Below are 57671 nucleotides of genomic sequence, written 5' to 3' on the forward strand. Positions count from 1 at the left end.
TACCTGCCTAGCGTGTGCTATCACTACAACACTAGCCAAACACGACCAGAAGCCATCACAATCGAAGTATGTGGACCGACCATGCACACCAGGGCCAGCTAACCACAACAACATCAACACTGAGTTCGTGATCTTGTCTGTGACGCATGTATGTTGTGATGCCTGCAGAGCTCATGGGATCTCATAAGCAATGACGTGGCCTCCTCTCAGCAGGACGCCACATTGCTTGAATCTGGTTATCAACACCATGTTGGGCTGAAGTCAGAATTCCTAATCATGTAGGCGACAACCTTGCCACCGTCAATGAGGTAATCGATTTCTTTGCCGTGGTACGAATATGCGAGGGCCTTCTGAAATCCCAGCTTGATTCCCGAGAACTCCGTGCTGACGTCGGTCAGTTTGAGTTTAGAATAGTCGGACCGCAGTTGTGCCTCTGCAATTCCAATGCGTGCTCCATTTGAGGTAGCGTTGTTGCCCCCGGTAAAGAGGTATGCTTGTGCCTTACCGCCCTGGGTCCAGACACCACCGAGGAGATCGCCGTATCGGCTATATGCCGTTGGGTTTCGCGTGCAACCGTCACCGACACCGTCCGGAATAACGTGGATTGTACTGGCAAGTTCGGAGGTGCTCTTGTCTAAGTTAAGAGGTCCAACACCTGCCATTTCGCCAAGACGGATGGGGCTCGCCTTAGCCAAGTCGTACACGATGGCGGCATCGCACTGTTTATTGTTCATGACCTGGCTGGCTGCAACAGCTGCCTTATCTCCCAGGGTCTTGAGCATTGCATCGCAGTCATTATCATCGACAATGACACCGCCCTGGGAGAGAGGCTCCCAATGACTTCCATTTTTCCTCATTACCAGGTGCCCGCCATTGGGGCCGGCGGATTTACCGTTAATATTAAATGTAGACGCATAGGCAACAGCAGCGTTTTGTCCATCGGCAGCCAGGCTGACCCACTGCATTTGCGCGTCCGGGGCATTAAATAGCTGACGGACGAGGTCAGGAGACGGGGTAGTCGAGGCATCGTTGGGAACGCTCGGCATCGGTGTGGCGGAGGCAGGAGCGACACTTGTAGCGCCGGCAGTGGCTGTCGATGTCGAGGTGACCGTGACCTCAGGGGTAGGGGACTTTGAGGCCGAGGCGGCCGGCTTCGGTGCTGTTTCAGGAACAGCTTTCCTTGCCCCTGACTTGGACCTCAGATAGAAGAATATTCCGGCGCCGACGGCAACGACGAGAATTGCTGCAACGGCAATAATCCAGTATTGGCTTTTGCGTGTAGGTTGGGGAGCATCGCTGAATGGGATCCCGCCGACCGGTTCGCTGATGTGCTCATGGTTGGTGCCGGTTGTACCTGCGGGTGCTCCCTCAACCATGTAGCTGAGATCTGGCTGTGCGTCAGGCTCATATGCCTGCGTGGCAGGGAAGAACGCTCCAGATGGGCCGTACCAGCCAGGCCCACGTTCACCATTGCTGTCGAAGTAATAGGGTAGGTCGTTTTGGAGATTATCGACGTCACCCTGGTCGATAGCAGCCGCCGGAGTGCCTTGGGCGTCATCGATCTGTGCTCCGGGCTGGCCGTCCCAGCCCTGAAGGTTAGGGTCCCAGCCCTGGTGGCTATCCCATCCTTGCGGGTTCTGACCGGTTTGCCACTCTTGTTGTGGATACTGGGTGGGGTCCCACCCCTGCTGGGGGTTTTGTCCGTCCCAGCCTTGCTGGGGATACTGGCCTGCTGGCTGGCCCCATCCGGGGGTAGTACTCTCGCTTCCCCAAGCATCGCCGCTCTGGGGGTACTGATTCCAGTCTTGTGGGTACTGGGCGTTCTGATAATCGCTTTGCTGCGGATACTGCTGATTGTCGTAACCGTCAGGATTCGTCGAGAATCGCTGCGTAGCTTCGCGATCCTGCGAGAGTTCCTGGGCGGGCTCATCATCTCGCGTTTGACCACTATTCGGATCGGGCTGCTCGGGGGTCAATTCGGCGTCATTGTAGCCAGAGTGTGAATCGTCTGGGTACTTCTCTTTGCTGGATCCATCGTCAGTCACGATTCGTTCTCCCCTCACTTCGTCAATGAATGCGCCAATTTGACATTGATGACATGGCTAGCAGCGTCAACAAGACGCTTCTTGCCGGACGCGGACGTCGCGGTCGACGTCAACGCGCGAATCATGGGGCCTGCCAGAAGGGGGTCAGCTGTGATAGCTAGATCGCCGCCGGCAGAGACGAATTTGCTTGCCCGATGGCCACCATCGATTGAGAATACTGAGACTGAACTCCTCAGGTCGTCGGACACGATGAGTCCCTGATAACCGAAGTCTCCGCGCAGCATATCTGTCATAATCTTTGATGAAAATAACCCGAGGGCGCCGGGATCGATCTTTGAGTAGTACGCGGATGCGATCATGACGGCTTCAGATCCAGCGTCAAAGGCCATCCGGAAAGACTCAAGATATCGGTCATGGCGGGTGGTCTTGTCGTCAGTAATCCCGGCGGATTTAAAGTCAGTATCCTCCGTGATCCGTCCGATGCCAGGAAAATGCTTAGTGGTCGAAATGATCCCCGCTTTGCGGTGTCCCGCAACGACGGCTGCCGAGTATTGCCCGCAGAGGTGCGGATCGGTTCCGAAACCACGATGATGCTTGGCAATTGGCTTATTACGTACCCCAAGGCGAGGGTCGATGACGCCAGCCACGGGGGAGAAGACCATGTGGACGCCGAGTTTGGCGAGTTGACGAGCACCGGTCGTCACGACTGCTTGCACCTTGGCCGGGGACATCCGGGCCAGAGCTTCCTGGCTCGGCAGGTGATCGACTCCTGGCACCCGGATGTTCTGGATTTCGCCACCTTCGTGGTCAGTTGCGACAATAGGTTTGATGCCCTGCGGGCTGACGTGATTAACAGCGCTGAGCATGGCCTCAAGCTTGGACCTGTTCGTCCAGTGTCCTAGCAGGAAGATTCCGGCTAAGCACTGGGTGTCAATGAGGTTGGTGATGTATTCGGGGGAGTCTGATGGCACTACGCCGACAAGAATGCATTGGCCGGCGCGTTGCTCGGGAGACAATTTCTTGGCGATTTCGACAGCTCGCGGATTCATGCGGATTGGGGTCGGCCTGGAGGTAGCCGTTGAGGCGTGAGATGGAGCCGACGTCGGGCTTGCCGAGGATGATGTCGAGGTGCCAGAAGGTGTCGGTGATGCCGTAACCGTGGTGGACGGTGGCTCCTTGGGCTGGGAATCTTGAGAGACGCATCCAGTAAGCGGCATGCTCAAACCGGCTGCGATGATTGTTCGCCGTCTCATAGGCAGAAGTATTTCACAGTAGGCCAGCTAGCATCACTATGCCAGTGACCTATCATCCGGGTATGACGAGATAGACCTCGAGATCCTGGCTGCCACAGTCGACGTATTGCCCGACGGTATTGCAGGAAAAGTGTCGTGATTTTCCTGTTCTTGGATCCTGCGCGTCAATGGCGAAGCTTGCCGGATGGTTTGCTGGCACAGACCGCACCACTTCCAATGCCAGAGGACAGGTGGTGCGAGGGTTTGCGATCCAGGCCCCTTGTCCACACTCCACCGCCCCGCTAGGAAGCTGGATCTGTATGGGAGAACTCATCGTTGTCACCGTGGCATGAGCCGTCACAGTTCGCGTTGGCCTGACCTCTGGCGTAGAGGTAGAGATTGGTGCCTGGGTTGGTTGAGGAGCGGCATCCGAATGAGATCCGGGCATCCCCTTGACGTAGAAGAACACCCCGGCTCCAACCAGTACCAGCACAGCTAACAGAGCAATAACCCACCCACTGCCGCGCTGTTGTGTAGCGACAGATGTCGCCGACGGTGCCGACCGTACCGGTTGTGGCCTGGGCATAGGTTGTGGAGTGGGTCGGACAGGCCGGGACCGTGGACTGACGAGTCGTACCGGTTGCTCACCGTTGCGCCACGAACGCAGCTCAGAGGCCAGCACTTCAGCACTGTCGGGACGCTGAGAAGGATCGGGAGCCAGGCACGTCAGTATGGTGTTCCACAGCCGTGGATCGACGCCGGGGATGGCTGGTGGAGGCTGATTGCGGAGAAGATTTCCGGCTGAATTAGCCTGAAACGGCATGTGGCCAGCGAGTATCTCGTAGAAGGTCACACCAAATGAGTACAGATCGTTGGCGGCCGTCGGCGTCCAACCAGCTGCAACTTCAGGAGCCTGGTAATAAGGGGTACCAACGACTTCGCGCGGGCCATGAAAGGCGACCACTTCGGAGACGCCGAAATCGGTAATCCGCGCCCCGCTGACATTCTCAGGATCCTCAATGAGGATATTCGCTGGTTTGATGTCGAGATGCCGAATACCGACGCGGTGAATTGCGGCGAGAGCCTGGCAAACCTCGATTCCCAGGGAGACCGCCGTGCCCTGGTCCAGGCGATGATCCGGAAGGGATTTCAGGACTTGCGCGAGATCCGGGCCGTCAACCAATTCCATGACGATGGCAAACGTTGAGGACTCGACGACCATGTCAGTGACCCGGACGACGGCGTCATCGTCGACGGACATGAAGATGTCACGCTCATCGATGAAGCGTCGGGTTGCGCCCTTATCCGTCGTCAGGGTTGGGTTGAGAATCTTGATGGCACAGGGGGATCCGTCGCTGAGGTCATGGCCGCGCCACACCGTGCCCATGGAACCGCGTCCAAGCACATCGTCGAGAACGTAGTGGCTACCGACGCGCTTCGTCGTCGATTCGCCCATGACGCCCTCGTCGGAGATGATTTACCCCCGCAATGACCGGATTCGACCGTACTTACTGTAGCGGCTGGAGTTGGGGATCTAGTCGGCTGGCAGGTCGGTCTCGAGGTCGTCATGGTGGGAGCGGCGCCGAACGATTGCCCACACGATCCCCAACACGACGAACCAGATGGGAGTAGCAAGCAAGGCTTGAAGTGTGTCGTCAGCTCCAGTGAGAAGGACAATGACAAAGACGAAGAAAGCGAGTACGACCCACGGCATGAAACTGGCGCCGGGCATCGGATAGATCGACTTGGCATGAGCTTGAGGGTTGCGTCGTACGTGGACGATATGGCTGATGAGGATCATGCTCCATACGAAGATGAACAGCACCGCCGACACCGTCGTAACGAGTGTGAATGCTCCCATGACCGAGTCTTTCGCGGCGAGGATGAGGGCCGATCCGATGAGGATGATGGTGCAGAACAGTCCCCAGCCGGGGACACCGTGGCGGGATAGCTTGCCGAACGCGCGGGGCGCCATGCCCTTGTGGGCCAGGCCGTAAAGCATGCGAGACGTTGAGTAGACACCTGAGTTGGCGCTCGAGGCCGCTGAGGTGAGGACGACGAAGTTCATGATGCCAGCGGCTGCGGTAAATCCAATGAGCCCGAACATTTGCACGAAGGGGGAGGAATCGGTCTGGATGAGATTCCATGGGGTAACGCACATCATGGCGAGTAGAGCTGCCACATAGAACACGAGAACACGGACCGGCACAGCGTTGATGGCCTTAGGCATCGTCTTTGGGGGATCGGCGGTCTCAGCAGAGGTGGTGCCGACCAGCTCAATACCGACGTAGGCAAAGACTGCGATCTGGAAGCCGCCGAAGAATCTGCTCCAGCCGCGTGGAGCGAAGCCACCGTAGGACCACAGATTCGACACCGACGCCTTGTATCCGCTGGCTGAGGTAAATCCCATGACGATGAGCACAATTGCCACCGCAATGAGGGTGAGGATCGCGACGATCTTGATGAGGGCAAACCAGAACTCCAGCTCGCCGAAAAGTTTGACCGTTAAGAGGTTGAGGGCGAGGAGCAGGAGAAGCGTCGTCGCGGTGAGGATGAAGGCCCAAGCGCGGTCGTGAGTCCAGAAACTCCAATATGAGGTGATGGCGATGACGTCGGCCATGCCTGTGACGACCCAGCACAACCAATACGTCCATCCCAGAAAGAATCCTGCCCATGGGCCGAGGAGGTCAGCGGCAAAATCCTGAAAAGACTTCCATTGCAGGTTGTGCAGCAACAACTCGCCCATGGCACGCATGACGAAGAAGAGCATTGCGCCGATAACGAGGTAGGCCACCACGATGCTCGGACCGGCGGTGCGGATGGACTTGCCGGAGCCCATAAACAGGCCGGTACCGATGGCACCACCAATGGCAATGAGCTGGATGTGCCTATTGCTGAGGCTTCGCCGGAGGCGCTGCTTCTCAGCGGCGGAATGCTGATTCTCCACGGTCATGGGGAGCATTGTGTCCCGCTGAACGGGTTGAGAATAGCCAACAATCTCATATTCCACATCGTGGACACCCTCTGGTCATTTTTGGACAATGCAGGCTACAGCGTCGTGCCACGAGGAGACGATGACTGTGGCACGTGCCCTCACTGACGTCAAGGTCGTGGGTGAGGCCGGGCGAGCGCAGATGAGGGTTGAGGGATTGTTCATGACCGTGTGAACAAAACCGACCCGGTACTTAAACGGAGGCGAACTGGAACTGTTGCAGGAGTACTTGACCCGCTCGAAGGGGTCAAGGGGGGAGTCGTCTCCCCCCTTCTCAAAAACTGGGGTGGCTAACGGGACTTGAACCCGCGACCCCCTGGACCACAACCAGGTGCTCTACCGACTGAGCTATAGCCACCACGTGCCTCTCTCAGGCAACCCGTGAAGGGTATCTGTTTCTGAAACAGAAATGCAACTTTGACTTTCCCGCCCGCCGGCGTCAGTCTCTCCCGGCCCCGGTGAGGAAGCCCTGATACTTGGCGGCGATCTCATCACAACGTGTGGTCTCCGGCCCAGGGGAGGGAACCATGATGACCTCGCGCCAGTACATGAGCTCCTCAATGGATTCCTGGATGTCAGCGAGCGCTCGGTGGTTGCCCTGCTTCTGCGGGGAGTGCCCGAATGCGCGCGGGTACCAGCGTCGTGCCAGTTCCTTGATGGAGGAGACGTCGACGTTGCGATAGTGCACGTAGGACTCGAGTTTGGGCATGTCCTTGACCAGGAAGGAGCGGTCGGTGCCGATGGTGTTGCCAGCTAACGGCGCCTTACCGGCCTGCGGGACGTAGGTACGGATGTAGTCGAGCACCTGATCCTGGGCCTGCGTCATCGTCAGTCCTTTGTCGAGCTCCGCAAGGAGGCCGGATGTGGTGTGCATGTCGCGCACGAAATCATTCATGTGGTCGAGCCACTGGGACTCGGGCTTGATGATGACGTCCACCCCCTCGCCTTGGACGTTGAGCTGTCCATCGGTGACCAGTGCGGCCACCTCGATGAGCCCGTCGTGGGCCAGGTCGAGCCCGGTCATCTCGCAATCGATCCACACCAGCATGTCTTTCACGGAATCACAGCCTAGTCGGTAGTTAGGACAGCGGGCGGGCGAGGACAGCGCCAGTTAGCGTTTGCCGCGCGGCACCCAGCGTCCCATCCAGTAGCTGCCGACCAGGCCGATGATCGACATGACGATGCTGGCGGCCGACAGTGGCCAGGCTAGGGTGACGAGGGTGACCACGATTGGTCCCATCGCTGAGCCAGTATCGGAGAGGAGTCGCCACGCTGCCAGGAACTGTGGGCGTCCGATGTTGGGAGAGGCATCGGATCCCAGCGTCATGACGATGCCGGAGCTTGCGCCGTTGCCAATACCGATGATGAGGGCGACGATGCCGATCGTCGTCGCGGTATGGGCTAGCGGCAAGGTGAGGAGTGCGAGGGCCTGGATGAAGATTGACGGCACTGCCACCCACCAGCGTCCGAATCTGTCCATGAGGGCTCCGCCGGGCAGGAAGAGTAGGACGTCAGCAGCCATCGACCAGGCATAGATAAGGTCCGTGGTTGCTGGGGAAAGACCGTTGGCGTGGCACCACAGCGGGAGTAGGGAGCGTCGTGCGGACCGAACGACCATGAGAGCTGTCACTCCCAATCCCGTCGTCCACAGGACTTTGGAGTTCTGTTTGGCTATCGTCCACGTCGAGATCTTGGTGGGGGCATCGTCAACGGCAGTTTGTGGGACATCGACTGGGGGAAGGTCGGGCATGACGGTGGTCACGGCAGCGGCGAGAACACTGGCAATGGATGCAAATCCGTAGGCCCATGACATGGAGGCTTCGCGGAGAATCCACGATCCCGCCATGGGGCCGACAAACCAACCCACCCGGAACACTCCGCCGAGGGTGGACAGCGCGCGAGCTCGGTATCGGTATGGGATCGCTACCGTCAGGTAATTCTGTCGGGCAATGCCGTACACGGCGCCGGCCGTGCCGTTGACAAGGACCGCGACGGCTAGCAAACCAAAGTGGTGCACCAGCCCCATGGACACAAGCGCAACCGCGTTAATAAGCATGGCCATCACTAGGGACCATTTCTCACCTATTTTTGTTACGAGCCATCCAGCAGGCACATCTCCGATGATTTGGCCGATACCGACAAGCGCGGCAATCGCGGCAGCGAGGGCTGCCGATGCCCCGATATGTACTGCGGTGAGTGGGATGAGTGGAATCACGGCGCCGTAGCCCAGGGAGGACATCAGCGTCGGTAGGTAGGCCGAAACGATGATCGACGACCACTTCACCGGTGGGGTGGCGGGATCTGCATGCGTCGAATCAGTCACGGGGAAAGGCTAGGACGCCGAACAAATGGATGCAGGTATGTTCGCTACTGGTTGGGGCCAGCTGGGCCATCAAGGCCGAATCCCGATAGGATGTCGGATATGGCCCGGTAGCTCAGCGGATAGAGCAGCAGCCTTCTAATCTGTCGCGCGTGGGTTCGATTCCCACCCGGGCCGCCACTGTTCTTCCCGTGTTTCGCCGGGCGAGGACTTGACGCATCGGAAAGTGTCCCGGGCGGCCGGTAGTCTTTCAACTATGTCGTACGTTGTCCCCACGCCCATTGCGCGTCGTCCCTGGTGGCAGCGTGTGTTACGTAATCCGTGGTTCTGGGTGTTGCTTGCGTTAGTGCTGATCTCAGCGGCCTGCATGATCCACACCTACGTCATCGTGCATGCCGATACTGAGGTCGAGCGGCAAGGCCAGAAGGGTGTTATTCCGGGGATCACCAACCAGTCCTTGAAACTGGCCTTCCACTACGCGTGGCCGACGGCTGCTGTGTGGTCAGCGATCTTTATTTTTCTTGATCGATTCAGAACCCGGCACCTGCACGTGTGGTTTCTTTGCTTTTGTTGGGGAGCGTGCGTCGCAACCTGGATTAGCATGCACGTGAACACGTGGATGGCCGGGATGCTCTCGGTGGCAGGTGGGGTTGATCCAGCATCGGGCGCTGGTCCGGCAGTGTATTCGGCTCCCTTTGTTGAGGAATCATGTAAGGCGCTTGTGCTTTTCGCGCTGGCCATCGGCATAGGGCGACGGATGACCTCGGTAGTTCAGACGGTGAGCATGGCTGGGCTCTCGGCAATTGGTTTCGCCTTCGTCGAGAACATCATGTACTACGCCCGTGCAGACAATTACGCCCGTGTGACGGCTTCGGCTGGGGATCCGAAGCAGGCCGTGATGGAGCTGGTGCTGTTGCGGGGTGTGTATGCCTCGTTTGGGCATCCGCTGTTCACGAGCATGACGGGTATCGGTCTGGCTCTTGGGTTGAGGTCACGAAGCCGACTTGTGAGGATTTTCGCTCCGACGACCGGGTTCGTTATGGCTGTAGTGGGCCACATGCTTTTTAATGGGTTCTCCTCGGTTTTGCCGATGGCGATCCTTAAGAAGTTGTGGTTCGTCGCCCTCGGTATCGTCGCTTCCGTTGTGGTTTTTTTGGTCATCCGCACAGTGCGCGAGGGCAGGATGATCCGATATCGACTCGAGGATTATGTCAAGGGCGGATGGCTGCCAAACTCTGACGCGGATACTCTTTCGGCCCTGGGGCGTCGCCAATGGGTGGCGTTGGTGGCTCTCAGCCAAGGGCCGCGCCGGTGGTGGCACACGTTAGAGTTCCTGCGCGTTGGGACAGATCTTGCTTATCTTCGTGACGCCATTGTGCGTGGGTTGGACGATGATCCTGGTCCGCTTCAGATCGAGCTCATCAACCGTATGAACGTGCTGCGCCCGGCGGCTATCACCGTCGCCCGAGGTGCCAAATTGTCGAAGCCGAGACTGCCCGCATTCCTCAAGCGACGTCGCAACCAGCCGGTCAACAACGAGTTGCAGTGGGCGCCGCCACAGGCCTGACGAGTGACCAGGAAGGATCACCATGAACACTGAGCAGATACTGCTGTCGTTGACCGATCTGCGGCACAACCTGCGTCAGGCCCAGTTCCCCTTGGATGTGCCGGAGGCTATTACTCAGGCCGGGCTGGCACGACGCATTGCTAACCAGCTTAACGACTATATTTTGCCGCGCCTAGAGACTATTGATGCGCCGCTTCTGGCGGTGGTAGGAGGGTCGACCGGGGCTGGTAAATCAACCCTGGTGAACTCTTTAGTGGGCCGTATGGTGACACAACCGGGGGTTATCCGTCCCACCACAACATCGCCCGTTCTCGTTCACCACCCCGACGACGCTTTCTGGTTCGACGGAGACCGAGTGCTGCCTACCCTGGTGCGCTCGCGGGTGGCCAGTAACGACGCGTCGAGTTTGCAGCTCGTCGCGGAGTCAAGGATTCCGCGAGGTTTGGCCATCCTCGATGCCCCGGACATCGACTCTGTGGTGACCCGCAATCGTGATCTGGCGGCTCAGTTGCTCCAGGCCGCGGATCTGTGGATCTTTGTCACCTCAGCAGCCCGCTACGCTGACGCTGTGCCGTGGGATTTCCTCAGCGAGGCTCAAGAGAGGCACGCGTCGGTTGCGGTGGTGTGTGACCGCGTTCCTGTGGAAGCCATGAGAGAGGTGCCGGCGGACCTCGGCCGACTCATGACGGAGCGCGGCCTGGCTGATTCTCCACTGTTTGCTGTCCCGGAGACTAAAACGAATGCCGAGGGTTTACTTCCTGATCAGGCCGTCGCCCCTCTGCGGTTTTTCTTGTCGAATTTGGCCCAGGACCAGCAGAAACGACGCGAGGTCATTGCGTTTACCTTGTCTGGGGCGATCGGTTCGGTTTGTGAGCGATCCTCCTACGTCGTTGGCGGCTTAGAAGCGCAGGCAATGGCAACGTCGCGGCTGTATGAGGACGCCCAGTCGATCATGGCTGAGTCCTCAAGGTCGATTGCCGTCCAGTCCGCTGATGGCACTCTGTTGCGTGGCGAGGTCCTGGCACGATGGCACGAATTCGTTGGAACTGGCGAGTTCATGCGCGCTATGGAGGCGAAGGTTTCCTGGTTCCGAGACCGTGTGGTGAAGGCGCTCAAGGGGGCACCGCCGGAGGTCGAGAAGGTTAGCGTCGCAGTGGAATCTGGCTTGGAAAGTCTCGTCATCGCTGAGGCCCAGGCTGGGTGTGAGCGGATCGAGTCCGTGTGGCAGGCCGATCCGGCAGGTCGCAGCGTCCTGGAGGGGGTCGATGAGGATTTGTCCCGCCCGTCGCAGGGGTTTGACGAGGCCGTCTCTCGAATGGTGAGAGATTGGCGGGGAGATGTCATGGAACTCGTTGCTGGGGAGGGCATGAACAAACGCTCCAAGGCGCGATTCATGGCTTTCGGCGTCAATGGGGTTTCCGTTGCCCTGATGCTCGTCGTATTTGCTCACACGGGTGGATTATCGGGAGCTGAAGCGGGGATTGCCGGGGGATCAGCCATCGTCGCCCAGCGTCTGTTGGAGGCACTTTTTGGAGATGACGCGGTGCGGCGCCTGGCGAAAGTCGCGAAGGACCAGCTCGATGCGCGTGTTGAGGGCTTGCTTGCGAATGAGGTGACGCGGTATCAGGCGGTTCTTGGCAGCTTGGAAGTCGATACCGAGCTTCCGGCCCAAATCCGCACGTCGATCGAGGAGATCCGACAAGCTCAAGATGCGCCAGGGTCTCACAGTGATCAGGTGACGATCCGAACCCGTTGTCAGGATCCCGAAGCCGAGGCACCCCAGCCTGCCAAAATAGGGCAGTTACAAGCGAACATGCCGGGCCTTGACGCTGAGGTCGTTGAACCGGCGGTCGTTCTGGATCCCGAGCCTCGTCAGGGGGAACGATGAGGCGACATCGCGTCGATCTTGCCGAGCGTATCGACCTGCTGACCCGAGCGGTGGACCTGTCGGAAGGGTATATTCCTGACGACGTCGTGGCTCTGGCCCGTGCCGTTGTGGAACGGGCCGACCGGCGCTGCCGAATCGGTGGCGACCATACCGTCATTGCGCTTGCTGGTGCGACGGGGTCAGGGAAATCTTCGACGTTCAACGCCTTGGCAGGTGCAGAACTGGCCGATCCTGGGGTAAAGCGTCCGACGACGTCGAAGGCCACTGCTGCGGTCTGGGGGACGGATTCGGCGGAGACCCTGCTGGACTGGCTCGACGTTCCACGTCGTCACTACGTGGGTAGCGAGGACGTCCTCGATGGTTTGGTGCTACTCGACCTGCCGGATCATGACTCGGTGCGCATCGAACACCGTCTCGAGGTGGACCGTCTCGTCGAGATGGTTGACATGATTGTGTGGGTAGTCGACCCGCAGAAATACGCCGACGCCGCTTTGCACACCCGTTACCTGGCGCCGCTAGCTCGCCATGCTGAGGTCATGACGGTGGTTCTCAACCAGGCTGACCTCCTCAACAAGGAGCAGCGTAAAAACTGTCTGCGCGATCTGCGTCAGCTACTGGACTCCGAAGGCCTGGAAAAGGCCAAGGTCATGGCGATTTCGGCGACGACCGGTGAGGGTATCGAGGACATGCGTGTGGCGCTAGCTCGCGCTGTGCGCGCCAAGAAGGCCCAAGCGACCCGGCTGCACGCCGACCTCGACAATGTGTCGCAGCACCTGAACGAGGCAACTGGAGATGCGGCAGGCCAGGTGAGCCAGGATTCCGTTGACCGGTTGATTGAGGCACTATGCACCGCCGGCAGTGTTGAACTGGTTGCCGAAGCGACGCGGGATGCCTATCGCAAGCGGGGACATCGAGCTACCGGTTGGCCGGTGACAGCGTGGGTGTCGAGGCTTCGTCCCGACCCGCTGCACCGGTTGCATCTGGATTTGGGCTCTAGAAGGAACAAGGAGCTGGGAAGCGGCACAGAACCCACTGATGTGCAGCGCAGCGCTTTGACGGCGCGAGTTGGAGTCGCTGGCGCCAGGGTCGATATGGCAGTGCGGTCCTTGGCCTCGGAGGCATCTGAGAGGCTTCCACGCCCGTGGGCCGACGCGGTGCGTACGGCGTCGCTGGTTCGTCGCAAGAACCTTCCCGACGACATCGACCGGGCTGTGGCTTCCACCGATTTGGGAGTACATCGGGGCACTGGCTGGTGGAAGCTCGTAACGGTGGTGCAGTGGAGCCTCATGATCGTCGTGGTAGCCGGACTAGCATGGCTCGCCGTCGATGCCTACTTTCAGCTTCGGCTTCCGCCAGTGAGATGGCATAACTTCCCAGTGCCGACCTTCATGGTTCTGGGCGGGGTCATTGCGGGGGTTGTGGCTTCTATGCTGTGTCGGATCGGTGTGCAAGCGGGTGCCCGAGCTGCTGAACGTCATGCCAAGTCTGAATTGCGGGCTAGTCTCGTCGACGTCGCATGGCAGTCGGTTGTTGACCCGGTAAATGCCGAGCTAGATCACCACGACGAGGTAGTGAAGATCGTGGCGAAAGCGTCCTAAGCGTCGTTATCCACAGCTCCCGAACGGTGCCGCCTGGAGATTATCCACAGATGAGATATTGTTTGGTGGATTTCGGGAGTTGTGCCGATAACCGTATGTGAGTGAAAGGAGCTCACAGATGGACGCAAACGTGTCATTCACCGGGAACCTCGGAACTGACGTTGAGATGAAGGTCGGAGAGGACTGGCGGGGAGCCCGATTCCGGGTTGCCCACACTCCTCGTGTCATGCGGCAGGGGGAGTGGGTCGATGGAACGACGACCTGGATGTCGGTGCATGTCTATGGTCGACTTGCGGATAACTGCCATGTCTCCCTGCGCAAAGGGGACCCGGTTATGGTGACCGGGCGACTTCGTACCCGCAGCTGGGTCGACGATGAGGGCTCCCACGAGCAACTTATTGTCGTTGCAAGCAATGTCGGGCCGGACCTATCTCGTTTGCCTGCCGTGTGTCGTCGACCCGAAAAACGTGCCGAGGCGCCCCTGGGTGATGATCAGGTGGTGCGCTACCGTGATTCGCCTGATACGGTCGATGAGGATGCCGAGGTGAGTGACGACGACGTCGAATTGATTGGCTCCTGAGGTCGATTGGGGCCGATTTGGGAATGAGTTGGTGACGGGAGTCGTTATAACGGCTGGCATACTATGCAGCGGCCGGCGAAGTGCCGACCGCCCCGTTCTCGCAGATTCTGGAGGAGTGCCGATGGCCGAGTTCATCTACACCATGCACAACGTCCGAAAGGCGGTGGGTGACAAAGTTATCCTTGACGACGTCACGCTGTCGTTCTTCCCGGGCGCCAAGATTGGTGTTGTCGGACCGAACGGCGCTGGCAAGTCGACGATGCTCAAGCTGATGGCTGGACTCGACAAGCCAAATAACGGCGACGCCAATCTTGCCAAGGGTGCCACCGTCGGAATCCTGCTTCAGGAGCCCCCGCTCACCGAGGACAAGACCGTTCGCGAGAACGTTGAAGAGGCCGTTGGCGACATCAAAGCCAAGCTGGCACGGTTCGAGGAAGTTTCCGCCGAGATGGCCAACCCCGACGCTGACGTTGACGCCCTGATGACCGAGATGGGTGAGCTGCAGACGGAGCTCGATAACTCCAATGCGTGGGATATCGACACCCGTCTTGAGCAGGCCATGGATGCCCTGCAATGTCCTCCTGGCGACACCCCTGTTGACGTCCTGTCAGGTGGCGAGCGTCGTCGCGTCGCGCTATGCAAGCTGCTGATCGAACAGCCCGACCTACTGCTCCTCGACGAGCCCACCAACCACCTGGATGCCGAGTCCGTGAACTGGCTTGAGGGTCACCTCAAGTCTTACCCGGGTGCTGTGCTAGCCGTCACTCACGACCGCTACTTCCTTGACCACGTCGCTGAGTGGATCTGTGAGGTCGACCGCGGCCAGCTGCACCCCTACGAGGGCAATTACTCGACCTACCTGGACACCAAACGCAAGCGTCTCCAGATTGAGGGCAAGAAAGACGCCAAACGCGCCAAAATTCTCGAGAAAGAGTTGGAATGGGTGCGCTCCTCGCCCAAAGCCCGTCAGGCCAAGAATAAAGCCCGCCTGGCCCGCTATGAGGAGATGGCTGCCGAGGCCGAGCGCAACCGCAAGATCGACACCGCCGAAATCAACATCCCGCCGGGTCCGCGTCTAGGCAACGTCGTGCTGGAGGCCGAGCACCTCTCCAAGGGATTCGGCGATCGCGTCCTTATCAAAGACCTCTCGTTTACCCTGCCGCGAGCCGGCATCGTCGGTGTTATCGGCCCAAACGGCGTCGGCAAGACGACCCTGTTCAAAACGATTGTCGGGTTGGAGAAGGCTGACTCTGGCTCCCTCAAGGTCGGCGAAACAGTCAGCTTCTCCTACGTCGACCAGAACCGCACCGGTATCGATCCGGAGAAGAACGTGTGGGAGGTTGTTTCCGACGGGCTGGACTACATTAAAGTCGCGAACTTTGAGGAGCCCTCGCGCGCCTACGTTGCCAGTTTTGGGTTCAAGGGCCCGGACCAGCAGAAGAAGTCGGGGGTACTTTCCGGTGGTGAGCGCAACCGTCTGAACCTGGCTCTCACCCTCAAACAGGGCGGAAACGTCTTACTCCTTGACGAGCCGACCAACGACCTCGACGTCGAAACCCTCTCAAGTCTTGAAGATGCCCTGCTGGAATTCCCCGGCTGTGCCGTGGTGGTCTCCCACGACCGCTGGTTCCTCGACCGCATTGCCACCCACATCCTGGCTTGGGAGGGTGAGGACGAGGACGGCGTACCGCGCTGGTTCTGGTTCGAGGGCAACTTCGCCGACTACGAGGCCAACAAGATCGAGCGCCTTGGCCCGGAGGCCGCGCGTCCACACGCTTCAAGGCATCGTCGTCTGATACGCGACTGAGCGAAGGGCATGAATCGGTCCCGGACTGTCAGCCCGGGACCGAGACTAGTTGTATCCCGGTGCGTCCCGGGCCATTCAGACGTGGTTCATGGGGCGCGGGTTCGGTTAGGCCAGGAACCAGGCCAGTGTTGCGAGCACCACGGTGAAGGCTGGCAGGATCCAGACGGCCGTGACGTCGGTGCGCTGCTTGGGAGTGGTTGATCCCGGTGCGACGATGGGGTCACTGAGGGGACCCTCGGACAGGCTTATCCCAGTGCCGATTACCGTACCGGCCGCTCCCGTTGCCACGACGGTCCACGCCGGAAGTTGGCCGACGACTCGCGTTAGCACGATTGGTGGGATGACAAGTGCGCCGAACCAGAGGGCGGTGACGAACACAGCCCACGGCATGGCCTTGGTGTGAGTTACGGCGCGCAGCAGGGTCGAGGCGCGCACGGACAGGATCACCCATGGGATCAGGACGAGCGCCGCTGCGATAATTATCCCAGTGGTGATATCAACCCGATGGTGGTGGCGTAGTGCCACGATTCCTATCGGGATCAGGATCACTCCGATGGTCTGTGCCGCAGGAGCTGTGACGGCACCCACCGTCGACGTGGGGCGGGCACCGGCGCTGGTGGCCAGCGCCTGGGCGTAGGAGCGTGGATCACCAAATGTAGCCTTTGCTGATTCTCCCGATGAAACGACGTGGGCATCGATTTCGGCAAGTGCATCCCCGATCGTTGTCCCATCGAGGTTCGCGAGACGGGCCTCGACGATAAAGGCGTTTGTCCACTCGGGGTCGACGTGGGGCGCATGGGTGCGTTCGAGTGCGTGGTTCATGATGCTGATCCTTCGTCGAGCAGTCGGGTGACGGTGGCGGAGTAGCACTGCCAGCTTGCGGTGAGCGCCATCAGGCGTTGGCTTCCGGCAGTATTGATGAGGTAGAACTTTCGGCCCGGTCCGGCCTCGCCGGGTCGCCACTCGACGTCAACCAGACCGGTGCCTTCCAAACGTTTGAGTAGTGGGTACAGGGTGCCGCCCTTGACGTCGGCGAATCCAGCATCGGTGAGCCGGGCCGCGATGTTGTAACCGTAGGTAGGGCCGTCGGCCAGGATGCGCAGCACGCAGAGGTCGAGAACGCCTCGCTGCCATTCGGACGGCCAGTGGTTATCATCCATGACTACATCATAACTGTTACTAGTATGTCTGTCTATCTAGTTGGGTATGGCAGAACCCAAGGGCGGAGAATGAATTGTCACCTCACGCGCGAGGCGAAGAGCTCGGAGAGGGTTAGCGCACGTCGTCCAGCGAGGTCCGAGACTTGGCGTCGGTGCGAGAATCCGTCGACCAGAATGATCGCTCCTTGTTCCAGTCATGCAGGCTGAAGGTTCGAATTATGGCAGGACTCGGCGCTTCGGATTTGAAGATGGTTATGGGTTATGCCGCCAACGACCAGGAGGCGACAGTAGGTGGTAGTTGTAGCGGTTGCGCAAGCCGTGGGCGCCGCGGTCACGGCGTGTTGAATGCGCCGAAGCGCGTTGTTCACGCAGGCAGTGGCGAGGTTACGACCGCGTGCGCAGCCGCGTCGGCGAGGTGCTCGCTGATGCGTTCTTGTTACGGGTCAGGCTCACCATCCGGTGGGCATCATCTGGGCCATGTGCGTGCTGGCCCAGATGATGTCAGACAAGCTCCGCCCCTTAGTATGCGTACACCGTGGGAAGTGAATCTCGTTCGCGGTGGCGATCTTGAGAACAGGCCGTTCCCTTCGCCATGAGTCTTCCTGTCCACACTAAACTAGTGCATCAAGCCTAGGAGGAAAACGTCATCAGCTTGCAGTTGGGTGATTGCCCAGACGATGGCATGTCGGGTGAATAGTACTCATGTGTGAGCGATTTGACCGCCTTGACCGTGAAGCCATAGGTCCCGAACCAAGAATCACAGTTGGGAAGGGCACGGTCGACGCATTAGTGGCCACGGTGCTTTGCCTTCGCGCGCTCTCGTTTCTTAGCCCACTGCTCCGCAGCTTTGTCGATCCGGGCCTGCTTGCGCTTCACTGTGGCGGCGCGACCCCGAGCTTCCTGATCGGCCTTAAGCGCGGCCTGTGCGGCCGTGCTGGCACGGGGTGCTTGGGCAGCTCGCGCTGCATCTCGTAACGCCCTCTTGGGGTTCAGTCGCTTGGCTCGGGGACTGCGGGTGGTAGGGACAGCAGCGGTAGACTCCAATCGCTCTATAAGTGCGTTGCCATGACGGCTAACCCACTCGTACAATTCCGTGTCAGACGGTTCGGCGCCAAACGTGACTTTTACGGCACGCACCAAACCCTCGTCGCGCCTCTCTAGGACTCCGACCCAGAACTGGCCATCGAAGTAGACAGTGAACATCGTAGGCATATCATCTCCCAGTACGCCGAAGCGGACCTGGCGACACTGGATTCTCCATGAGGGGAGCGACGGACGTCTATTGCGCCGCCCGGACTTCCTACCGGGCTGTGCGGTTTGCGTACCAGGAACTAACTCCAACAGTGTATCACCTCACCTCGGGTCTGATGGGCTGGTGTGTCATGCATGTTGGCAATGGATTGCCGGGGTGCATTCTGCCGCAGAAATATGGGTGTCAATGTCACGCGTCGATACAATCCCAAAGTATGTCTACTAAGTGAAATGTCATGATTTTAAGTATGTTTCCTAATTTTGGTTTTATTGATCCCTGATACTAAGGATATTGGATTTTAGATCGAATTAAATAAGTAGGTTGATGCTTTATGAATTCTAGTTGGTGACGTAGAAGGAGATAATGTTTAGTCCCCTATGTCTGGCGGAGGCTTCCTATGGCTCTGATGCTCCGTTCTTTTGTTGGCTTGAGGTGGGGCAAATTAATGGTATATCAGTGAGGTAAATCAAGGATTTTTGGAGGCTTTAGGGGGGGTTTGCAAGGATATAAATGTCCAAGTATCTAGGCGAGCTTCGTTGCTTTCTGAAGACATGAACAAGCGTGTTAATCTTGTGCTGGCGATGGCATGTTAACCAGAGCTAACATATTGGACAAGCTTCTAGGGGTATTATCTGGTGGCTCGTGATAGTTTGCTTTACCTCGTTTCTCGACTCTGCTGATCACAGACGTCTGCCCGTCCATGGCATGGATCTTATCAATGGTGTTGGTTATTTTTGACTTCTCGATGATGATTACTGATGGTTGACTGGTGGCGTTCGGGTCGGTATGGAATCTATGTAAATTTAGTGGTGGGGTAGTAAGTTCAGCGTGCAATGTATATGTCACAGTTTCTATCTGCGGCCTTTGCTGTCATGGTAGACTTGCTGAAAATCATCTGGCTAGGTCGTTCTGTGCAATTTTGCATTGGGGTGCTGTTGGGATTTCTTGTTAATGACACAACTATCTATGACTGTGACTTGTATTGTTGGTTTTGATGTGGAGAGTGTACCGGATCGAGTACCTCACGGTTCCTTCTTGCGCGAGATGATCCGCTTGTGCAGATCTACCGAAGACATACAGTTTTGGGCGCATTACCATCCTCCAGGCTGACACGATCCATGAAAGCGTCAGCAGGAGGCCACCGAAGCGATCGAATCAGGTTCGAAGCGTAGGTGTTCCATCGCCACTTCGAGCGTGTCACGGTGTAAGGCATCGGTGGGCGCTGACCAAGTGCGAGGCGAAGAGTTCGGAGAGGGTTAGCGCACGTCGTCCAGCGAGGTCCGAGACTTGGCGTCGACACGAGAATCCGTCGGCCAAAATGATGGCCTGAGGGCCAGCCTCCTCGATGGCTGGCAGCAGGTCATGCTGGGCAACCTTCACCGAGAAGTCATAGTGGCCCTTTTCAACACCGAAGTTCCCGGCATAGCCGCAGCATCCGCTGACGACCGTGACGGTGGCACCGGCGGCCTCGAGGAGACGCTTATCGGGGCTGAATCCGAGGATCGACGCGTGATGACAATGGGGCTGAGCGACGAGGGTGTGGCCTGCTAGCGAGGGTGGGGTCCACTGTGCTGCCTCAAGCATCTCGGCGACGGTATGCATGTTTCTGGCTACCCGGTGGACGCGCGGATCATCTGGCAGGAGGCGGAGTGCGTCATCACGCCAGACGGTAGTGCAGGACGGCTCTAGCCCAACGACTGGGACGCTGGCGTCTGACAGGGGTGCCAGCACGTCGAGACCAGCGCGCAGCCGACGCCGAGCACCGTCGAGCTGACCGGTAGTGATCCACGTCAACCCGCAGCAGACGTCGTCGGCGAGGACCCGTGGGCGATAGCCGGCCTCGGCAAGCACCGTGACTACCGCCGAGAGATCCGATCCCTCGAGCATGTCGGAGAAGGAATCCACCCAGATCACAACATCGCCCTTGTCATGGTTGCGGCGGGTCCGGAAACCCGGTGGGGCTGAGTCGGTCCTGGTGGCAGACGAAGGCGACGCGTCCTGATCCGTCACGATCTCTTCAACCGAGGCGACCTGTGGGCTAGCTAACCTGGCCGAGGCCTGGAACCGGGGGAGGGGACGACGCTGGTCCACCCCAGCTGTCCATCTGGCAAGGCGTGCGAAGACCGGCACCGACAGCACCGCGTTGGCCAGGGATGGCACTCCTGGGACCCGAGTGAGCACCCGTTCCCAGCGGGGAAGTAACCCCATCGTCAGGTGAGAGCGGGGGCGTGGCCGGTGACGGTATTTCTCGTCAAGAACCGTGCTGCGGTAGCTGGCCATGTCGATCCCGGTGGGGCAATCTCGGGCGCACCCCTTGCAGGCCATACACAGATCCAGCGCCCGTTCCGCCTCGGGAGAGTCCCAGCCGTTAATGAGAGTGTCGTTGACCATTTCCTTGAGCACGCTGGCCCGGCCTCGCGTGGAATCGACCTCAAGCCCGGACGCTTGGTAGGAGGGACACATCACCCCGCCAGGGGCGGTAGGGGCGATGCACTTGCCCACCCCGGTACAGCGATGAACGTCGGCGGCGAATTCGGGGTGGGAAATGGTCATGGGGGAAAGAGCCGATTCGTGGGTCCTTATAGTGGCCTCCACCGGCGCAGGATCCACCAGAATACCTGGGTTAAACAGGTTATCCGGGTCGAGAATGGCCTTGACCTTGGAGAACAACGTCAGGGCGTCGGGGGAATACATCAAGTCCAACAAGGCCGAGCGGGCCCGGCCGTCACCATGCTCCCCGGAGACCGAACCTCCATGCCGAGCGACCAACCGGGCGGCTTCGGTGACGAAGGAGCGGTAGCGCCGGGGGCCGTCTGGCTGATCTAAGGGGAAATCGATACGGCAGTGCAGACACCCTTCGCCGAAATGACCGTAGGGCAGGCCATGTAGGCCGTGGTCGTCCAACAAGGCTTCGAAATCGCGCAGGTATGCCCCGAGGTCGTTGGCTGGAACGGCCGAATCCTCCCATCCTGCCCAAGCTGGCTTGTTAAGGCTGACTCCGGCGAGCCCCGCACCATCCGCGCGGATTTTCCACAGAGCCGCAGCCTGGCCAGGATCGGAGACGACCCATCCGTCCAGGCATCCGCTGGCGGCAACCAGCTTTCGGGCTCGCGAAGCTACCTCGGTCTCGTCGTCCCCTCGCAGCTCGACGAACATCCAGCCGTCGCCGCGCGGCAAGTCCGGCACCGGGCGTCCGGCACGCGAAACCACGTCGACGATTCGGCGTCCGAACCCCTCGCAGGCGACCGGGGAGAAAGGCAATAGGGCAGTCACGGCGTCGGCGGCCTCGGGCATAGACGGATATCCCAGCGCGACCGTCATTCCGTAGGCAGCCTCGCGCACTAGTTGCACGGTAGCCCGCGTCACGATGCCCAATGTGGCCTCGGTGCCTGCGATGAAGGCGGGGAAGTTGCGGCCACGTTCCGGTAATAGCCATTCCATGGAGTATCCGGAAACTTGACGGGAGAAAGTCGCGAACTCGGTCCGGATCGTCGCAAGGCTTGCGTCTGTCAGATCCACCAGGCGTTGGGTGAACGGCACAGCGAAGTCTCCACGGCGCAGGGTCGTCACATGACCGTCGGCGGTGAGGAGGTCAACATCGACAAGGTTGTCCCCGGTGCGGCCATATCCCAGCGCGCGCGGCCCGCAGGCGTTATTGCCGGTCATCCCGCCGATAGTGCAACGTGTTGAGGTGGACGGGTCCGGGCCGAACCGCAACCGGTGCCGGGCTCCGGCGTGCTGCAACCAGTCCTGAACGACACCAGGCTCGACGACGGCGGTACGGGCCTGAGGATCGAGGGAGAGAATGCGGTTGAGGTGGGCCGAAGTATCGATAACCAGCCCTGCCCCAACTGCATTGCCAGCGCACGTCGTACCGGCCCCGCGGGCGGTGATGGGCAGGCCTACCTGGCTTGCGGCTGTGACGAGAGCAGACAGTTCGTCCGTACTGCGGGGATGGGCGATCGCGGTAGGAACGACGCGGTAGATCGAGGCGTCAGAGGAGTAAAGGGCGCGCGCCAGCCGGGAATCGTCGAGGACCTCCAGAGCGGAGGCATCAAGACCTCTTAGAGTTGATCGGAAGTCCTGGAGAATGTCCGTGGTGGCCGTCATGGCCTCAGTCTGGCACGGAGAGAACCGCTCTCATGGCCCGTCCCATGGCAGCGAAATCCTCTGGGTCGACCGGGTCAACGACAATGTGGCGAACTGTACGAACATAGTTCGGGGCGGCTTGACGCAGCAGGTCCATTCCGGTGGGGCTCAACCGAGCTACCACCCCGCGACGATCCCGGACGTCGGGTTCTCGCGTGACGAGTCCGCGAGCTTCCAGTCGCTCAACGGCGTGGGTGAGCCGGGACCTCGACTGATGCACCTCGGTGGCAAGTACAGACATCCGCACCGCGTAGTCGTCAGCCTCCGAGAGACTGGCCAGGATCTCGTATTCGCACAGTTCCAGGCCGTGGCGACGCAACTCTTCCGAGAGGCAAGAGGTGATACGCGCGGATCCGAGAAGCCACGCCCGCCAAACCCGCTGCTGTTCGATGCTCAACCAGGCAGTCGCAGCTGACTTCTCCATCTGGGGCCCGACATCATCACATGTCTTAGTGGTGCCTTCGTTAATGCTGCGCCCAGAGCCGCCCTGTGACATGATCATCATCGTACCCGTGGCGTGGAGAATGCTTTCCGGCCCACTTCTGTCAACAACGGCCCATTGTTGATATCGGGAGTTGTGGGGACTGACCAATGAAACATGCAATAGCGTGGCAGAAGTTACTTTTTGATCGAGGTGAGGGTGAGCTGATGAGCGGTACCAGTGACGACGAGTCTCTTGCTGTGCAGAGGAAGCTCCTCGCAGCCTCGGCAAAAAATTTTGCGGCGATGCTTGATCGTCAGGCAGATGCTCATCCCAACCGCATTGCATTCTTGACACCCTCGGGCCCCGACGATGAGCCCAATACCTGGCTTCCGATGACCTTTGCTGAGTTCCGTCGCCAGGCCCACGAGGTTGCTGCCGGGCTGATGGAATTCGGTCTTTCTCGTGAGGGGCGCGTCGCTCTGCTCTCCGGGACTCGTACCGAGTGGATCATCGCCGATATGGCCATTTCCTGCGCAGGCGGCGCGACTACGACGATTTACCCGAATTCAGGGCCAGAAGAGGCCAGCTTCATCCTGGTCGACTCACACTCGTCCATCCTTTTCGTCGACTCGACGGCCCAAGTCGCCAAGATCCAAGGACGCCCCGAAGTCGACGCGGTGGTACGTCATATCATTAGCTTTGTCGACGACTCCGAGCAGACCGGGGTCAGCGATGACCGCCTCACCACTATGGCTGACGTCATTGCTCACGGACGGCGTCGTCTGGCTGCTGAGCCAGAACTTGTCCGCCGCATGATCGACTCGATTGAGCCGGACGACCTGTGCACCCTCATTTACACCTCGGGCACTACTGGCACCCCCAAGGGAGTTGAACTCACTCACCAGGCCTGGACCTATATGGGGCAGGCGTGGAAGAGCCTCGACGTGTTCCGAGGCGGGGATGTTCATCTATTGTGGTTGCCGCTTTCTCATGCTTTCGGCAAGTGCCTTATCGCGATTTGCGTGGAGATTGGCATCACCCAGGCTATCGAGCCGCGCATTCCGAGGCTGGCTCGTAGCCTTGGCGAGGTTAAACCCCGAGTCATGTGTGGTGTGCCCCGTATTTTTGAGAAAATCCGTGCTGGAGTCATGACAGCCTACCCGCAGGGACGCTTGGCGAGCCGAGTCTCGCGGTGGGCGTTTGCTACTGGCCGTGACGTCCAACAGTACCGTCATGCCGGTGATCGGCTGCCGGTCACCGTAGCCGCCAAACTCAAGATTGCTGATGCACTAGTGTTCTCTACCTTGCGCCGCAAGCTCGGTGGAATCGAGTTCATGATTTGTGGTGGTGCCAAGCTTTCTGAGCAGGTGCAGCAATGGTTTTTCTCGGCTGGAATTCCTATTGTCGAGGGGTACGGGGCCACCGAGATTGGAGCGGTTGCTTTCTTTAGTGGTCCTACCGCTATTCGCTCGGGAACTGTTGGGCCGGTCGCGCCGGGATGTCTGGCGCGGATCGCAGAGGACGGCGAGGTCTTAGTTTCTGGGCCAATCGTCGCTCGTGGTTACCACAACCTGCCCGAGAAGACCGCCAAAGCGTTCACCGATGGCTGGTTCCACACCGGTGATATTGGTGAATTCGATGAAAAAAACTACCTGCGCATTACTGATCGCAAGCGGGACCTTTTCAAAACTTCTGGTGGTAAATACGTCGCCCCACAGAAGGTCGAGGCCACTCTCATGGCCAACTGCCCGTACCTGTCTAACGCTGTCGTGCTTGGCGAGGGACATAAATACGCCGTCGCCCTACTCACCCTCGATCGGGACGCGCTCATGACCTGGGGCAAAAGACATGGCAAAGCTGATGCCAGCTATGCCGAGCTCACCGCAGATCCACGCGTGCGTCGCAGTATTCAGTGGTACGTCGATCGGGCTAATTCGCGGCTTGAACGCTGGGAGACCGTCAAGAAATTTGCCATTCTTGACCACGACCTGACCGAGGATTCTCACTCAGTGACGACCAGTCTCAAGGTGCGTCGTGGGGTGGTGGCTGAAAAATACGCTTACCTCCTTGACGAGATGTTCGCTGACGAAAACGATCAACCGGGCGCTTCAAAGGGAAGCGACGCTTCATGACTGGAGCTGTCGTCGTCGATATTCCACTGCGCTGGTCCGATATGGATGCGCAGGGACATGTTAATAACGTTCGTATTAGCGAGCTTGTACAGGAGTCACGAAACCAGGCGTTCTACACCAATGGCGCCCAGGAGATGCTTGACACGGGGATCGTCGTCGTCAGTCAAGATGTGGAGTTCTTCGCCCCCTTCGTGGTTGACGGTAGCCCGTTGCGTGTGGCCGTGGGGTGCTCCCAGCTCGGCGCGGCCCGGACCGTCCTTGATTATCGCGCCTGGCACCACGACGTTGAGGTCGCTCGGGCCCGGGGAACTATCTGCCCTTTCGACTTCGCGACCGGTCGTCCCCGTCGCCTTACCGATGGTGAGCGTGGCGCGTTTGAGTCCATGAAAGTCGAGTCACAGCAGTGGAAGCCCATCAAGGTGGTGGATGTGTCCGAGGCTGGTGATTTTGTCGAGGTGCCGATCCGCTGGTCCGATGTCGACCGTCAAGGCCACGTCAATAACGTGAGTCTGGCCGGATACCTGCAAGAGGCGAGGATCCTGGCGACGACGTCGTGGTCGCCAGGAATGAAACGAGCTGGCAACCATCTGTGGGTCGTTGTGCGTCAAGATATCCGGTATCGCCGCCAGGTTCTGCCGACCCAGCGGTCGTGCCGCGTTCATACCGCCCTGACGCGGTTGGGGACGTCGTCAATGACGCTGGCCGGATCCATCGCGACTGAGGAAGGGTCGGCCCTTGACGCCGCCACTGTGCTGGTTTGTGTCGACCCGAAGACGGGTGCTTCGGTGCCTATTGACGACCAGACGAGGCAGGCCTTGTCGGCCTACCTCGTCGCGGTGTGATCGACGTTCAGACTCGCAACCAGACGGCCTGGTCGCGTCCGACCGAGACCGTCTTACCTTGGGCCTCCAGCGGAATCGACGATGCGATGACCGCGTCAGCGTCCACTGTCACCTTTTCGGCGCCGAAGTTGACGATGCACCGGAAACCGGGCTCGCGGGAAAAATCGAGAACTTCGTCGGTGGACTCGTTCCAGGTCATCGTTCCGACGCCCAGCGCTGGGTTGGCATGGCGCTCGGCCAGCAGGGCGCGGTAGAGGGCAAAAAAGGATGACGAATCGTTCTGCTCAGATTCGACGGTCCACTCGGCCCAATTACTCGGCATGGAGAGCCAGGTGTTCGCGTTTGTCGACCACCCATAGGGTGCGTTGGAACCGCTCCATGGCATGGGAACGCGACATCCGTCACGACCGCGATCTGTGTGTCCAGAACGTTTCCAGGTGGGGTCTTGGAGGGTTTCTTCGGGAAGATCTTCGACCTCTGGGAGGCCAAGCTCTTCGCCTTGGTAAATGTAGGCACCGCCCGGTAGAGCCAGCTCCAGCATGGCGGCGGCGCGAGCTCGACACCGCCCCAGAGCCACATCGGTAGGGGTGCCATGAAACTGGGCGTGCGGAGCCGACGGATCCGAGAAATCCAGCCCGGAGATCTCCTTGCCGTAGCGGGAGACCGGGCGGAAATTGTCGTGGTTACCAAGTACCCAGGTGGCACTAGCGCCCACCGACTCGTGAGCTGCTAGCGATTCGGTGATCGTGGTGCGAAGCGAGTTGGCTTTCCACGCCGAGATGAGGAACTCGAAGTTAAAGGATGTATGCAGTCGATCCGACTCGAGGTAGCGGACCAGGCGGTCGTGGGGGAGATAAGCCTCGGCGACAAACATCCTGGGCCCCTCAGGCGTATCGGCGTATTCGTCGGCGATAGCACGCCAGCGTCGCTGAATTGTTGCAAGTCCAGGCTGATCCCACATCGGACTATCCCCGACGAGCTCGCCGAATTTTTCGTCTTCGGGGAGATCTGGAAGACCGGATTCCTTAACCAGCGAGTTGGCGACGTCGATGCGGAAACCGTCAACCCCGCGGTCGAACCAGAACCTCAGCACGCGGTCAAACTCTTCGAGGACGTCGGAGTTCTCCCAGTTCCAGTCGGGCTGGGAAACGTCGAAAAAGTGCAGGTACCACTGACCAGGAGTGCCGTCCGGCTCGGTGATGCGCTCCCATGCGCCGCTGCCGAAAACTGACGGCCAGTTGTTCGGGGGAAGCTCACCGTTCTCGCCCCGGCCATCACGAAAGATGTAGCGGTCGCGTTCTGGGGAGCCGGGAGCTGCGGCCAACGCCTTTTTGAACCATGGATGCTCTTGAGAGGAGTGGTTTGGGACGAGATCGATGATGACCCGCAGACCCAGCTCATGCGCCTGTGCTACGAGGGCGTCCGCATCGGCGAGGGTGCCAAAGTCCGGGTTGATGTCGCAGTAGTCGCTGACGTCGTATCCGCCGTCAGCCATGGGGGAGGGGTACCACGGTGAGATCCACAGGGCGTCGACACCCAAGGCGACGAGGTGGTCGAGGTGGTCGATGATGCCACGCACGTCGCCAATGCCGTCTCCGTTCGAGTCGGCGAAGCTGCGTGGGTAGACCTGATAGACGACAGCGGACTTCCACCAGTCGTTGGTGGTAGGGGAGGTGGTCATGGGGGTCCTTATGGGGTTGCGTGGGGTAAGAACAGACACGACGGCCAGGGCTGGCTACCCTCGTGGAGGGAAGACTCAGTTGGCGCGGACTTCGCGACCGTCACCTGACCAATTGAGGTGCCAAGAACCTTCGTCGTCAACGCGCCGGTACGTGTGGGCACCAAAAAGGTCGCGCAGACCCTGGGTGAGAGCGGCGTTAAGACGAGGGGCTCGGACTTGGTCGTAGTAGCCCAGGGCCGAGGAGAATCCCGGAACTGGAACACCGGCCTCGACAGCACAGGCGACGACCCGGCGCCACGCTTGCTGGCAGCGTGCGAGCTCGGCCTTCACGGACGGGGCCTCAAGGAGGGAGACGAGATCACCGGCGGCGTATTCATCCCTGATGCGTTGGAGCAGACGCGCGCGAATGATGCAGCCATCGCGCCAGATCGACGCGATTTGGCCCATATCGACCTCCCAGTTGTACTCGGCGGCCGCCGTACGAATCTCGTCGAGACCTTGTGCGTAGGCCACCACCTTCGCCGACCATAGGGCATCACGAACATCGGTAAGGAAGGTTTGCCGGTCCTCAACAGTGATGGTGTGCTCCGGCCCCGCAAGGACGTGCTGACCGACCGTGCGCAGCGGCACGGCGCTGGAAACGGATCGGGCGAAGACCGCCTCGCTGATAGTGGAAACATTCACTCCAAGCTCGAGAGCGGTCTGAACGGTCCAGGTGCCTGTTCCCTTCATTCCCGCCTCGTCGCGGATGACGTCGAGGAGGTCTGTGTCGGGGTTACGAGGATCCTTGGCACGCAGTACCCGGGAAGTGATTTCGACGAGGTAGGAATTGAGGTCGCCATGGTTCCACGACTCGAAGGCATCGGCGGCCTCAGCATTGGTTAAACCGGCGGCACGCAAAAGGGAGTGCGCCTCGCCAATGAACTGCATATCGGCGTACTCGATGCCGTTATGGACCATCTTGACGAAATGTCCGGCGCCGTCAGTACCCATCCATGCGCAGCAGGGTTCGCCGTCGACGTGGGCAGAGATTTTTTCTAAGACCGGTCCGATGACTTCGTAAGATTCCTGAGACCCGCCAGGCATAATTGATGGACCCTCAAGGGCTCCGACTTCCCCACCGGAGATGCCAGTACCAACATAGTGGATGCCGGTGGGACGCATTTCCTCCTCACGGCGGCGGGTATCACCAAAATAAGCATTACCACCGTCGACGAGGACATCACCAGGTTGGAGGAGAGGGGTGATCTCTTTAATGACGGCATCGGTGCCGCGCCCCGCCTTAACCATCATGACGACGCGACGCGGGCGCTCGAGGCTGGCTACGAAATTGGCCAGGTCATGGAAGGGCAGGAACGTTCCTTCGTTGCCATGCCCGGCTATCACTTCGTCGGTACGTGATGCGGTGCGGTTATAGATGGCGACGCGGAAGCCCTTATGGGCCATATTGCGGGCCAGGTTAGAGCCCATGACGGCCATTCCGATGACGCCGACCTCGGCGGTCTGTGGCGCAGTGTCACTCATGCGTTTCCTCCTCGGTGTCTCGTCCCCATCTTTCCAGTGTTCACTCTTGATGCAGTTGAGGGCGGATCTGGTGATGTCATGAGATGCCGCGCGTGTGCGAACTCTGATGAGTGCAATTGGCAAACTCATTGGAGCTTAACCCTTTCACAACGACTCCTCCCAATTAAGCTCTATGAGGATTAAGCTCTCTGAAGTCCGGTTCCTCACGTGCGCAAAGACGCTACGCTGAGGCCATGATCGATGCGCTGGCCCTCGTGCCCATGAAAACCTTGCCCGGCTGGCCCGAAGCTCACTACAGTTCCGTTCACCTGCTCATGCTGTGCGTCGTGTGGCCGATCGCCACTGCCGTTCTCTTTACCCTCGTTGGGTGGGGAATCCATCGTGCGAAGGGACGCAATAGCAACGATCCTGACTGATTCTCAACCAGCTGCCTGATACGAAGACGATAGTGGCCTCGAACGAACGGTTCGAGGCCACTATCGCCGTTCACGTCACCCGTGGCTTGCCTCCTGGCAGCGCAGGATACGGCGGGCGTTATCAGCACGTTCGGCAAGGACGCGACGGACTGTGCTGCCGGGGTCGTTGTCGGAAACCCAACCCTCTAGTTTGTTGAGCCAGGCGGCGTCTATGACCTCGGTACTCGGGAATAGCCACATTAAGGCGTTCTGCACCTGGGCGTGACCGGCCTTGGCCCACTGACCCTCATGGGAGTCGATGGCCTTGCATAGCTCGAGGTATGGATCGACGTACGGGGAGAGCACCTCGGTCTGATCAGGCTGAATGAACTGCATGACCAACTGACGGTAAGTCTCGTTGGGCACCGAATCGTCGGTGGTGGCGCGCTGCCAGGCGGCCTGTTTAGCCTGGGCGGTCGGCATTGCGGCGCGGGCCCCGGCAGCTTGCTCGGAACCAGAGATGGTGTTGTCTCGTTGCAGCTCGGCGGCGATCTCGTCTTCCCCAACTCGTCCCAGTCTGGCAAGTGCGGTGACGAGGCGCCACCTCATGCCCTGATCGATACTGAGTCCCTCGGGGACTTCCTCACCGGACAGCCACCCCTTGAGCAGGTCGGCGGCGTCCGTTGTGGCTGCGGCAGCCAAACCGTTGGCATAGGCAACCTGGTGGTCAGAGCCGGGCTTGGCATCTCGAAGGCCAGTCGCGAGGATGGCGACGAGACGGTCACGCACCTCCTGACGAACGTCAGCGTTGCTGTACGAGATCGCGGCGGTTGTCGCCTGGCGGATGAGTGCGGTCACGGCTGTGAGGTCGGATTCGCTGGGCAAACCTTTGCCAACCAAGGTGACATAGTCCTGGGCGCGCATCTCGGCATCGCGGCACATGTCCCATGCCGAGCTCCAACACAGTGCGCGGGCCAGTGGGTCAGATAGGGCGTCAATGTGGTCAATGAGGGTGGCCATCGAATGATCGTCGAGACGTACCTTGGCGTAGGTCAGGTCGCCATCGTTGAGCAGCACCAGATCGCCGCGGGAGTGCCCGACGAGGGCCGCGATCGGGGTACGTTCGTCGTGGATGTCCACATCGAGAAGCTCGGTACGGGTCAGGTGGTTGTCAGTAAAGGTGTAGATGCCGACTCCCAGACGATGGGTACGCAGAGTCGGATACTTCTCGGTAGCGGTTTGGACGATGTCGAAGCGTGTGAAGTTGCCGTTCTCGTCGACGTCGTAGTCCGGGCGGACGGTGTTGACACCGGGGGTGCGCAGCCACTGCTCGGTGAAGGAGGACAGGTCCCGCCCGGACGCCACCTGGAGCTGGTGGAGAAGGTCTTTGAGTTCGGTGTTTGAGAAGGCGTTTTGGGCGAAATACGTCCGCACGCCAGCGAGGAACTCATCTTCACCTACAAAGGCGACCAGCTGCTTAAGGGTTGATGCACCCTTGGCGTAGGTGATCCCGTCGAAGTTCTGTTCGACGGTGTCAAGATCGATCATGTCGGCTGCGATGGGGTGGGTGGTCGGCAGCTGGTCCTGGGTGTAACCCCAGGTCTTGCGCTGGTTGGCGAAGGAAACCCACGGGTCGATACCGCCATGCTTCTCGACGATCTTTTCCTGGCAGTGGTGTGAGGCCCACTCGGCGAAGGACTCGTTGAGCCACAGGTCGTCCCACCATTTCATTGTTACGAGATCGCCAAACCACATGTGGGCAAGCTCGTGAAGGATGGTGTTATCACGGTTTTCGTATGCAGCCGACGTGACCCGGGAGCGAAAGAGCAGGTCGTCGCGATGGGTTATGCAAGCGGCGTTTTCCATGGCGCCCGCATTGAACTCCGGGACGAAAGACTGGGTGTACTTACCGAACGGGTAAGGGTACCCGAACTCGGCCTCGTAGACCTTGAACCCGCGCTGGGTAGTGGTCCGAATGCGGTCGGCGTCGAGGTATTCCGTGATCGACTGACGGCACAGAATGTCGGCATCAATTTCTCCCGACGCCGTATGGATTGTCCCGTGATCGACATGGTATTCACCGGCGACGAGAGCCGTGAGGTAAGTCGAAATCGGGAGGGTGGGTTCAAAAGACCACCGCGACATCCCCTCCCACGGACCTTCGGCCGGTTCCGGAGTGGGGGAGTTAGAAACGATGGTCCAACCGGTAGGTGCGATGACTTGCAGCTCGAAGGTCATCTTTTGATCGGGCTGCTCAAAGTCCGCGTACATGCGCCTGGCGTCAGCAATTTCGAACTGGGTGTATAGATAGACCTTGCCGTCGGCCGGGTCGACAAAACGGTGCAGACCCTCTCCGGAATGGGAGTAGCGGCACAGCGCGGTGACGGTGATCTCGTGAGTTCCCGGCTCAGTCGTGAATGGGAAACGATTATGTGAGAATGCGGCGGGATCCAATGGGGCGCCGTCGAGGTCTGCGGCGTAGACGCCGTCAGCAATAAGGTCGAGATGGCTCTGCCCGCCAGTCGATGAGAACTGAATTGTTGAGGAGGAAACGAAGGTTTCGGTCGGCTCGCCGAGCGGGTCGCCGTTGGGGTCGCGTCCAGAAAGATCAACGAGCACCTTGGAGCTATGTGCCGTAATGACCTGGGAGCGCTGCTGCGCCTCCTCACGAGTGATGTTGACCGAGCTCATCATGCCTCCGTGGAACATGCGTTAGTTATGAGCGCACATAATGCACCCAACAATTCGTATAAGACTCTATCGGTTCCCCCTTTGGCTGTCTTGTCAATTGTGAACTGTGTTCCATGCTTATGCGCCATACGCGAACAATGCAGGGGGTCGTCTTTGCCAGGGTTAAGCGCGTGCGGTCCGGTTGGGGCCATGAGGACAACAGTTGATTTGGGTGTAACCTGACCCGGGCGACGTCACGTTGGATATTTGTGGTAAAAGGGTTGACGACGTATTGTCTTTCACGTCGTGAGTTTGGCCGTTCTCAGTGAAGGACGCGACCTCTCCGACGACTACTGTGCTGAGACGGAAAAGGTATGGACCTGGTCGGGCAGGACGTCGGTACGCCGGTCACTATGTCTTTGGTGCTCAAGGACGAGGAGGCTAAGGTTGACCTCGCCAAGTACGTCCCGGCGGCCAGGCAACTTTCTTTGCAACGGACCTGGACGAAAGCTCGTCGGTGAATGCACAACTATGTGAACTGCGCAAGGATGGGGCCATGGTTGACGATTCCGCCCGAGGTGGCGAGCTGGAGGCGAGTGAGGCTGAGGCAGAGGCGCGCCACCACTGGACCGAGTTGGCCCAGCGCATCCTTGACGCCCAGGACGCTTACTATGCCAGCGACGCTCCAACAATCTCTGACGCCGAATACGACCGGCTTATGGTCGAACTCAAGAAGGTGGAGGACGACCATCCGGAGTTGCGCACTCCCGACTCGCCCACTCAGCGGGTTGGAGCTCCACAACGGGTAACAGATTTCGCCCCGGTCAAACACCTCGAACGGCTACTGAGCCTGGACAACGTCTTTACCCGCGACGAACTGTCAGAATGGATAAGCAGGGTCGCTACTGCCGTCGGAAAGATCCCGAATTTCCTCTGCGAGCTGAAGATTGACGGGTTGGCGGTCGACCTCGTCTACCGAGACGGGCAGCTTGTATCCGGGGCGACACGCGGTGATGGCCGTATCGGTGAGGACGTCACCGCGAACGTGCGTACGATCGCGGCTATACCCCAGAAGCTGACCGGCGATGATGTCCCTCGTCTGCTTGAAGTTCGGGGCGAGGTGTTTTTCCCGGTCGCTGATTTCGCCGACCTCAACGCTGCCCTCGTCGAGGCAGGTAAGAACCCCTTTGCTAACCCGCGCAATGCGGCTGCCGGTTCGCTGCGGCAGAAGGACTCTCGGGTGACGGCGTCCCGGCCTCTGTCGATGATCGTCCACGGTATTGGGGTGCTGGAAGGTCACGATTTCCCTAGCCAGGGGCATGCTTACGACAAGCTTGCGCAGTGGGGGTTACCCGTCTCGCCGTACTTCAAAATCGTGGAGCATGCCGATGAGGTACAGGAGTTCGTGACCCGCTGGGGTGAATCCCGCGACGAGGCCTCCCACCAGATTGACGGCGTGGTGGTCAAGGTTGATGATGTCTCTTTGCAGCGCAAGCTGGGTGCCACCTCGCGAGCTCCTCGGTGGGCCATCGCGTATAAATATCCGCCCGAAGAAGTCAACACCGAGCTCCTTGACATCCGCGTCAATGTTGGAAGGACCGGTCGTGTCACCCCGTACGGGGTCATGAGACCGGTAGCGGTTGCCGGATCCACCGTCGAGATGGCTACCCTCCACAACGCTTTCGAGGTCAAGCGCAAAGGCGTGCTCATTGGCGACACCGTGGTGCTGCGCAAGGCTGGTGACGTTATTCCGGAGATCCTTGGCCCGGTGGTGGAGCTGCGTAACGGCACCGAGCGGGAGTTTCTTATGCCCGATCACTGCCCGAGCTGTGGGGCGGAGTTGGCCTATGAAAAGAACGGTGACAAGGATCTTCGCTGCCCTAATGCTCAAGGTTGTCCCTCCCAGCTACACGAGCGGGTCTTCGGATTAGCGTCACGTGGCGCCCTCGACATCGAAGCTCTTGGTTGGGAGGCCGCCATCGCTCTGACTGATCCGGAAAACCAGCGCCCGGGTGATGACGAGGTCGCTGAGGAACTTCCGAAACGGCAAACGGCAGTGCTGAGCTCCGAGGCTGGTCTGTTCGACCTGCAGCCCGACGATCTCGCCGAGGTCAAAGTATGGCGTCGTAGGAAAGTTAACGGCGGCCCAGGCCCCTGGCAGCTTGAACCCTATTTCTTCACGAAGGCGACAGCGAAAAAGCCGTCGGCTCCGACTGCCACGACCAAGAAAATGTTCGACGAGTTAGCGAAGGCCAAGTCCCAGCCGTTGTGGAGAGTGCTGGTCGCCCTGTCTATCCGTCATGTCGGACCAACGGCGGCCCGAGCTCTGGCCACCCACTTCGGGTCAGTTGAGGCCATTCGGGAAGCGTCCGTCGAGGAACTTGCTGGAGTCGATGGGGTGGGTGAGATTATCGCCGAATCGGTCAAGCGATGGTTCGAAGTCGACTGGCATCAGGAGATCATTAGTCGATGGGCCGCAGCGGGAGTGCGGATGGCCGACGATCGTGACGAAGCCCCTGAACAGACCCTCGAGGGGTTGACTGTGGTCGTCACGGGAAGTCTGGAGGGATTCAGCCGTGACGAAGCGAAGGAGGCCATCGTCTCGCGCGGAGGAAAAGCGGCGGGATCCGTCTCTCGAAAGACTGACTACGTCGTCGTGGGGGAGAATGCCGGATCTAAGGAAACCAAGGCGCGAGACCTGGGCCGTCCCATCCTTGACGAGGCCGGGTTCCGGTATTTGCTTGAAAACGGCCCGCAGGGAATCACAACCATCGGGTGAGGGCCGATTCTCTGGGGTCTGTCACCCCGGTAAGGCAACGTGGACCGGGTAAAGATGCCTGGTCCACGTTGCGTAAGGGTGCCTCAGAACTCCGAAATGTTATGGGCGACGTCGACGGTGGAGAACATCCGGTCCACCGCTGCGATCTGCTCGTCAGTGCCAGTAATGCGGTGGGCAGCGGCCAGCGAGAATCCCCGGCCCATTCCGAAATACAGCGACCCGAGGGCGGCCACGTCAAGGGTCGCGGCGTCCGTGGAGTCGTCGACCTTCGTGACGGTCGCGGGCGCTCCCGGAGCCTCAACGTCAACTCGCCAGGTACCTTCGGCATAACCCATCGGGTCGACGACGTGGAAGGTGACTGAGCCTTGATGGTCCCAACCGCGTACGGCCATCGCCTTCTTGACGTCAAGGATGCGCAGCCAGCCGAGATCGATATGGCGGGTGAACTTCACAACTCGGGGGTCTTCCACCGCCCATGGCAGTGGGGTGGCGGGGTCGACCTTTGGTGCCTTGATCATCTCGATGAGGTCAACCGAGGCGAGGAACTCCCACAACGCGACCTCAGCGTCCGGGGTGGTGGCGACCATGTCGAGGATGGTGATCTGTGAGCCGAAATCCTTGTCGATCTGGTAGGAAACGACGCCGTCGGGTTCGCCATCGTCGTTGTGATGAACGATCGAACGGACGCGACGGTTTGGGCCGCCCTTCTGAGGGTCCCAGCGTCCGGAGGCGTAATCGACGTGCCACGGCTGGCGATTGTGGGACCCGCGACGAGCTCGGTGGAACTCGGAGAACACTTTGAGACGAAGATCATCAATGGCCAGTGGATCAGCCATCGAGACTGTTCCGCTTGGAGCGTGGTTGAGCTTAAACCGGCCGTCAACGACGATCTCGACGCTTTGATCACGGGTTGAGATGCCGTATCCGAACCGTCCGTAGATGCTGCCCTCGGTGGCAGTCAGGGCGGCAAATGCCAGACCCTCCTCCTTGGAACGGGTCAGGGTATTCGTCATGAGGGTACGTAGCAGACCGCGTCTGCGGTGGCTGGCGCGCACAGTAACGTCGGTAATGAACGTGGCCGGCTCGAGATGACCATGGCCGGTGTTAATGGTGCTCGGGTATGTGTCCATCGTCGCGACCGGAAGGTTGGGGAACTCCGGGTCGGGGTCAGGTTGGCGGATTGTCCACAACTGTTCGCCCTCGACACAAGCAGCGTAATGCTCGAGCTCGGCGTCGGAGGGTTGGGACAGGTGAAACCCCAGTGCTACTGCTCGCAGCACATTGTCGACCGCCTCGCTGCGGGAACCGTCGCTGGTGACCAGTTCCAGACGGTAGGGGTCGGGGACCTGAACAGATGAGGTGCTGTCAGCCATAGCCTTCACGCTATCGGAGATGATCTACGACACTGACTGGCCGGGTCCAGGTGCCATGATGGAGGCATGACCTTTAAGCCTTCACATGTTCATATCGGCACCGACCATGCGGCCTTTGAGCTTAAGGAGTACCTCGTTGGCAAGTTGACCGAAGCTGGATACCAGGTCGTCGATCATGGCGCGGCTAGCTATGACTCTCAGGATGACTATCCCGACTACTGCATCCCGTGTGCTCAGGCCGTGGTGGCTGAGCCGGGGTCACTTGGCATCGTGCTGGGTGGTTCTGGCAACGGCGAGCAGATCGCTGCGAACAAGGTGAAGGGGATCCGCGCCGCACTGGCGTACACCGTCGAGATCGCGGAACTGGCACGTCTCCACAACAATGCGAACGTTGTCTCTTTGGGCGGCCGGATGCAGACTCAGGAGGAAGCCTGGCAGATCGTCGAAACTTTCCTGACGACCGATTTCTCCCACGAGGACCGCCACCAGCGTCGTATTGACAAGCTCATTTGCTGGGAGGACAAGGGCTCACTGGGGTGAGTTCTCCTGCCCTGAATTATTGACGTGACTGGCGGTGGCTCGACGTTGAAGATCCGCCAGTATCGTCTCCCACTCCTGACCCGGCTCGGGCATCTGGGACTCACCGGAGGGTTCGGGCTGCTCCACAAGTTCGCGCGCCCTCATAGCGCGGTCTCCTTTAAGGATTGACCCATGACCACGCCGGTGGTCATGGTTTCGGTGCTGTTTGCCGCGGTCAGAGGCATTCATGAAGCTATCCTGCCTCAACTCGTTGCACCTGTTCGACTTCCATGACGCTATGAACTTATCCGAGAGGACAACCAACCGTGCCTGAAGGCCACGTCATCCATCGTCTTGCCAATGCCATCGACTCGGCCTTCGCCGGTTCACGGGTTGAGGTTACTTCTCCGCAGGGACGATTCGCCGAATCCGCAGCCATGCTGGATGGGACAGTGCTGACCTCAGCTCAGGCATGGGGCAAACATCTCGTCGTGGACTTCGATAATCATCGTCCTGACCACCTGTTACACATCCACTTGGGATTGATTGGCAAGCTGGCAGTCGGGCCGACAGTTCCCGTGGTCGGTCAGGTGCGGTTACGCATCACCGACGGCGTTACTGCAGCTGATCTACGCGGTCCGCAAACGTGCGAGCTCATCAACGACGACGAGTGGGGGACGGTCGCAGCCACTATTGGCCCCGACCCCATCCGCGACGATGCAGATTCGGACGTTGCATGGGACAAGGTACGACGGTCGTCACGGCGAATCAGCGATGTGTTGTTAGACCAAAGGGTTGCGGCCGGAGTTGGCAATATTTACCGAGCTGAGGTGTTATTTCGCCACCGCGTTGATCCAGCCACCCCTGGCAAGCAGATTTCCCACTCGACGTGGTTGGCGATGTGGGATGATCTGGTCATGCTCATGCGCGCCGGAGTTGAGTCAGGGCGCATCGACACCGTGCAGCCAGAGCACACTCCGGAGGCGATGGGTCGGCCCCCTCGGGTAGATCGTCATGGCGGCGAGGTGTACGTCTACCGGCGCGAGGACCAGCCCTGTTTGGTGTGCAATACGCCGGTGCGGATGGTCGCACAGGGAGGGCGTCACCTGTTCTGGTGCCCACGGTGTCAGCGTCGGCGTCACTGACGGTTGTTGGTTTTGGAGGTCAGAATGAACCACGTCACCGTTGGTCCACCGTGGACACTGGTGTCATGCCAGGAGTCCGATCACGAGTCCTCGTGGATGTGGACACACCCATGCGGAGCGGTCCTTTCGGTCCAGTCGCGTGAAGGAGACGTGGCGGAACTCGTCGCCGGGATCACCATGCCTCCCGGTGCTGATGACACTGATGTGACGGTTCCCGGCCCGACCTGGACTCTCGATCAACCGGTCTCAGCCATCGTTTGGGCTGCTGGGGCTAGCGGAATTGTCGTCACCAGAGGCGTCTGTGACGATGCAGCATTGACGGTCTGGCGTCAAGATATGGGAGATTGCCACCCTGTTGACGAGGGGGTCAGTCTGCTGGGTCCTGAGGTCGCACTGTCTCCAGGCAGCGCCCGAATGGCTTTGTGGCGTGGTCATCCGGCGGGCGCCGTCGTGGAAGCGCTGGAATGTCTTCCCTCGTGGTTGCCGTGTGAAACGATCGTTGACCCGCCGGAAGAAATGATGTGTCGTACCCCAGATGCTGGCATTCTTGTCGATGGAATCGACCAGACCAGCGAAACGATCGGCCCGCTACCGATGGGGGCTCACGACCTTGTCATCTATGAATCCCGCGGCGCTACCCGGGTGATGATTGGGTGGTCTCCCCACGTTGCGTCGGCGGTTGGTGCTCGTGTCGACGAGATCGTATCGAGTTTTGATCCACGCACCGTTTCAGGTCCTCAGACGTGGTTGCTTATGAGTGCGGTCGGCATGAGGGTCGCACCATTTGATGCTCTCGAGATGGCTGCTGAGGGTCTGGAAAATGTGTTGTCACGGCCCTTTGGGAAAGGTGACGATCACGTCGCCAAGCTCCTCACCTGTTGCGCTGCGTTCCGGCTGGGTCACCGCGTGGGTAATCCCGAGCTTCGTGACGAGGGGCTGCGTCGGTTGTGGGAGCTTCCAATGGATGAGCCGGGCACTTTTATGTCCCGGTGTATAGCCTCAGCTGAGTTGGCTGAGCTAGTCCCGGGTGGAGTCTGGGTCAACGTTGCTGCACATGACGGGGAGGATCCGCTGGTACGCGCGGAACGAGCCATATGGACGGGGCGTTTTGGTGGCCGGGATGCTGACGAGGCGGTTTGGGAATTAGGAGCCTTTCTTCCTGCGGTACCCGGAGGGCCGCTCTATGTCGACGGGCACCGGGTGCCCCGACGCCGTGCCGCCCTTGCCTACGCGATGACGACGGTCTGGCCAGAGGACTTGACGAGCGCATTTGGTCCGATGCGGGTGGGGGAGTTGCGCCAGCGCACGGCACGGCGCTTGCTCATCAGCGAGCATCTCGACGATGAGGATCTGGCGCTGCTCACCTGGTGACAAACTGGTGCGTCGTTGGGGCGGCAGGATTACTGCATCGTGTTGGAAATGCCTCATTTTCGCCTCCAATTCACTATGTGCAGTAGGCGGGTGGGGCTGTTCCGGCGGTGGGGTTCTGGTTGTGTCGTGTGCACGTGGCACAGTTAGGGCGTGACATCGTCCGACCTCGTACCTGAGACACGAGTGGCATCCGCTGCTCGGCCACGCACCGGTTCTCGATCGACCTCGAATCCAAGGTCCACACCGGTTGTCGTCATCCCGCGGCTTATGAACATCGCCGCCCTACTCATTGTGTTACGTCTGGTGTTTAGCCGCACCGCGTGGGTGGCTATCGCCAACAACGTGTTCTCGTTGTTCATTTTCCCGGTTGACGGTTTCGGTTGGGCCGGTGTCGTGGTCCTGCTGGTGCTGTCGGACGCGCTGTCGCGACGTAAAAGGTTCGCCTGGTGGGTGAGCCTCGTCGTGTTTGGGTTGATGTGGCTGGTGGCGGCCGCTTTCTTTATCATCGTGGTCACCGAGGTTTTCATAGGTTGGCCGACAGACACCCTTAACGACGTTGATCTGGCGGGGTATCTGTTCAACGTGTTTTCGGTTGGCTGGATCTTGGTGGCATTGTTGACTCATCGTCGCGACTTTGCTGCGCACACGGTTCGCGCCAATCTCGGACGGGCGGTCGTTGTACTCGTTGGCGGTCTGTTGGCTACTGGATTTATTGGGTGGCTATTGGTGTCCCTGACCGGTGGTGTTGGACGGCCCCGGAACCGCTTGGTGCACATCATCACTCGCATCCTTCAAGGTAATGGAGCAGGTATCGCCCAGGAGCCGACGTCGCCGCACTGGGTGCAAGGTGTGGTCTCATTCCTACTGGCCGTCGTGCTGGTGGCTGCGCTCGTCGTCACTTTGCGTTCCCAACGCAATATCGCGATGATGAGCCTGTCTGACGAGCTGAGATTGCGCCGCCTTCTTGACGAAAATCCGGCTGATTCACTGGGATATTTTGCCCTGCGCCGTGACAAAGCTGTCGTCTTTTCTCGCAACGGTCATGCCGCCGTCTGCTATCGCACGGAGGCTGGGGTGGCGTTAGCGTCGGGTGACCCAGTTGGCCCGGTTGACCAGTGGCCCGGAGCCATTGACGCTTTTCTTGAGGTCGCCCACACCTATGGATGGGTTCCTGCCGTCGTTGGCACCTCAGAGGAAGGTGCGACGACATGGAACCAGGCCGGCTTGAGGGCGATGCGCATCGGCGACGAAGCCATCATCTCCCCGGCTACGTTTAATCTCGATGATCCTGATCTCAAGCCGGTGCGCCATACGGTCACGAAACTGCGCGCGATGGGATACACGACTCGGGTTCGACGCCATGAGGACATCAATCCGCAGGAGTTGCACAGCCTGATTGGCCTGACTGATAAATGGCGCCAAAACGGCGACGAGCGTGGCTTCTCGATGGCGTTGTCTCGGTTGGGGGACCCTCTAGATGGTCGATGTGTCATGGTGGAGGCGATCTACCCCGACGACAGCCTCCGCGCTGGTCAGACGGCCGGCATTCTGTCCTTTACACCATGGGGTAATGACGGCTTGTCCCTCGACGTCATGAGGCGAGATCTCGACGGAGCAGATAACGGTGTGACTGAACTTATGGTTGCCGGACTCATGGCGGCTGGGCCAGAAATTGGCATTCGGCGGGTGTCCATGAATTTCGCGGTGTTCCGCGAGGCTATTGAGGAAGGCGCTCGAGTGGGTGCTTCCCCGGTGCGTCGGCTTAACCGCTGGTTGGTACTGGTGGCATCGAAGTGGTTCCAGATTGAGCAGTTGTACCGTTCCAACGTCAAGTACAAGCCGAGCTGGCAGACCCGCTACCTTAATTTCACTGACACCTCTGATCTGGCTCAGGTTGGTCTAGCAATGGGTATTGCTGAGGGTCAGCTTGATATTCCTAATTGGCTTTACCCGGTGGAACCGCCGCCCCAGCCAATATATTCGATTAGCGGGCATCCTGAGATTGCCGAATTCCTGGCTGAAGAACGCACGCCGATTCTTCCGCAGCGTCGTCTTCCCGAACAGGTTCGTACTCGAATGGCGACCCGCGAGCGTCTTATTGAGTCAGGGGTGGAGGCCTATCCGCCTGACTGTAAGCCTGACCACCGGCTGGGTGACGTCGCCGTTGAGCTGACTGGCCAGGAGATGACCGTTTCCGGACGGGTGGATGCCTGCCGTGACCACGGCGGGGTCATCTTCGTTGACCTCTTCGACTGGACAGGGGCCTGCCAGCTAGTCATGGAACGTGACAGCATGGGCGTCGACAGTCTGCGCGACTTCCGTCATACGGTGTCTTTGGGAGACCACCTCGTTGCGACTGGAACAGTTGGAGCATCCCGTAACGGGACGCTAAGTCTGGAGATGACGTCGTGGCGGCTAGCAGCGAAGTCGCTGCGACCGCTGCCATCGAGAAGATCGGGATTCAATGACCCAGAGGCCAAGGTTCGTCAGCGTTATCTTGACCTCATCGTCAACCCCAGTGCGCGCGATCAGCTGCGTGCTCGCTCGAATGCCATCCGTGCGGTGCGAGAAACCCTGTTAAGTCACGATTACATCGAGGTTGAGACGCCGATTCTGCAGACGATTCACGGCGGGGCGAATGCGCGTCCATTCCACACCCACATCAACGCCTACGACCTGGACCTTTATCTGCGCATTGCCCCGGAGCTGTACCTCAAGAGGCTTATGGTCGGCGGGGCAGGACGAGTTTTCGAGATTGGTAGGAACTTCCGCAACGAGGGCGCCGACGCTACCCATAATCCAGAATTCACGATGCTCGAGGCCTACCAGGCCTATGGCGATTACGTCCAGATGCGTCACCTCACGAGGGAGATGATCCTTTCCGCAGCCCGCAACGCCACCGGCGGGACGGTCGTGCGCGGACGTGACCGCAAGGGTGTTGAGCATGAGATCGACTTGGCTAACGACTGGCATGTCATCACTGTCAACGAGGGAATCTCGCGCGGTTTGGGGGAGGAAGTTACTGCCGATACCCCCAAAGAGACACTTATCAGCTACGCCAACAAGCTCGGGATTGCGACTTTGCCGAGGTGGAGTCGAGGCGACGTCATCCTGGAGTTGCACGAGCACTTGAGTGAGCATGTCACCGTCGAGCCGACCTTCTTCTGCGACTTCCCGACTGACGTCTCCCCGCTGACACGACAGCACCGCGATGACCCGCGACTGGCCGAGAAATGGGATCTCATCATCTTCGGCTCCGAGGTGGGTACTGCCTACACGGAACTCGTCGATCCGGTGATCCAACGGGAGCGATTTACAGCCCAGTCCTTGCTCGCTGCGGGTGGCGATCCGGAGGCGATGGAGCTTGATGAGGACTTCCTGGAGGCTCTCGAGTACGCGATGCCGCCTTCTGGCGGCATGGGCATGGGGCTGGATCGTCTGGTCATGATGCTGACGAATGCGTCAATTCGCGAGACGATTAGCTTCCCGCTGGTGCGTCCGCGCGCCTTGTGAGAGCGCGAGGGTCTGAATCCTGGAGTGAGATAGGGGAGTGTCATGAGTGACGATGACGAGGCCGGCTGTTCTGACGGGCACGGCGACAAGATGCTTGATTCGTCTCACGACGCCCTGACGTCGGTTCGCGAGTTAGGCAGACGGCCGTTCCGTGTTGCATACGACGATGGGGAAGGGCCGGACTACCACGTCAAGGATCCCGTCGTACTGCTCATGGCAGGAGCTGCGGCGTCGAGCGACTTCTGGAAACCCGTCGTGGATCGCCTCCAGCACGTCGACGTCATCACCTACGACCGTCCAGGTCTCGGTGGGACTATCTGGCCGGGGCGCTATCCTGAGTTGGATGAAGAAGTCGCGAGCCTGACCGACCTCGTTGGTCTGGTTCAGGGGCATTGGGACATTCGGCAGCCACGGAAAGTTATTCTTGTTGCCCATTCCATGGCGGCCTTCCATGCCGAGGCGTTTGCTCGGATGCATCCCGAGGTTGTGGCAGGGGTCGTCTTCGTTGATCCCTCTGTGGAGTGGCCAACCCATCCACCGCGTCGTCGCAGCGTGGCGTTGCCGCGTGCAGTTTATAAGGTTATGGACTCGGTGGCTGGCTCGTTGGGTCGTCACGCTTTCGCCGTCGGCGTCATGGCGCAAACAATGAGGTCAGGTTCGGTGGTGTGGCATCAATTCCAGGATCACCGGCTCCACCGGGTTTATGGCAGCCCTGACGCTATGGCGATGGCAGTAGCCGAATGGATTGGGTACGACCAGCAAGCGTGGGACCTCATGGCTGTACGTTCACAGCATGCCTGGCCCGACGTGCCGACGGTGTTGCTGTCGGCGGTGTACTCAGGCCAGGAGCAAGAGCTGAAACTTCATGAACGCCTGGCTCCGATGCTCAACGCAAGATTGGTCGTGGTGGAAAACTCCCACCACCTCATGATGCTGGATAGGCCGGAGGCTATCGCTGATGCCATCTGCTCACTGGTGAGGTGACGCGACTAAGCAGGACCGCGGGACCATGACGTACGTGCCAACCAACGCTGCCTAGTCGTACTCAGTACAGTCACGCAGTCACTTACTACCACAGCTGCGAAGCCTGGAAGCTATTCAAGAGCCCGCCTGACTAGCAAAAACGCCACCAAACCAGGCCTGACAAGCTGGTCGGGGCGACAGGACTCGAACCTGCGATCTCCTGCTCCCAAAGCAGGCGCGCTAGCCACTACGCTACGCCCCGTTCCGCTACGCTCACCGCAACGAGAACACCGATAGCTTAGTGGAAACCCCGCCGCTCGGCCAATGAGCCGTCATGAGGACGGGGATTCGCAGTTGTGTGGTTGTCTGCCCAAGCAAGCATCGCTGCCGAGGAAAGCACGATGCAGAGCTTGTTGTAAGCGCTGTGTGATTCCGGGACTAAGGACTGCGAAGCGCCTGTAGAGCGCCTTATTATGAGGGGCTTTCGTGTAGTTTGTAGTCAGTAATGTTTACAAAGGACCTGTTGCCATTGTGGCCGAGGGCGAGAATTGGAGTCATGAGCGATCTGTCAGATTTCTTGAGGGAGGTCAGTCCTCCACCCATGACAGTCCGGGCAGCGGCCAGAGTCAGGGTCGGTAGAGGTGAGTGGCCTTCACCGCCAGAGATGGTGTGCCTTCGGCAGGACGCTTTAGCAAGACCCATCGTGTCACTGGTTCTAGGAGGGGGCAGTGACACCCCGCAAACTGGAGCTCAGAAGAATTCACGGCGGGTGGGTGTGGCTTCGATCTGTTCTGCTTCCGTTGGGGTTGAAGGTACGCGGGCTGTACGGATGATCACATGTCAAAAGAGTGTTCATTGTGGGCAGCGGGGCGGTGTAGGTAAAGACAGCCAGGACACCGGTGGATGGGTTGAAGCATGAGCAAACGCGTGAACGCAATGAGGGATTTCATTGTTTCCCACCCGTGGTGGTGTGTGCTCATCGTCGCGGCTATGTTCTGGATCCCACGTGCGGGAATATGGATGGCCGTAGGGTCTTGGCTGGCGATTATCGCTGTCTGCGCTAAGCACAGGGCGCTACCTGCCGCGAAGGTTAGTGCAAGGGTAGTGTCTTCGGGGTCCTCAATGGAGCTTAACATTGGGGATAGAGTCACCCGTTACGACGTTTTTGGAATGTGCTATTACGAGGTTCCGAAATCCGCTGTTGGGTCTACGGTGCTATGCGTTGAACGCGAGCCACAGAATAGCTACGATAAGAATGCACTCAAAGTTAGCGTGAATGGAAGCCATATCGGTTATGTGTCTGTATGGGCTGCTGCCGATATCGCCCCAGAGTGGGACTCTCTAGGCGTGACATCGATGGATGTTCACGGATGCGTTATCAGTGCTCTTGATGCATACGTTGAGATCCCGACTAATGACGTCCTCCGTGGGGCACTCACTCGACCAAGTACGAATAAGACCATACCTTCGATACGCCCGTTAGCTCACCCGCGGCTCTTATCATCAGCGCCCTCTACGAAGCGTATGCAGATGCCAGTTAAACCGTGGGGGCCCTGCGTGCGTAACTACAAACTTGTCGTGACTAAGAAGTTCAAGACCGGTATCACTCGGGTCTGTGTCTCTTGTGGTCAGGATGGTAAACGCGACAAGGTGCGGCTTGATGATCTCGATGCGCAAGTGAGGCTTACTCCCAACCATAAACTTGCCGTCTTTATTGATGATGTGCAGGTCGGAATGGCACCGGATGAGGCGAGTGAATCGTACCGTCATGTCGTCGAGGCGCTTCACTTCTCGCACCGATGCTTATTGGTTCCGGCCTCGATCTGGATGACGCGCCAGCACGGGTTTAAAGCCGGTGTGAGTGTTAAGTTTCCGCTACCCGATGAGGTGGAGGTTCCTGTCGGAATGCCCAGTGGACCGGTCGCCACCCTGCCGCGAGGCCGTAAGGTGCAAGTTACCCATGAAGAAGACCATATGGAGACATTGTTGGGTCTACTTGGCGGCGAGCATTCTGTACCAGTGGTGGCTGAACTGGGGTCTTTCATCGAGAAGCTCAAGACGACAGAGAGAACAGTCATCGGCGTCAAGGTAGGCGGCGTGATGGTGGGCCTGTTGTCGACCCAGATGAGCCAGCACTTTCTTCCCGTCGTCGAAGCGTGCGAGGAAGCGGGAATTGCGTTGGTGTGCTCCGGCAGAATTACCGGTAATCAGCTCAAGGTCGACATGGTGCTCGAGGCGGTTAAGGGCAGCGAATTACCGCCGGAATGGATCAATGACAACGTGTATAGGTACGCCAAGAGGCTTGCCAGTCAAGCAGGGTCCCCAGAATCTTCGCTTCACCAGGGTGAATCTAGCCACGATGATCGGGTCGCAGAGTGACGCCGGTCACGTGCTGACAGATCCTGTCGAGGTCGCCACAGGAGTAACCGACCGATTGTCTGTCGAAGTAACTCATGAATTGTGAGGCACAAGCGATCGGTTCACACATTCATTGCGCGCCACACGGCGGCTAGGCGCGCCATGAAACGAACATCCGTCGATATGAGTTTGCTCATTAGCTTGTCGGTGAGAGCGTTCACTGTATTGCGTGGGGCGAACTTACGTGGAAACTGTGCAGCTCGCAGTGGATGGTACCGTGAGTCAGCTAGAAATATTGACAAGCCACGTCGTTATGCGCCTGTGCGACTACACCCGCCTGGTGTCGGGATGTGTAGGCCATAGCAGGAGCTCAATGGCTCCTGAGAGGTCAGCGGTTTTCTTGGGGCTTGCCGCCCGCAGCCGGAAGTGATGTGAACAGGGCCACCATGAGGCCGACGAGACCGACGGACAGGCCGATGTGGCCGAGACCCGCAATACCGGAGATCGCAGGGGAGACGTCGGGATGTCCGTTGACCTGCATCGTGCCGTGCACGACGAGCATTGTGATCGTCAGCAGGAAGCCAAGGTTGAATCCCCCAGAAAGGCGAAGGCGCCACGGTGTTGAGAAAGGGTGAAAGTTCGCTCCAATAGGAGCACGATGAGGGTGAACATGAAGCCCAACGCCCGGCTATTATGCACCACCTTGAGCTGGGTCCAGGCGGTGACGTCGTGGGCCTTCGTGAACTCGCGGGAGAACGCTCCGCCGAGGAGGCCGATGACTAGCCAGGTGGTTGCGCAGATTGCAAGCTTCTTCAACGATCTCATGGTGTCATGACACCACGGGGTCCAGATGTGAACATGGTCCGAAAGGTTGATATTTCACGGGCTGAAGGATGGGCTGGGACGGTCGTGGCACACCCTGTCACTGTGAATGTGACGCCGACGGTCAATCCATGTATGCTATCGAGGTCCCTTCGGGGGTGCGCGGATGTAGCTCAATGGTAGAGCCCCAGTCTTCCAAACTGGCTACGCGGGTTCGATTCCCGTCATCCGCTCCATTTGTCAGCAGTCGCGTCATTGTTGACATTCTCGTCATTCCGTCCTTCCGCGGTAAGTCAGCAGGACCATGGTGCGGCCCGCTGGAAGGGGTCTCCTGACACCAAAATCATTGGCCGAGACCGTGGAGTTGGGCGGGTGCTGTTGCCGGGTGGGAACCTTCCGGTGGCTCAGAGGCTATTGCGTCGCTAGAATTAAATGGAATGTGTACTCCCCTCAACGGGGATGACAGAATCGGAACCACAGGAGAAACTTCGTGCCCAGCAGCCTTGAGAAGCTCAGCACTAACCGTGTGAAGCTCACGATCGAGATGCCCTTCGATGAACTGAAGCCCAGCCTTGACAAGGCCTACAAGGACATCGCCAACCAGGTGAACGTTCCCGGCTTCCGCAAGGGAAAGGTGCCCGCTCCGGTTATCGACCAGCGTTTCGGTCGCGGGGTCGTCCTTCAGGAGGCCATCAACGACGCCCTCCCGGCTGCTTATGGCAAGGCCATCGAGGAGAACACGGTCGTTCCCTTGGGTCAGCCCGAGATTGAGGTGACCAAGCTGGAGGATGGCGAGGTTGTCGAGTTCACCGCCGAGGTGGACGTTCGTCCTGACTTCGATCTTCCCGACGTCTCCGCCATCTCCGTTGAGGTGCCTGCCGTTGAGGTGCCGGATGAGGACGTTGACGAGCGCGTCGAGACCCTGCGCCAGCGTTTTGCCACTAATACAGAGGTCGAGCGCGCTGCCGTCAAGGACGACCTCGTCACTATTGACCTTGCTGGAACCCGCGACGGCGAGGCTCTCGAAGACGCCACCGCATCCGGTGTCACCTACAAGGTCGGTTCCGAGGGCATGTTGGAAGGCCTTGATGAGGCCGTTACCGGTCTCAAGGCGGGTGAGTCTGCAGAGTTCCACTCCACCCTCGTTGGCGGCCCGCTGCGCGGCCAGGATGCCGACATTAAGGTCACCGTCACTAAAGTCTGTGAGCAGGAGCTCCCGGCCGTTGACGACGACTTCGCCCAGTTGGTCAGTCAGTTCGACACTGTCGACGAGATGCGTGCCGACTTGCGCACCGCTTTGGAGAATATGGCTCGCCTCGACCAGGCTGCGGACGCCCGCGACAAGGTGCTGGAGGAGGTTATCTCCAAGATCGACATTGAGCTGCCGACCAACCTCATCGACTCTGAGCTCGAAGCCCGCCGTCAGCAGGTCAACCAGCAGTTGGCCCAGGCCGGTATGACCGTCGAAGAGTATCTCGAAGACTCCGAAGAGGAGGTGGATAACGCCGACGACTTCTGGGCTGAGATCGAGAAGCGTTCCCTGGACGCCCTCAAAGCCCAAATTGTCCTCGACAAGATGGCCGATGACGACGAGATCGGTGTTGAACAGAACGAATTGACTGAGTTGCTGTTCCGCAAGGCTCAGCAGAACGGCACCTCCCCCGAGGAGGAGGCTCAGCACATGATGCAGCACAACCACCTGCCTGATTGGATGCAGGAGATCCGTCGTGGCAAGGCTCTGGCCTCCATGGTGGGTGCTGCTACCGTCACCGACTCGAAGGGTAATGCTCTCGAGCTTGACCGCATCCAGCCTGATGGCACCATTGCCGACAAGCAGGCCGAAGAGGACGCTCCTGCTGAAGATTCTGTTGAGAAGGTTGACAGCAAGCCCACTGAGGAGCCCAAGGCTGAGCAGAAGGCTCCCGCTAAGAAGGCGACTACCAAGAAGGTCGCGGACGTCAAGTCTGATGACAAGCCCGCTGCTAAGAAGCCTGCTCCTAAGAAGAAGACGGCTGCCAAGGACGATAAGTCCCAGTGATGATCAGGGCCACGTGTCCCGTAGGATCGACATGATCCGTTGATGACCGGCGTCGTGCGGGTTTTCGCACGACGCCGGTCCCACGTCAACCCTGAGGAAGCTCGATGAACAAACGCCCCGCGCGCCCCACACGATCTCGACGTCGGATCTCTGTTGCCCCTGCCACTCGTCAGTTGCGCAATGCGCGTCAGATGGTGGCTGACGACATCGCGGTGGCCCGTGCGGTCGAGCGTGGCGAATTGGAGACTGAGGAACATCTCACCCACGGCGCAACGAACGCGGAGAAGGCGGCCGAATCTGGGCTGCAACCTCAGCCGAGTGACCACGAAAAAGCTGAGGTAGCCACCAGCAAACATGGCTTGCCTAAACTCACCATTGTTCTGCTGACGGTGGCTGCGGCGTGGTTAGGACTGAGCTTCCTGCATGAGCTGTCGAGCGTCGTCGCCCCGTTGTTTTTCGGTTTGAACCTCCTCATCACGGCCTATCCGATTCACACCTGGCTCGTGAAACACAAATGTCCGCGGTGGATCTCTGCCACGACAGCCGGCACCGCCGTCATCGTTGTGCTGGCGGCTGGCGTCGTAGGCATGGTGTGGTCGGTGGCAGCCATGATTAACCAGTTGCAGAGCTACATCCCGCAGATGGAGAAGATCTATACGCAACTGTTGCACTGGTCGACCCAACTTGGGTATTCCCAGGAAGTCATTGCCGATAAGCTCAAAAAGATCGATCCGCAGCAAGTGATGTCGGTCGTGACGTCGGTTGCCTCAGATACCACCAGCGTCGTGACGATGATTATCGTCATCCTCACTGGCATGATCTTTATGGTCATGGATACTCCGCAGATGCATGATCGACTAAGGATGGCCGGAAGTCGTAAGCCGGTTGTTGTCTTGGCTTTGGAGTCCTTCGCTTCCGGTATTCGTAAGTACTGGTTGGTGACGACGGTATTCGGCCTTATTGTCGCCCTCTTTGACTGGGCAGCGTTGCTCATCATCGGCGTTCCGCTTGCCGGGGTCTGGGCGTTGTTCAGCTTCCTGACGAACTACATTCCAAATATTGGCTTCATCATCGGCGTTATCCCACCAGCCCTCTTGGCTCTCTTCAAAGACGGCTGGGTAGCAGCGGTGGTTGTTGTCGTCTCCTACTCGGTGCTGAACTTCGTCATCCAGTCGATTATCCAGCCGAAGTTTGCTGGCGATGCTGTGGGACTGACACCAACGATGTCCTTTGTTTCTTTGCTTTTGTGGGGTTGGGTTTTTGGGGCGTTGGGAACTCTGATCGCTCTGCCGTGTTCCTTGCTCGTCAAGGCCACTCTTATTGACCACGACCCAGGTGCTCGATGGGTCAATGCGCTGATCTCGTCTCGACCCACAGAAGGGCTTGAGGACAACCCCGATGAGTAGCATGCCGGTGGTGTTCGGACGCGCTGACCGCGAAAGGCTCTGGAACTGTCGTGCCCACAGGGTAGATTCAGAACCGTGAGTCACAATACTTCGATCGCTTCCCAGGGCATGCCCGCCATGGCCGGCCCCGAGACCGGCGGTGCCGGGATGACCGACAACGTCTACCAGTCGCTGCTGCGCAACCGCATTGTCTTCCTTGGTTCCGAGGTTAAAGACGAGAATGCGAATGCGTTATGCGCCCAGATGTTGTTACTCAACGCCGAGGATCCCGAGGCCGATATTTACCTCTACATCAACTCTCCAGGCGGCTCGGTCACCGGGGGAATGGCGATCTATGACACTATGCAGTGGATCTCTAATGATGTTGCGACCGTGACGATGGGCATGGCAGCGTCCATGGGCCAGTTCTTGCTGACCGCTGGCACACCCGGCAAGAGGTACGCCCTGCCGCACGCCAAGATCCTCATGCACCAGCCGCTCGGCGGAGTTGGTGGTACTGCTACTGAGATCGCCATTAACGCCAAGATGCTTAAGGACACCAAGCGCGAGCTGTCTCAGCTCAACGCCGACCACTCTGGCCACACCCTTGAGCAGATCCTTGAGGACTCCGACCGGGACCACTGGTTCACCGCTCAGGAGGCTCTCGAATATGGGCTCATTGACCACGTCTACAGCAATGCGTCGCAGCTTCGCGGTGACGCCCCCAATCAGTGAGGTGACCATGGGATTCAACGCCTTTGACAAGAATCGGTTGGCCGCCTTGAACGCCGAGCAGGCCGAACAGGCTGCTCCTGGCGGGCTAGCCCCGGCAGGTCCGCGCAACGACTACTACATCCCGCAGTGGGAGGAGCGCACCTCTTACGGTGTGCGTCGCGTCGATCCGTACACCAAGTTGTTCGAGGATCGCATTATCTTCCTTGGCACTCCGGTGACTGACGACATCGCCAACGCCGTGATGGCCCAGCTGCTGTGCCTGCAGTCGATGGATGCCGATCGTCAGATCAGCATGTACATCAACTCGCCTGGCGGCTCGTTCACAGCTATGACGGCGATCTACGACACCATGAATTATGTGCGCCCCGACATCCAAACGATTTGCCTGGGCATGGCGGCATCGGCTGCGGCCGTGTTGCTGGCCGCCGGCGCGAAGGGGCAGCGTTTGTCCTTGCCGAACTCGACCGTCCTCATCCATCAGCCGGCTATGGGCCAGGCCACGTATGGTCAGGCCACCGATATTGAGATCTTGGACGACGAGATTCAGCGCATCCGCAAGCTCATGGAGAACATGCTCGCTACTGCGACTGGTCAGAGCGTCGAGCAAATTTCCAAGGACATCGATCGCGACAAGTATCTAACTGCCCAGGGGGCGAAGGAGTACGGCCTTATCGACGACATTTTAACCTCGCTGTGAGGTTCCACACGGTCGTCTGGTGACCCTCGAGGGTTACTGCAGGGTTGGTCGTCGTCACTCGACACGGGTGACGACGACATCCGAAATGGATACTGTCCATAACTAAGGTGTACGGCGCACATCTCGGGAGGATGATCGTCCCGGAGAAGACGGATTGACACGAACCTGCCGACTAGGAGGGAAGCCGGATGGCGCGAATTGGTGAGAGCGGAGACCTGTTCAAATGTTCCTTTTGCGGTAAGAGCCAGAAGCAGGTCAAGAAGCTCATCGCTGGCCCCGGAGTCTACATCTGTGACGAATGTATTGAGCTGTGCAACGAGATCATCGAGGAGGAGTTTTCGTCCTCCGACGAGGCCGGTGGGGTCGAGGACCTTCCCCGTCCGCGCGAGTTGTGTGAATTCCTTGACGCTTGGGTGATCGGTCAGGAAGAGGCCAAGCGGACCCTCTCGGTGGCTGTCTACAACCATTACAAGCGCATCCAGTCCGAGGCCAATGTGCCGCGTGCCCGTCGCGCCGAGGACGATGGGGTGGAGCTCGGTAAGTCGAATATCCTCATGCTTGGGCCGACTGGCTGCGGCAAAACTTACCTAGCTCAGACGATGGCTCGTCAGCTCAACGTCCCCTTCGCAATGGCTGACGCCACCGCTCTTACTGAAGCTGGTTACGTCGGTGAAGACGTCGAGAATATCCTGCTCAAACTGCTGCAGGCGGCTGACTTCGACGTCAAGCGGGCTGAGCGGGGAATCGTCTATATTGACGAGATTGACAAAGTGGCTCGCAAAGCGGAGAACCCGTCAATCACTCGCGACGTCTCCGGTGAGGGCGTTCAGCAGGCCCTGCTCAAGATTCTTGAGGGAACAGTGGCCTCAGTGCCTCCCCAAGGTGGACGCAAACATCCTCAACAGGACTTCATCCAGATCGATACCACCAACGTCCTGTTCATCGTGGGGGGCGCCTTCGCCGGTCTGGAAGACATCATCGCCAAGCGGATCGGTACTCGTCCGTTGGGATTCAACAATGATCCGGGTGCGAGCGAGGTCATTGAGGGGCCCGAAGCCCTCAGTCTGGTGCGCCCAGAGGACCTTCACCAGTTTGGGCTTATTCCAGAGTTCATCGGACGTCTGCCAATGGTTACGGCTGTGCACCCGCTCGACCGCAAAGCCCTGGTTCGCATTCTGACCGAGCCTCGCAATGCTCTGACCCGCCAATTTGAGAAACTCTTCGAGTTGGACGGGGTGGAATTGACCTTTACCGAGGGAGCTCTGGGGGCGATCGCCGACAAGGCTGTTGCACGAGGGACCGGTGCACGCGGACTGCGGGCCATTATTGAGGAGACCCTCATGGACGTCATGTTCGACGTACCCTCCCGCGATGATGTCTCCCGAGTCGTGGTAACCCAGGAAGCCATCACCGGTGAAGGGAAGTGTCAGTACCTCTCCACGCCGGTCTTTCATGGTCGAGGCAGGCTATCTGCCTGAGGTTAGTGCTCGTCAAGGACCTCGACGAGCAGTTTGTCAGCCCGCTTCTGCAAGGTCGCCATGGACTTGCGGGCCTTCGCGTATCTGCCTTCGCGCCTCCCCTTTGTCTCGGTAACAGACGGTACCCTGACACCCATGGCAACTGGATACTTGCGATACCCCGATGTCCACGGCGACCTCGTGGTGTTCACCGCTGACGACGATGTGTGGTTGGTTCCCGTCACCGGAGGACGGGCGAGTCGTCTCACCAACGATCACGTTATGGTCCGTAATCCTCGCTTCAGTCCCAATGGCACCAAGATTGCATGGACGTCCTACCTGGGTCAGCGGCCCGAAGTATTCGTCATCGACCTGACTACCGGAGATCAGCGCCGACTGACATGGCTAGGGGCGGCGCGCAACCTCGTCGTCGGCTGGCAGGACGACGAGCATGTGGTGTTCTCATCCCCACACCAGACCAACGACGTCGGCCTGACATGGTTATATACCGTCTCCCTCGATGGCCGCGTCGAGCGACTTGGATACGGACCGGGAATGGACCTGGCCGTCAGTTCCGACGGAGCCGTCGCCGTCGTCACCCCTAATTCCGGCGACTGCTCGCGGTGGAAGAGGTACCGCGGGGGAACAGCCGCTCAGATCTGGCTGCAGCCCGCTGGGGCTGAGACATTCTTGCGTTTGCTGCGTGAGGGTAACGACAACCACGACGGCTACGCAGCTGCTGGGCGTTACAGCGTGGGCTGGATCGACGGTCGTCTCATCTTCAGTTCCGATATGAGTGACGATGACTGCCCGCAGGCCCAGGCTCAGGTCTGGTCAGTTGACGGCCAGGGACACGATCTACGTCAGCACACCCACCATGGCGAAGCGGAGGGTTACGTGCGTGACCCACGCACCGACGGTACGACGATCGTCTACCACACCCACGGTGCGCTGTGGAGGATGACTGGCCTTGACGCAGAACCGGAGCGTCTGGAGATTGATCTCGGTATCGGAGCCCCTCCACGCATGCCGCTGGATCCTACGGATCGTCTGGAAGCGGTCGTTTCGGATCACGGTGGCGACGGATCTTTACTTGAGTGGCGAGGAGCCGCCTACTTCCTTACCCACCGCTCCGGCCCCGCGCGAGCGCTCTCGGCAGCCGACGGCGTTCGCATCCGTGAGCCGCGCGTTCTTGGTCAGACTGGCCAAGGGGTGTGGGCCAGTGACGTCGACGGAGAGGATTGCCTCGAGGTCGCCAATCTTGATGGCACTGGTGAGATTCGGCGTATCGCCCAGGGCCGGATTGGTCGTGTGTTGCATATCGCACCGGCTCCGGACGGCACGAAGGTCGCCCTCATTAGCCATGACGGCCGCATCCTGATCGTCACTATTGCCGACGGAGCGATCCGTGAGATTGGAAAGTCTTTAGAAGGTGAGGCGAATGGGCTGGCATGGTCCCCCGATTCCCGCTATGTAGTGTGGCGATCCCCGATGGCTACCGGCGAGGCGATGATCGGTCAGATCCGATGCTGGGACGAGCAGGGGATGGGGGAGCCCTTTGAGCTCACCCGTGGTGCCTTTGATGACTCCTGCCCGGTCTTTACTGCCGATGGCAAGTACCTCGCCATGCTTTCAGCGCGCACCTTTGACCCGAATTATGACGGTCAGACCTTCGACCTATCCTTTGGCCACACGCAGCGTCCTTGGCTGGTTCCGCTCAGTGCAACCGAGGCATCCCCATTCGGCCCGTCCTCCCAGGGATGGCGGATCAGCGAGGTGCAGGACGCTAAAGCCAAGGTCAACGCAGAGACTAGTAACGGTGAAGCCGATGAGACAGTTATCTGCCACGTTGCTGCTGACGGATTCGAGGAGAGGATGGTGCCGTTCCCAGTTCCGTCAGGTTCTTATCGCGATCTGGCAGTCGTCAAGGATGGTGTGGTGTGGATCGAGGTGGCTGATCGCGGCGGCGAGCTGGGCGCTACCCGTGCCGGTGTTACCGGCGAAGCACCCAGTGACGTCTTGTGGCACTACAACCTGTCCGCCCGTCACCTCGATAAGCTGTGTGAACGCGTCGACACTTTCTCTGTTTCGGGCGATGGTGAGCGTCTCGTGGTGCGCCATCGCGACGATATCATCGTCGTTCCTTCATCTCACAAGGTTGATGGCGACGATCCGGCTTGCATCCGCGTCGACCTGACGCGGCTGCGTCGCACTGTCAATCCGCGTGCTGAATGGCGTCAAATGTTTGATGAAAACGGGCGCCTGATGGCGAGCCACTATTGGCGTGAGGATATGAACGGGGTCGACTGGGACGGCGTCCTCAACCGCTACCGTCCCCTCGTCGATCTGTGTCACGTCGTTGACGACCTCCACGACATTCTTTGGGAGACGGTTGCTGAGCTCAACACGTCGCACTCCTACGTGTCAGCCTCCGGAGCCGCCGGGGATTCGGACATGCGCGCTGGCCTCCTGGGAGCCGACGTCAGCAGCGGGGATGACGGGGCTAGGGTCGTCCGGGTTATTCCCGGCGAGTCGTCGGATCCTCGCGCGTGGTCACCACTACGGGCGGCTGGAGTCGCGGTGACCGAGGGGGACGTCATTGTTGCGGTGGATGGTCGGAAGGTCGGCGCCGATGGCAACCTCGGTGAGCTCCTGGAAGGATCGGCGGGACGGGTCGTCGAGTTGACGGTACGTCGAGGCGAGAACGAGCGCCAGGTGGCCGTCGTGCCCATGGCTGATGAGGCTCCGCTGCGCTACCACGACTGGGTGGCCTCGCGTCGTCGCTATGTCGAAGAGCATTCGGGCGGACGACTCGGCTACTTACATGTACCGGATATGGTCTCCGACGGTTGGGCCGAGCTGCACCGCCAAATCGGTGAGGCCACTCGCCACGAGGGTGTTATCGCTGATGTGAGGTTCAATCATGGTGGTCATACCTCGCAGCTGGTTGTCGAGAGGTTAGCCCGCAGGGTCGTCGGGTGGGACTACAGCCGGTGGTATACCACAGCAGATACCTATCCGCAGAACGCCGTGCGTGGGCCGATCGTCATGGTCACTAACCAGTGGGCCGGGTCCGATGGCGACATCGTGGCGGCTGCCACCCAGGCGATGGGGTACGCCAAGGTCATTGGCGAGAGGTCGTGGGGCGGGGTCGTTGGGATCGACGGCAGGTTCGATCTCGTTGATGGCACCTCAGTGACTCAACCGCGGTACGCCGGCTGGTACGGCAGCTACGGCTGGGGTGTGGAGAATCACGGCGTTGATCCTGACATCGTTGTGACGGTGTCTCCGGAGGATTGGGAAGCCGATCGCGACGTTCAGCTCGACGCGGCGATTGCTGAGTGCCTGCGCCAGCTCGACGACAAGCCAGCAGCCACCGCACCGGAACTGCCCGGTCCGGCATTTGGTCGGCGCTGAGCGTGGTTCGTCACGACCACTCGGCCACGGCCGATAAGGATCAGCCCCTGCATCACGCAGGGGCTGATCCTTTCTAGAGGCGGGGATCACGGCATGGCGTGAACCCTCAACCGGTCATCATCGGCCTTGACGGGGGACATCCACAGCAGCTGTTGCCGATGCCGCTTCGGAACTGCTGAAGCCGAGCCCTGCGCCGTCTGTTCCGGTACGAGGCAAGGCATAACGGTTGGAGCGGTTACCGGTTCCAGGGACTTGGGAGGAGCCGGATGTCGTCGGAGCGGAAGCCGAGGGTTGCGCCGGTTGGATCGGTTCTGGGGCCGGCTTGCAGGCATCCGGGAACACCGCTGTCTGCGTGGAGGTGGCGGAGGCCGGTCGTGGATCGAGTTTTTCGATGCGCAGGTTGTCGATGGACATATCCCCTTCACCCTGGTGGGTGAATCCGATCCAGGCAGGTTGGTCCTTCACAACGATGTCGGTGGAGAAATGAGTCGTCGAGGTGGCGACTCCCATGGCATGGGATTCGGTGATGACTTCCTTAACCGCCTTTCCGTTGACCTTGTCGTGACCTGTGACGAACGAGTACCCGGGTTTGTCAGCCTGGTAGTCGAAGGAGACGCGGTAGCGGGTCCCGTCCCCGGTCAGAGGGGCGGACGCGGTGGTCGTGCGCAGCACGGTCCCGTTACGTTCTTCGTGCATCTTTAAGGACCAGTCACCGCTGAGAACCGAGTCCATGGCCCGACCGTTCCAACCTTTCTGGGTGTAAGGCTCATGGCGACGGGACAACTGGGTCCGGGCATCTCCCTCCATGCCTGCGCTTCCCGTGACGAAGGGCCAGTAACCG

General features: G+C 59.5%; 43 protein-coding genes, 4 tRNA genes and 1 pseudogene (1 of these 48 running past the window's edge). 25 read left to right on the top strand and 23 right to left on the bottom strand.

What is annotated here, in order from left to right; genetic code table 11:
• Nucleotides 1-239: 239 nt before the first annotated feature.
• The 7 genes from LRP59_RS10245 to LRP59_RS10275 all read right to left on the bottom strand — a co-directional run bounded on the left by LRP59_RS10245 (nucleotide 240) and on the right by LRP59_RS10275 (nucleotide 8553).
• Nucleotides 240-2045, bottom strand: coding sequence for a hypothetical protein (locus tag LRP59_RS10245; protein WP_002514426.1), 1806 nt, complete (start codon nucleotides 2043-2045; stop codon nucleotides 240-242).
• Nucleotides 2046-2059: 14 nt separating this feature from the next.
• Nucleotides 2060-3094: a glycoside hydrolase family 3 N-terminal domain-containing protein gene (locus tag LRP59_RS10250; protein WP_002533303.1), complete on the bottom strand. Its 1035-nt coding sequence runs from the start codon at nucleotides 3092-3094 to the stop codon at nucleotides 2060-2062.
• Nucleotides 3095-3350: 256 nt separating this feature from the next.
• Entirely contained in the window at nucleotides 3351-4751 is a 1401-nt protein-coding gene (locus LRP59_RS10255; protein ID WP_032504792.1) for a serine/threonine-protein kinase, read from the bottom strand.
• 60 nt (nucleotides 4752-4811) lie between these two features.
• On the bottom strand, nucleotides 4812-6239 hold the full coding sequence (locus LRP59_RS10260) for an amino acid permease (protein WP_002533305.1): 1428 nt from the start codon (nucleotides 6237-6239) through the stop codon (nucleotides 4812-4814).
• Between the two features lie 312 nt (nucleotides 6240-6551).
• A tRNA-His gene (locus LRP59_RS10265) sits at nucleotides 6552-6627 on the bottom strand.
• A gap of 81 nt (nucleotides 6628-6708) precedes the next feature.
• Nucleotides 6709-7317 (bottom strand): oligoribonuclease, encoded by a 609-nt coding sequence (gene orn / locus LRP59_RS10270; RefSeq protein WP_002521435.1) that lies wholly within the window; start codon nucleotides 7315-7317, stop codon nucleotides 6709-6711.
• 63 nt (nucleotides 7318-7380) lie between these two features.
• Entirely contained in the window at nucleotides 7381-8553 is a 1173-nt protein-coding gene (locus LRP59_RS10275; RefSeq protein WP_002521434.1) for an MFS transporter, read from the bottom strand.
• Nucleotides 8554-8693: 140 nt separating this feature from the next.
• On the opposite strand from LRP59_RS10275, the gene LRP59_RS10280 reads away from it, so the two are divergent.
• From LRP59_RS10280 to ettA, 6 genes are all read left to right on the top strand, one after another.
• Nucleotides 8694-8769: transfer RNA gene (locus LRP59_RS10280), tRNA-Arg, on the top strand.
• 76 nt (nucleotides 8770-8845) lie between these two features.
• On the top strand, nucleotides 8846-10156 hold the full coding sequence (locus LRP59_RS10285) for a PrsW family intramembrane metalloprotease (protein WP_023033508.1): 1311 nt from the start codon (nucleotides 8846-8848) through the stop codon (nucleotides 10154-10156).
• Between the two features lie 22 nt (nucleotides 10157-10178).
• Entirely contained in the window at nucleotides 10179-12044 is a 1866-nt protein-coding gene (locus LRP59_RS10290; RefSeq protein ID WP_002514418.1) for a dynamin family protein, read from the top strand.
• Nucleotides 12041-13642 (top strand): YfjP family GTPase, encoded by a 1602-nt coding sequence (locus LRP59_RS10295; RefSeq protein ID WP_002514417.1) that lies wholly within the window; start codon nucleotides 12041-12043, stop codon nucleotides 13640-13642. Before LRP59_RS10290 ends, LRP59_RS10295 begins: the two co-directional genes overlap by 4 nt.
• 118 nt (nucleotides 13643-13760) lie before the next feature.
• Complete coding sequence (locus LRP59_RS10300; RefSeq protein WP_002514416.1) at nucleotides 13761-14222, top strand: single-stranded DNA-binding protein; 462 nt, start codon at nucleotides 13761-13763, stop codon at nucleotides 14220-14222.
• Between the two features lie 121 nt (nucleotides 14223-14343).
• Entirely contained in the window at nucleotides 14344-16029 is a 1686-nt protein-coding gene (gene ettA / locus LRP59_RS10305) for an energy-dependent translational throttle protein EttA (RefSeq protein ID WP_002514415.1), read from the top strand.
• Between the two features lie 105 nt (nucleotides 16030-16134).
• Here ettA and LRP59_RS10310 read toward each other — a convergent pair whose 3' ends face one another.
• From LRP59_RS10310 to LRP59_RS10330, 6 genes and pseudogenes are all read right to left on the bottom strand, one after another.
• The gene (locus tag LRP59_RS10310) at nucleotides 16135-16851 is read right to left on the bottom strand and encodes a hypothetical protein (RefSeq protein WP_002514414.1); all 717 of its coding nucleotides are present in this window, start codon (nucleotides 16849-16851) and stop codon (nucleotides 16135-16137) included.
• A complete protein-coding gene (locus LRP59_RS10315) occupies nucleotides 16848-17189 on the bottom strand; it encodes a PadR family transcriptional regulator (RefSeq protein WP_002514413.1) in 342 nt (113 codons plus the stop codon). Before LRP59_RS10315 ends, LRP59_RS10310 begins: the two co-directional genes overlap by 4 nt.
• Before the next feature lie 77 nt (nucleotides 17190-17266).
• A pseudogene (locus tag LRP59_RS12260) lies at nucleotides 17267-17371 on the bottom strand ((Fe-S)-binding protein); the annotation flags it as partial.
• Nucleotides 17372-17975: 604 nt separating this feature from the next.
• The gene (locus LRP59_RS10320) at nucleotides 17976-18401 is read right to left on the bottom strand and encodes a YjdF family protein (protein WP_002514412.1); all 426 of its coding nucleotides are present in this window, start codon (nucleotides 18399-18401) and stop codon (nucleotides 17976-17978) included.
• 1237 nt (nucleotides 18402-19638) lie between these two features.
• Nucleotides 19639-22551 carry an FAD-binding and (Fe-S)-binding domain-containing protein gene (locus tag LRP59_RS10325; RefSeq protein ID WP_148378662.1) on the bottom strand — a complete coding sequence of 971 codons (2913 nt, stop codon included), beginning with the start codon at nucleotides 22549-22551 and terminating at the stop codon, nucleotides 19639-19641.
• 4 nt (nucleotides 22552-22555) lie between these two features.
• Nucleotides 22556-23095, bottom strand: coding sequence for a MarR family winged helix-turn-helix transcriptional regulator (locus LRP59_RS10330; protein ID WP_002531849.1), 540 nt, complete (start codon nucleotides 23093-23095; stop codon nucleotides 22556-22558).
• 143 nt (nucleotides 23096-23238) lie between these two features.
• Here LRP59_RS10330 and LRP59_RS10340 point away from each other — a divergent pair, with 143 nt between their 5' ends.
• Both LRP59_RS10340 and LRP59_RS10345 read left to right on the top strand, forming a co-directional pair.
• The gene (locus LRP59_RS10340) at nucleotides 23239-25146 is read left to right on the top strand and encodes a long-chain fatty acid--CoA ligase (RefSeq protein WP_002514408.1); all 1908 of its coding nucleotides are present in this window, start codon (nucleotides 23239-23241) and stop codon (nucleotides 25144-25146) included.
• Nucleotides 25143-25988 carry a thioesterase family protein gene (locus tag LRP59_RS10345; protein ID WP_002521423.1) on the top strand — a complete coding sequence of 282 codons (846 nt, stop codon included), beginning with the start codon at nucleotides 25143-25145 and terminating at the stop codon, nucleotides 25986-25988. Before LRP59_RS10340 ends, LRP59_RS10345 begins: the two co-directional genes overlap by 4 nt.
• Before the next feature lie 7 nt (nucleotides 25989-25995).
• Here LRP59_RS10345 and LRP59_RS10350 read toward each other — a convergent pair whose 3' ends face one another.
• Nucleotides 25996-27669, bottom strand: coding sequence for a glycoside hydrolase family 13 protein (locus tag LRP59_RS10350; RefSeq protein WP_002514406.1), 1674 nt, complete (start codon nucleotides 27667-27669; stop codon nucleotides 25996-25998).
• A gap of 75 nt (nucleotides 27670-27744) precedes the next feature.
• Nucleotides 27745-29193 (bottom strand): NADP-dependent phosphogluconate dehydrogenase, encoded by a 1449-nt coding sequence (gndA, locus tag LRP59_RS10355; RefSeq protein WP_002514405.1) that lies wholly within the window; start codon nucleotides 29191-29193, stop codon nucleotides 27745-27747.
• Between the two features lie 188 nt (nucleotides 29194-29381).
• Here gndA and LRP59_RS10360 point away from each other — a divergent pair, with 188 nt between their 5' ends.
• On the top strand, nucleotides 29382-29609 hold the full coding sequence (locus LRP59_RS10360) for a hypothetical protein (RefSeq protein WP_032499844.1): 228 nt from the start codon (nucleotides 29382-29384) through the stop codon (nucleotides 29607-29609).
• 75 nt (nucleotides 29610-29684) lie between these two features.
• On the opposite strand, the gene pepN is transcribed toward LRP59_RS10360, so the two are convergent.
• Nucleotides 29685-32297, bottom strand: coding sequence for an aminopeptidase N (gene pepN / locus LRP59_RS10365; RefSeq protein WP_002521421.1), 2613 nt, complete (start codon nucleotides 32295-32297; stop codon nucleotides 29685-29687).
• Nucleotides 32298-32632: 335 nt separating this feature from the next.
• On the opposite strand from pepN, the gene LRP59_RS10370 reads away from it, so the two are divergent.
• Nucleotides 32633-32779, top strand: coding sequence for a hypothetical protein (locus tag LRP59_RS10370; protein WP_002514402.1), 147 nt, complete (start codon nucleotides 32633-32635; stop codon nucleotides 32777-32779).
• A gap of 35 nt (nucleotides 32780-32814) precedes the next feature.
• Nucleotides 32815-35037 carry an NAD-dependent DNA ligase LigA gene (gene ligA / locus LRP59_RS10375; protein ID WP_002514401.1) on the top strand — a complete coding sequence of 741 codons (2223 nt, stop codon included), beginning with the start codon at nucleotides 32815-32817 and terminating at the stop codon, nucleotides 35035-35037.
• An 83-nt stretch (nucleotides 35038-35120) separates the two neighbouring features.
• Here ligA and LRP59_RS10380 read toward each other — a convergent pair whose 3' ends face one another.
• Nucleotides 35121-36410 (bottom strand): GNAT family N-acetyltransferase, encoded by a 1290-nt coding sequence (locus tag LRP59_RS10380; protein WP_002531854.1) that lies wholly within the window; start codon nucleotides 36408-36410, stop codon nucleotides 35121-35123.
• A 66-nt stretch (nucleotides 36411-36476) separates the two neighbouring features.
• Here LRP59_RS10380 and LRP59_RS10385 point away from each other — a divergent pair, with 66 nt between their 5' ends.
• The gene (locus LRP59_RS10385) at nucleotides 36477-36950 is read left to right on the top strand and encodes a ribose-5-phosphate isomerase (protein WP_002514399.1); all 474 of its coding nucleotides are present in this window, start codon (nucleotides 36477-36479) and stop codon (nucleotides 36948-36950) included.
• Here LRP59_RS10385 and LRP59_RS10390 read toward each other — a convergent pair.
• Complete coding sequence (locus LRP59_RS10390; protein WP_002514398.1) at nucleotides 36939-37178, bottom strand: hypothetical protein; 240 nt, start codon at nucleotides 37176-37178, stop codon at nucleotides 36939-36941. The genes LRP59_RS10385 and LRP59_RS10390 overlap by 12 nt on opposite strands.
• Before the next feature lie 77 nt (nucleotides 37179-37255).
• Between LRP59_RS10390 and LRP59_RS10395 the strand changes: the two genes are divergently transcribed.
• The 4 genes from LRP59_RS10395 (at nucleotide 37256) to LRP59_RS10410 (ending at nucleotide 43942) form a co-directional block, all read left to right on the top strand.
• On the top strand, nucleotides 37256-38074 hold the full coding sequence (locus LRP59_RS10395) for an Fpg/Nei family DNA glycosylase (RefSeq protein WP_002514397.1): 819 nt from the start codon (nucleotides 37256-37258) through the stop codon (nucleotides 38072-38074).
• 96 nt (nucleotides 38075-38170) lie between these two features.
• Complete coding sequence (locus tag LRP59_RS10400; RefSeq protein ID WP_002531855.1) at nucleotides 38171-39445, top strand: hypothetical protein; 1275 nt, start codon at nucleotides 38171-38173, stop codon at nucleotides 39443-39445.
• A 267-nt stretch (nucleotides 39446-39712) separates the two neighbouring features.
• Nucleotides 39713-42958, top strand: a complete 3246-nt coding sequence (gene lysX / locus LRP59_RS10405) for a bifunctional lysylphosphatidylglycerol synthetase/lysine--tRNA ligase LysX (RefSeq protein WP_002531856.1) — start codon at nucleotides 39713-39715, stop codon at nucleotides 42956-42958.
• Between the two features lie 42 nt (nucleotides 42959-43000).
• A complete protein-coding gene (locus LRP59_RS10410) occupies nucleotides 43001-43942 on the top strand; it encodes an alpha/beta fold hydrolase (RefSeq protein WP_002514394.1) in 942 nt (313 codons plus the stop codon).
• A gap of 165 nt (nucleotides 43943-44107) precedes the next feature.
• Here LRP59_RS10410 and LRP59_RS10415 read toward each other — a convergent pair.
• Nucleotides 44108-44183, bottom strand: a tRNA-Pro gene (locus LRP59_RS10415).
• Between the two features lie 261 nt (nucleotides 44184-44444).
• Here LRP59_RS10415 and LRP59_RS10420 point away from each other — a divergent pair.
• On the top strand, nucleotides 44445-44840 hold the full coding sequence (locus LRP59_RS10420) for a hypothetical protein (protein WP_002533309.1): 396 nt from the start codon (nucleotides 44445-44447) through the stop codon (nucleotides 44838-44840).
• Nucleotides 44837-46300 (top strand): HIRAN domain-containing protein, encoded by a 1464-nt coding sequence (locus LRP59_RS10425; RefSeq protein WP_023269405.1) that lies wholly within the window; start codon nucleotides 44837-44839, stop codon nucleotides 46298-46300. Before LRP59_RS10420 ends, LRP59_RS10425 begins: the two co-directional genes overlap by 4 nt.
• 367 nt (nucleotides 46301-46667) lie before the next feature.
• Here the strand turns inward: LRP59_RS10425 and LRP59_RS10430 are convergent, their stop codons facing one another.
• A complete protein-coding gene (locus tag LRP59_RS10430; RefSeq protein WP_002514392.1) occupies nucleotides 46668-46841 on the bottom strand; it encodes a DUF2871 family protein in 174 nt (57 codons plus the stop codon).
• 8 nt (nucleotides 46842-46849) lie between these two features.
• Nucleotides 46850-47104: a DUF2871 family protein gene (locus LRP59_RS10435; protein ID WP_002514391.1), complete on the bottom strand. Its 255-nt coding sequence runs from the start codon at nucleotides 47102-47104 to the stop codon at nucleotides 46850-46852.
• 159 nt (nucleotides 47105-47263) lie between these two features.
• Between LRP59_RS10435 and LRP59_RS10440 the strand changes: the two genes are divergently transcribed.
• From LRP59_RS10440 to clpX, 6 genes are all read left to right on the top strand, one after another.
• Nucleotides 47264-47337, top strand: a tRNA-Gly gene (locus LRP59_RS10440).
• Nucleotides 47338-47591: 254 nt separating this feature from the next.
• Entirely contained in the window at nucleotides 47592-49139 is a 1548-nt protein-coding gene (tig, locus tag LRP59_RS10445) for a trigger factor (RefSeq protein ID WP_002514390.1), read from the top strand.
• A gap of 191 nt (nucleotides 49140-49330) precedes the next feature.
• The gene (locus LRP59_RS10450) at nucleotides 49331-50545 is read left to right on the top strand and encodes an AI-2E family transporter (RefSeq protein ID WP_002521406.1); all 1215 of its coding nucleotides are present in this window, start codon (nucleotides 49331-49333) and stop codon (nucleotides 50543-50545) included.
• 108 nt (nucleotides 50546-50653) lie between these two features.
• Complete coding sequence (locus LRP59_RS10455) at nucleotides 50654-51259, top strand: ClpP family protease (protein WP_002516946.1); 606 nt, start codon at nucleotides 50654-50656, stop codon at nucleotides 51257-51259.
• A complete protein-coding gene (locus tag LRP59_RS10460) occupies nucleotides 51222-51956 on the top strand; it encodes an ATP-dependent Clp protease proteolytic subunit (protein ID WP_002531858.1) in 735 nt (244 codons plus the stop codon). The genes LRP59_RS10455 and LRP59_RS10460 overlap by 38 nt, the downstream gene beginning before the upstream one ends.
• 188 nt (nucleotides 51957-52144) lie before the next feature.
• Entirely contained in the window at nucleotides 52145-53434 is a 1290-nt protein-coding gene (clpX, locus tag LRP59_RS10465) for an ATP-dependent Clp protease ATP-binding subunit ClpX (RefSeq protein ID WP_002514386.1), read from the top strand.
• A gap of 2 nt (nucleotides 53435-53436) precedes the next feature.
• Here clpX and LRP59_RS12040 read toward each other — a convergent pair whose 3' ends face one another.
• Complete coding sequence (locus LRP59_RS12040; RefSeq protein WP_002521403.1) at nucleotides 53437-53571, bottom strand: hypothetical protein; 135 nt, start codon at nucleotides 53569-53571, stop codon at nucleotides 53437-53439.
• On the opposite strand from LRP59_RS12040, the gene LRP59_RS10470 reads away from it, so the two are divergent.
• The gene (locus LRP59_RS10470; RefSeq protein WP_002521402.1) at nucleotides 53570-56830 is read left to right on the top strand and encodes a S41 family peptidase; all 3261 of its coding nucleotides are present in this window, start codon (nucleotides 53570-53572) and stop codon (nucleotides 56828-56830) included. The two genes, LRP59_RS12040 and LRP59_RS10470, sit on opposite strands and share 2 nt — an antisense overlap.
• A gap of 117 nt (nucleotides 56831-56947) precedes the next feature.
• Here the strand turns inward: LRP59_RS10470 and LRP59_RS10475 are convergent, their stop codons facing one another.
• On the bottom strand, nucleotides 56948-57671 hold the final stretch of the coding sequence (locus LRP59_RS10475) for an endo-alpha-N-acetylgalactosaminidase family protein (RefSeq protein WP_002547146.1). It continues 3185 nt past the right edge of the window; 724 of the gene's 3909 nt are visible here — the last part of the coding sequence; its start codon lies beyond the right edge, outside the window; its stop codon occupies nucleotides 56948-56950.

This window comes from Cutibacterium sp. 37298, assembly GCF_023838685.1.
GTDB classification, from domain to species: domain Bacteria; phylum Actinomycetota; class Actinomycetes; order Propionibacteriales; family Propionibacteriaceae; genus Cutibacterium; species Cutibacterium acnes.

Bases quoted from the DNA above. Each gene is read 5' to 3' on its own strand.
- LRP59_RS10250 (WP_002533303.1), bottom strand. From the start codon at position 3,094: ATGAATCCGCGAGCTGTCGAAATCGCCAAGAAATTGTCTCCCGAGCAA.
- LRP59_RS10260 (WP_002533305.1), bottom strand. From the start codon at position 6,239: ATGCTCCCCATGACCGTGGAGAATCAGCATTCCGCCGCTGAGAAGCAG.
- orn (WP_002521435.1), bottom strand. From the start codon at position 7,317: ATGCTGGTGTGGATCGATTGCGAGATGACCGGGCTCGACCTGGCCCAC.
- LRP59_RS10285 (WP_023033508.1), top strand. From the start codon at position 8,846: ATGTCGTACGTTGTCCCCACGCCCATTGCGCGTCGTCCCTGGTGGCAG.
- LRP59_RS10290 (WP_002514418.1), top strand. From the start codon at position 10,179: ATGAACACTGAGCAGATACTGCTGTCGTTGACCGATCTGCGGCACAAC.
- LRP59_RS10295 (WP_002514417.1), top strand. From the start codon at position 12,041: ATGAGGCGACATCGCGTCGATCTTGCCGAGCGTATCGACCTGCTGACC.
- LRP59_RS10300 (WP_002514416.1), top strand. From the start codon at position 13,761: ATGGACGCAAACGTGTCATTCACCGGGAACCTCGGAACTGACGTTGAG.
- ettA (WP_002514415.1), top strand. From the start codon at position 14,344: ATGGCCGAGTTCATCTACACCATGCACAACGTCCGAAAGGCGGTGGGT.
- LRP59_RS10310 (WP_002514414.1), bottom strand. From the start codon at position 16,851: ATGAACCACGCACTCGAACGCACCCATGCGCCCCACGTCGACCCCGAG.
- LRP59_RS10315 (WP_002514413.1), bottom strand. From the start codon at position 17,189: ATGGATGATAACCACTGGCCGTCCGAATGGCAGCGAGGCGTTCTCGAC.
- LRP59_RS10320 (WP_002514412.1), bottom strand. From the start codon at position 18,401: ATGCCTACGATGTTCACTGTCTACTTCGATGGCCAGTTCTGGGTCGGA.
- LRP59_RS10325 (WP_148378662.1), bottom strand. From the start codon at position 22,551: ATGACGGCCACCACGGACATTCTCCAGGACTTCCGATCAACTCTAAGA.
- LRP59_RS10330 (WP_002531849.1), bottom strand. From the start codon at position 23,095: ATGATGATCATGTCACAGGGCGGCTCTGGGCGCAGCATTAACGAAGGC.
- LRP59_RS10340 (WP_002514408.1), top strand. From the start codon at position 23,239: ATGAGCGGTACCAGTGACGACGAGTCTCTTGCTGTGCAGAGGAAGCTC.
- LRP59_RS10345 (WP_002521423.1), top strand. From the start codon at position 25,143: ATGACTGGAGCTGTCGTCGTCGATATTCCACTGCGCTGGTCCGATATG.
- LRP59_RS10350 (WP_002514406.1), bottom strand. From the start codon at position 27,669: ATGACCACCTCCCCTACCACCAACGACTGGTGGAAGTCCGCTGTCGTC.
- gndA (WP_002514405.1), bottom strand. From the start codon at position 29,193: ATGAGTGACACTGCGCCACAGACCGCCGAGGTCGGCGTCATCGGAATG.
- pepN (WP_002521421.1), bottom strand. From the start codon at position 32,297: ATGTTCCACGGAGGCATGATGAGCTCGGTCAACATCACTCGTGAGGAG.
- LRP59_RS10370 (WP_002514402.1), top strand. From the start codon at position 32,633: ATGGACCTGGTCGGGCAGGACGTCGGTACGCCGGTCACTATGTCTTTG.
- ligA (WP_002514401.1), top strand. From the start codon at position 32,815: ATGGTTGACGATTCCGCCCGAGGTGGCGAGCTGGAGGCGAGTGAGGCT.
- LRP59_RS10380 (WP_002531854.1), bottom strand. From the start codon at position 36,410: ATGGCTGACAGCACCTCATCTGTTCAGGTCCCCGACCCCTACCGTCTG.
- LRP59_RS10385 (WP_002514399.1), top strand. From the start codon at position 36,477: ATGACCTTTAAGCCTTCACATGTTCATATCGGCACCGACCATGCGGCC.
- LRP59_RS10390 (WP_002514398.1), bottom strand. From the start codon at position 37,178: ATGAATGCCTCTGACCGCGGCAAACAGCACCGAAACCATGACCACCGG.
- LRP59_RS10400 (WP_002531855.1), top strand. From the start codon at position 38,171: ATGTGGACACACCCATGCGGAGCGGTCCTTTCGGTCCAGTCGCGTGAA.
- lysX (WP_002531856.1), top strand. From the start codon at position 39,713: ATGAACATCGCCGCCCTACTCATTGTGTTACGTCTGGTGTTTAGCCGC.
- LRP59_RS10410 (WP_002514394.1), top strand. From the start codon at position 43,001: ATGAGTGACGATGACGAGGCCGGCTGTTCTGACGGGCACGGCGACAAG.
- LRP59_RS10425 (WP_023269405.1), top strand. From the start codon at position 44,837: ATGAGCAAACGCGTGAACGCAATGAGGGATTTCATTGTTTCCCACCCG.
- LRP59_RS10430 (WP_002514392.1), bottom strand. From the start codon at position 46,841: ATGCTCGTCGTGCACGGCACGATGCAGGTCAACGGACATCCCGACGTC.
- LRP59_RS10435 (WP_002514391.1), bottom strand. From the start codon at position 47,104: ATGAGATCGTTGAAGAAGCTTGCAATCTGCGCAACCACCTGGCTAGTC.
- LRP59_RS10450 (WP_002521406.1), top strand. From the start codon at position 49,331: ATGGTGGCTGACGACATCGCGGTGGCCCGTGCGGTCGAGCGTGGCGAA.
- LRP59_RS10455 (WP_002516946.1), top strand. From the start codon at position 50,654: ATGCCCGCCATGGCCGGCCCCGAGACCGGCGGTGCCGGGATGACCGAC.
- LRP59_RS10460 (WP_002531858.1), top strand. From the start codon at position 51,222: ATGCGTCGCAGCTTCGCGGTGACGCCCCCAATCAGTGAGGTGACCATG.
- clpX (WP_002514386.1), top strand. From the start codon at position 52,145: ATGGCGCGAATTGGTGAGAGCGGAGACCTGTTCAAATGTTCCTTTTGC.
- LRP59_RS10470 (WP_002521402.1), top strand. From the start codon at position 53,570: ATGGCAACTGGATACTTGCGATACCCCGATGTCCACGGCGACCTCGTG.
- LRP59_RS12040 (WP_002521403.1), bottom strand. From the start codon at position 53,571: ATGGGTGTCAGGGTACCGTCTGTTACCGAGACAAAGGGGAGGCGCGAA.